Here is a 57671-nt window from a genome sequence, read left to right as displayed (position 1 = left end):
GTATGAGCGTGGCTTGTGTTGGTAAACTGAAATGTGTGAAGGACAGTTCATTGGACGCAATTCCAAGAATTCGCCATCCCCCATGTCCATTGGTGGGAACATGTCTTCACGGTAGTGATCCCAATGACCTGAAGTCTTATACAAGTTCAAGTTTGACAAAACTGGTGTGTAAACATGCAAGTAATCGTTGGCCAATTCCTTATCAACGATGTAACGTTCTACCTGGCGACGGATCGTTGCCCCATTTGGCAACCAAACTGGCAAGCCTGAACCAACCTTTTGGCTCGTGAAGAACAAGTCTAAGTCACGACCGATGTTACGGTGGTCACGTTCCTTGGCTTCGGCCCGACGTTGCAAATCAGCTTCCAAGTCTTCGGCATTCCAGAAGGCCGTTCCATAAACACGTTGCAAAACGGCGTTGTCTGATTGACCACGCCAGTATGAACCGGCAACAGAAACCAACTTAAAGTGCTTAATCCAACCAGTTGATGGTACCAAACCACCACGGTCTAATTCAATGTGTTCACCTTGAACGGCCACTGAAATTGGCTCGTCTTCAGGCAAATCATTAATCAATTCCACCTTGTATGGGTCGTCCTTGAAAGTTTCCAAGGCTTCCGCACGACTGATTTCGTGTGACAAGATTGGCAAGTCTTCCTTAACAATCTTCTTCATCATCGCTTCGATTTCTGGGAAATCTTCCACAGAAACTTGGTTCCCGGCACCGTTATCAGTGTCATAATAGAAGCCGTTTTCAATAAATGGACCAACTCCGAAGTGTGCATGAGCAAACTTTGGCAAGCGACGCATTGCTTGGGCAAGCAAGTGCGAGGTCGAGTGACGCAGGATATCCAATGATTCCTCGTCCGCAGTGGTGATTAATTGAAAATCGCCACCCTCGGTCAATGGATCATTCATCCCAACATAGTGTCCATTCAGCTTTGCTGAAACAGACTTTTTTGCCAATGACTTTGCAATTGAACTTGCAACTTCAATGGGCTTGATGCCAGCCTCGTAAGACTTCTGAGCGCCATCAGGGAAATTTAATGTAATTTCTGCCATTATGATTGCCTTCTTTCTTTTTTCAATTGCTGATTTGGAAAATTAGGGACAAAAAAAGTCCCTTTGTGCGTTTGCACAAAGGGACGTGTCACCGTGGTACCACCCAATTTCCAGATAAAATCAATACCTGGGTCTTTGAGACAGCTAACGGTGTCACCCGGGCTAACTTTCAATTCCTACTCGTTAGCCATTCAGAGGTAGTCAAAAAATTAGGGCCCTGCTTACTTCCACCAACCGTAAGCTCTCTATCAGGACTTGCTAACCCAAGTTATCCTCATCAGCAATTTCTATGATTAAATATAACACGACCAAAAAAAAATATCAATTATTTCGCGTCAGCCAAAACCTGGGCCAGTGCTTGGCGAGCTTTGTCATCGTGGTCTAAAATGCCGTTATCATAAACGTTTTGCAAGGCTGCAACTTGGTCTTTATTCAATGCCATATCAAACGTCCTCCTCATATTTGTGACTATTATAAGACAAGGATTTTAAAATTACCAGTCTTTTAAATCAGCTTTGTTATTCTTTTGTTCAAACAGAGCCCCAGTAAATTTTGTATAATGATACTAAATCTCATACCCAAAGGAGGCAGACAATGCCTGCAGCAAATCTCACAGCCCAAGTCGTTTTTGCCACAATCACCGGTAACAACGAAGCCGTTGCCGATATTTTAGTTGAAGAATTAGAGAACCAGGGGGTTTCCGTTAAGAAAAGCGAAATCTCCCAAACTGAGCCAGAAGAATTACAAGACTTTGATCTTGGTTTTGTTGTCCCCTACACTTACGATGAGGGTTCACTCCCCGATGAAGGTCTCGACTATTTTGACGACCTCGCTGACGTGGCCTTACCTGATTTCACCTATGCTTTAGCCGGCTCTGGTGACACTTTCTACGGTGACCTTTATTGCTTAGCGCTTGACTCCTTTGACGAACAATTTCAAAAGACCGGTGCCAAGCGTGCCGGTGAACTCACCCGAATTAACCTCTATCCTGGTGACCAGGATCGCGAGAAATTAGCGGCCCTAGTTCAGACCGCATTAGCCCAGGTGCAAAAATAAGTAATGACCAGCGCTCAAAGAGTTAGCAACGATTTAAAATTAACGAACACTACACTACTCTACTATTAAGTCAAGAAAAAAGACAAGCCTTAGCTGGCTTGCCTTTTTAATTGGCTTTGAAAGTCAAATTAGTCTTCAGCAGTTGTATAAACAGCCAAAACGTCTTCGTTTTCTTCCAATTCGTCGACCAAACTATCCAACTTTTCGCGATCTTCATCAGAAATCGCCATTGGGTTTTGAGCAATCATTGAAACTTCAGCATCAGCGAATTCGTAACCAGCTTCTGTCAAAGCAGCTTCAACAGCCTGGAAATCGCTTGGTTCTGTGTAAATTTCAAATGCTTCATCAGAAGTCTGCACATCTTCAGCGCCTGCTTCCAATGCTGCTTCCAAAATCGTGTCTTCATCCAAATCAGGGTTTTCTGACCGGTCAATGGCCAAGTAACCCTTGCGGTCGAATTGGAAAGCAACTGAACCAGAAGTTCCCAATGAGCCACCGAAGTGCTTGAATGAGTTACGAACAGAAGAAACCGTACGGTTAATGTTATCAGTTGAAGCTTCAACCAAAACGGCCACTCCAGCTGTTCCATAACCTTCGTAAGTTACTTCTTCGAACTTGGCGCCACCGGCACCTGAGGCCTTGTCCAAAGCTCGTTGGATGTTATCCTTGGGCATGTTAGCTGCCTTGGCCTTGTCAACAACCAAACGCAATGAAGCGTTCATTTCTGGATCAGCACCGCCAGCCTTTGCTGCAACATATAAGTCGTGCGCAAGCTTTTGGAAAATTTTTCCACGCTTAGCATCTTGGGCGTTTTTACGACCTTGAATGTTATGCCATTTACTATGTCCTGACATTGTGTCTTCTCCTTAAAAAATTAAAATACAATTTATTGTAACAAAAATTGCATTAATTAACCAGGGAAAATTCGATTAGTAGTCGTTTCCGCCAAGGACTTCTAGGTAAGTCATCGCAGCAGATGAAATCAGGGCCGCCAAGATATCGTCCAAATAAACGTTAACAGTGTCGGTGCGATCATTGATTTCACCAATCAAACCAGGCTTTTCATCATCCAAACGTCCATAATGAACCGTTGCCGCAGCTGAGCATTGTTGGGTAATCCCAATTGCTAAAATTTCATCCACATTGTGGCCATTGGCATCGCGCTTCAACCGAGCCTTCAATGGCTCTGAGTCGGGCATCAAAACAGCTTGTTCATCCAAGAAGATGGCCGTCAAAATGATGTCGGCGACTTCATCCTTGTGCAACACGCGGTTAATCGCCTTGTCGAGGGCTTCCCCATCGACTTCATCATGAAACTTTTCAATCAAAAAGGCTTCTGTTCCTTCAAAGACGTCCTGCAGCGTCACGCCACGGGCAATCAATTTATCGATGGCTGCTTGTTGGAGTGCTTCTGTCATTTTTTAATTCTCCCCTTCAATCCTGGTTCTGATACAATTCAACGTTCAAAACGTTTTCAATGGCTGCTAGGTTATCGACAATATTGTCCTCTTGTCCTAATGGTAACTGATTTAGCGCCAAAAGGGTATAAGCATAGTCGCCAACTGCTCGGTTTGATAATTCTTCAATGTTTAAGTCCAGTTCCCCAACGACCTTCGTAATTTGTCCAATCATATTTGGCACGTTATTGTGCAACACGCCCAACCGGTACTTGGTCGTAAATGGTTCGTTGATATCTGGGGAATTGACGGAATTCACGATATTTCCACTGGTCAAATAGTCGTCTAATTGCTTGGCCGCCATCAAAGCAGAAGTATCCTCCGCTTCAACCGTTGATCCACCAATGTGTGGCGTGATGATCACCTTGTCGTTATCAAACAAAACTTCACTACTAAAATCAGTAATAAACATCCGCAGCTTATCGGCATTCAATGCCTTCACTGCGGCTTCATCATCGACAATGCCACCACGGGAGAAATTAATCAAAGCCACATTTGGTTTCATTTCTGCCAGCTTGTCGGCATCGATAAAGTGGTGGTTTTCTTTCGTATAAGGAATGTGGACCGTGACAAAATCAGACTGTTGCAAGACTTCATCGACACTTTTGGCATGCGTAATGTGCCGGTCAACACGCCAGGCAGTATTAGCATTCAGACCTGGATCGTAACCAATCACCTTCATGCCAAAAGCCAAGGCGATGTTAGCAACCTTAGAACCAACGTTTCCAAGGCCAATTACACCAAGCGTCTTTTCATACAACTCCGTACCACGGTAGCCACCCTTATTTGCCTCCGTGCGCAGCGAAACATCGCCACCGCGAACTTGGTTAGAAAAGTTAATCGCACCCACGATTGGTCGGGCCGCCATAATCAATGCGGCCACCGTCAATTCCTTAACCGCATTGGCGTTACCACCGGGGGTATTAAAGACCGGAATTCCCCGCTTGGACAAATCGGCCACCGGAATATTATTAAAGCCGGCCCCGGCACGAACAACGGCTTTCACTGACTTAGGAATTGGCTCCTTGTGTAAATCTTGTGAGCGCAACAAAATACCATCGGGGTCCTGATCACCGTTAATCTCGTAACCACGGTCCTTCAAATAGTCCAAACCGGTGTGACTAATCGCGTTATACGTTTTAATGTTCATGATTTGTGTTCCTTCTCCGCCTTCTCCAAAAATGTAATCAACGCCTCGACTGCAGCTATTGGCTGTGCATTATAAAGGGATGCCCGGAAGCCACCGACCGAACGGTGACCTGCCAGGTTGTGCAGCCCTTCTTGATCAGCCTGCAAACTGATTTTCTTGTCCAAGTCGCTGTCTCCAGTCGTGAAGACCACATTCGTTAACGACGGTCCTTCACCGGAAACAGGCACTTGGTAAAAATCAGACTGATCTAAATAATCATAAAGGCGCTTGGCCTTCTTTTGGTTATTTAGGTAAAGTTGCTTGACACCACCCTGTTCGAAAACCCAATCCAGAACAAGACTGAGGGCATAAATACTGAAGACAGGTGGCGTATTGTACATCGAATCCTTGTCGATGTATGACTGGTAACGCATCATCGGGCCAACGCCTTCAATTTTTTGCTCGGCGAGCCAATCCTTTTTCACGATGGCTAGCGTGACGCCGGCAGGTCCCAGGTTCTTTTGGGCCCCAGCAAAGATGGCTGAAAAATCAGACACATTATAGGGTTCGGCTAAGATATTGGAAGACATATCCGCCACCAAGTGTCCCGTTGTCTTGGGCAAATTATCCTGGTGGTAGGTGCTGCCTTCAATCGTATTGTTAGTGGTAATGTGGAGGTAGTCATAATCTACTGCATCAAAATCAGCTGGTAACTCTGGCAAATAGCGGTAACGGTCTTGCTTTGAACTCGCAACAATGGTTGCCTCTTTGCCGACTGCCTGAGCCGCTTTGGCTGCCTTATTGGCAAAGTTACCGGAATCTAAGACCGCAATCTTATTCTTCTGATTTGCCAAGTTAAGGGGCAACATCTCAAATTGCAAGGATCCCCCACCTTGAATAAAGAGAACAGCGTAATCATCTGGAATGTCCATCAACTGACGCAGACGGTCTTCTGCATGGTGAATAATTTCATCAAACTTGGCACTACGATGAGAAATCTCTAAGATACTGTAGTGTGAATTTTCTTCCTTTTCCAAGTCCTCTCGAATCTGCTTAATCACCGGGCTCGGCAGGACCCCAGGCCCAGCCGAAAAATTATAGCTACTCAACGTTTTTTCCTCCTTCTTCACCAACAAAAAAAGCACAAGGTGCCCTCTAGCGCCCCGTGCCCAATACGGTCAAAATAAAAAAACTGAAAGACACACAGTAAACTTAAAAGTTCAGACGCCAGCGGCTGATTGTAGTCCATCAATCGTTGGTAAGTCCCAATACCTGCGGGCCTACTTCTACTCGATTAGTATCCATTTTAAGAAAATTTTAATTAAAGTCAAGACTTGTAATTAGGGCTTATCCAAGGTATAATTTTACTTGTTTGTTGCCGATGTGGCGGAACTGGCAGACGCGTACCGTTCAGGTCGGTATGGTGATTTCACCGTGCAGGTTCGATTCCTGTCATCGGCATTCTAAGCATAATTTAACAAACGTATAAAAAGTCCGATATCATCGTTTAAATGCGATCTATCGGGCTTTTTCGTTGCGCTTAAAACTAATTTTTTCAGACGTGTTTTTGACGTTTTTATCAATACTTTGGTCATTTTGTGACACTTTTGCGGCAATCGAGTTCGTGTGGCAGTTTTGCGTCAGATTGGTATAGTTATTTGACTTCAAAATAGTATGCCACCTAAATAAAAAATTTCTTAATTAAAACTCCGACTGACATTTCTATTTTGAAATTCTGAAAGATTTTTGCAAATAGCAACATCAATACCTACTTCTATCATTAAATATTGGCTTTTTTAAATAGGCAATCACCGACTAACTACTATTTTAAATTTTGCCCTCATTTCCCCTTATCTTCTCCTTATCCACTGAAACCCAACCGACAAACAAGGACGAAAAAATCACAAAACCGTGATTTCTATTTAAAAAAAAAAAAACACTTTGCCGCCAGAATTGCTTTTCTGTCGGGAAACTTCTATACTCATAACTGTTATTCTTGTTAGTTTTTCTAACATTTTTCCACCTAATTATTAATTTTGTTATTTTACAAAAAAATAAAAATATTTCAAAGGAGTTCTTCTTTTTTATGATAACAGATCATTATTTACAAGCCTTCCTTTTCCTTCTCCCGATGGGAATCTTAGCTGGAATCGTCAGTACCACTGCCGGGCTGGCATCCCTTGTTTCTTATCCCGCACTCTTAGCAGTCGGTATTCCACCAGTTTTCGCTGATGTCACGAACACCGCTGCCCTCGTGATGACTGGTTTCGGTTCGATGTTTTCTTCCAAAAAGGAATTAACCAGCCATAAAAAAGAATTGATTAAAATTTTTCCATTAACAATTCTTGGATCGATTGTCGGTGCCTGGTTGCTTTTATCACAACCAGCTTCCTATTTTTCTAAGATTGTTCCCTTCTTTGTCTTGCTTGCTGGCTTACTCCTTTTCTCACAAATCAATAAGTCAAAGTCAAACCCACTCAATCTGACTCGCGATGAATCAATGGAAAACGATGCCCATTCACCAGTCTATAAGACGGTGATTTCCATCGCCATCTTGTTGGTTGGAATGTACTGTGGTTACTTCGGTGCAGCCGGTGGTGTGATGCTTTTGGCCATCCTTTCCGCCACAACCACGATGAACTTCTCCTCCTACAATGCGGTCAAGAACGTTTCTCTTGGTGCATCAAACTTGATTGCCACCCTGATTTACGCCTTTTCTTCTCACATTTACTGGGAAATGGCCATTCCAATGGGAATCGGCCTCTTCATCGGTGGCTATATTGGTCCAAAAATCGTCCGCATTATCCCAGATAAGACATTAAAAATCATTGTCAGTATTTTAGCAGTTTTGTTGGCCGTCGACCTCTTCGTGAAGGCTTACTTCTAAAAATTAAATCAACAGCCTCCAAAAGAGCTAACCAACTATTGGTCAGCTCTTTTTTCTGTCATCAAAATCCACCAGCTCCATTGGTGAAATCAGCTATTAGACCTATAATGAATTTAGGTTGTATGATATAATAACAGTGTTGTATCTTTTAAAAATACAATTAGGATAATCAATCACTCAGGTCAAAATGACCAACAAACGTTCAGCATCGGAAGGAGTTTTCATGAAAGTATTAATTATTGGCGCAACAGGGATGGCGGGTTCAGCAACCGTTAAGGCAGCATTGGCTGCTGGCGATGAGGTTACTGCCAACGGTCGGTCAACCGAAAAGCTTGCTGATTTGAAAAAGGAGTTTCCAGCCATTAGCACATTGCAAAAAGACGCCTTTGACTTAACAAAGGACGACCTTGCAGCATTTGACGTTGTTGTCGATTCTTTCTCGGCTCCAACCAAGGCTTTCTTGCAGATTGATTTGGCTGCCCACCTTGTTCACCTCGTCCGTGAACAAGAAAAGCCACGCCTGGCCTTTATTCTGGGCGCCGCTTCACTTCATACCGGAGCTGACCGCCACCTCTTGCTTGACGATTTAAAGAAAATTCCAGGATCAGAGGCATGGGTCAGCGGTCCAGCCAACCAGGTTCTTGAACTCGACTTTTTGAAAAATGTTGATAATGTTTCTTGGTTTGGTATTTCACCATCCATGGAGTTCATTGCTGGCCCTGCCGATCCAGAGCCATTAATCGGGCAAGATGATCTTTTGACCAACAATGAAGGAAAATCAGTCGTGACAAGTGATACACTTGCCAACGTCTTAGTGGCCGAATACCACGAACCAAAGCACCCTAACCAACGCTTTACCGTTGCGAACCACTAATCAATAATTTACTAACAAAAAGGCCCCGAAATTTTAAAATTTCGGGGCCTTTTCAGCCTACAAAACATGTTAGTGGCTATCGTATCGATTAAGTTCGATTTCTAGTGAAAAACCCTAAAAGCTGTTTTTGACGTTTGGCTTCAGACTTTGCAATTCGTTGTTCTCGTGTTTCCTCTACTTTTCTCGTTACAGAATCTGTTTCATTTTCTGCTACCTGACTTGATTCAGCTGCTAATTGCTCTTCTTGCGGTATTTCCTCGGCATCTAAAGCACTCTTTTGTTCATGACTCATCTCATCATGTTCTAACCTTAATCGCTCTTCTGCATCCGTTTCTGACTCCAAAGACTCTCCTTCATCAGGTTGATCTGCCTTCACTGACTCTTTTACATCCTTTGGTTCTGACCCCACAGGCTCTTTTGAATCATTTTGTTCTGCTTGCTCAGCTTCACCTTGATCCTCCTGGACCGTTTTTTCCTGAGTCGAATCGATTAATGGCAAACCATCTGGTGACTCTGATGGCTGGTCAACTACCTGGCTTTGATTCACCGAAATTCCTAACTGGGATAATGCAGATTCTTGACTACCTTCTGTCAATGGCGCTAAATCTCTAGGCACCAAAACCGGCCCTAATGGTGGCAAAGGTTGGTCAGGCGCAACCCCTTGATTGGTACCAGTTGCTAACAGACTCTTTTCAGCAGCGATGCTCTCTTCATTTTGCTGAATATCTGAATCACTATCTTGCTTCTCGTTAATTAACGAATCACTATTGACCTTACTACTCTGAATTTGACTTTTTTGATTCTGCCCGTCTTTTTTAAGCTGCTTTTCAGCCTCACGCTCTGCTCGAATCCGTTCAAGCTTTTCCTGCCGACTTTCTGGCCATTCAGGATAAGATAATTGTTGCAGCAGTTCTATCCGAGGGCGGATAACCTGAATGGGACTAGCATTGTCCGCCAAAGAGTAATGAACCAATAAGCTATCATCGGCACTCATTAATCCCTCAATTTTTTCTGGTAAAGAAGACAAAAAAGCAGCTAAATCAGTTGAATAACGGTCGATTCCTGATGGCAAAATAAGCTGGTCAGGATTGGCAACAATTGCCTTCGCCCCCTTCACGGCCTGGCGGTATTGCAATGCCACCATGGAAGAAACCAAACCATAACCAACAAATTCAACGTCCTTAGCACGGACTTCTTTTTTGGCTTGTCTGATTACTTTCAAGACTTCTTCATCATAAAAATTTTGGCAATGAAGCAAATCCGTGGCAAGGTATAAGACCGCCTGTGGTGATTGTTTCACTGCTTGAATTGGATAACTTGTTTGGTGAAATTCCGGTTCCGCCAAGATTACTCGAAGGGTTTTACTAGCCAGCTGATTTGGCATATCCAAATACGCCCCGAGGTATTCGGTTATCTGTTGGTCCTGGTCCATGAGCCAGCCATCAACTTTTTCAGCCATCGTGACCTCATAGAAAGTAAAGTCACCCGTTCCAGCTGACATCAAATCTAACCGATAATGGTCATAAACTCTTGGCACCTTTAAATCCAAAAAATTACTGTTTTGATACTGACTGCTAATAATTTGATCTTTTTCATCAAAAAATGTCCAACTCAAATATGCGTGCATTCGCTTGGAATTTTGGACTCGACGAGTTGTCCGATAAGTACTACCTGGCTTCAATCGGGGTAAATCAGAAACAGACTTATCTCGATAGTAATTTGCTGCATCCGTCCATGAAGCAATAACCTGACCAGAAGGTAAAAAATGATTCGTATAATGAACCTCATTTTCCTTAATGAAGTCAACAATTGCACCCTGTAACTCATGGAGGACTGTCTGTGGTTGCCAATAGATTTGATATTGCATTAACGCCAGCCCTCCTGTTTAATTGCTTTGGCCTGTCGGCTAATTTCTTTTTTCAAAAATTCGACCATGGCATCTACCTGGTCCTCATGATGGCCAGGCATTTGCTGGCGATTAACAGTGACATTGTTATGGCGGAAGTAATCCAATAACTTTGGTAATGATTCACCATCATATTCGTCTTGAGTCATCGTAAAGAGTGAAACCTCGCCATTGCGCCAAGTCAATTGATTCAACGAATGCCACAATTTTTGATCTAAACGTTTGGTATCAGATTGATCAAGCCGGCCGGTTAACAAATAGCGAACATCTAAAATCCAATCATGGTTAACGCCACTATGAGCAAAGTCCCCCCGGGCGGTGAAGGTCCCCAAATTGATAATTGGCTTAGCCAACACTAGGTGGTCAGCAGCAACCTTACCAGCATAATACATCGCAGCGTAAGAACCCATTGAGTATCCGGTCAAAATCAGTTCATCGGCCGTTACTCGGGCCGTTTCTTGAGCACTCCTGATTTTTTCCGTAACTAAATCCTCGTATTCTTCATTACCGACCATAAAGGCTCCGCCTTGTGTTCTGGAATCCGTAAAGAGCAAGTATGGGTAGCCTAAATCAGACAAAGGTCCCATCATCTCAAATCCCTCAACATACAGACGAGTGCCGACAAAGAGAACAACAAGGGGACCCTTTTTAGTACCTGGGTTAAAGTAAGAAAGGACTTCTTGCCCATCCTCCGTCATATCACGCCTTCCACCTGGTAAAAAATATCCTAGCCCGTGGCGAGACCGCCGTTGGTGCACATTATGCAGGTCCAAGGACCCTTTACCCTTCGCAAGCACAAGAATTTGATAGTCCTGATACGAGGCCGGCGCTTTAATCGCCGTCAACCGCTGCATTGCAGGCCCTTGAATCATCTGTAATTGCTGTAAATTACCATTGTGATAAAAAACAAAGCACAACGCTAATTCAGCATCCCCAGTTTGTTCATAATCACAGTAAACAAGATTCTCTTGCCCTGGCTGATAGTCACCCGGAAAAGTTTTAAGCGTTCCAATTTGCTGGTAATCATCGCCAAAATCGCCGCTAATCGCGGTTGAAAATCGGCCCGACCGTTTAAGCTGCCAGCAATAATTTTTGACCGGCAAAAATTGCGTTTCAGAGAAACGAGTTGGAAAACCTGCTTGTCCCAAATACAAATCGCGAAAAATTCGATTAGCCACCTCTTCTGGCTTTTTTTCATGAAAGTAAAAAGCACCACGATCATCTAAAGCCTGCTTCAACTCCCAATTGAAACCAACGGCATTTCCCAAATAAATAACTCGATAAGCTGGCCACTCCCTGATTTGACGTGCCAAAACAGTCGAATCAATCACGGAATCGGTCAACAAAACATATGTATAAGCTAAAAAACTGGGATCTTGTTGCCGAGCCAACAAGAAAGGCAAGTCCCAGCTAGCAGTATAATGCCAGTCCAAATTTTCGTTTTGAACCTGTTCAGTCCAATCTATTTCTCCAATTTGTAAAATTGACATCTGGGCCATCGCGATCCTCCTTCAAAAGTTATTCAATACTTAGTTGACCTTCATCGATTCAACCAAGCTAGTCCCGTTCAACTCAATTACCTTCTGACAGATAACTTTTTATTTAAAATCAGCGTAACTCAAGCCGCCACTTAGCAGCCAAAGCGTCACTAGCATAGTCCGATTGAACCTTTATCAAGGAATCCTGAACTCCCTGCCAATTTTGCTGATCAAAGAGCCAATTCAAACTAGTAACAATATCGCTTACACTTTGAATATGCTTCGTCTCTGATGCCTGGTAAGCCGTTTGGGTTTTAGTCAGAGAAGGCAGGCCGTGCGCCAAAGCTTGCGCCTGAAGTGACAAATCGACCTCATCGGCCAAATCAATAACCGCCGATGCGGTTTGCAGATACTCCTGCCGCTTTTTAGGCGCCTGCCAATCAAGTAGAACAAACTGGGCAGGTAATGTCTCTAATCGTTCGAAAGGCAACGTTTGGCTCTGCGCCAATTGACCTAATTTTTCGGTTAACAATTGCTGAAAGCCAACTTGCCACATGTCATTTTCAACAATAATTACTAAATCTTCATGCTCAATTGCTAAGTCGAAAAGTGTGGTAAAGATATGGTTGGCATAATCAACTGAAAGCGAACCCAAGCGCCAGTAGCAAACAAAGTGCTTTTTCGGTACAGCATTCTTAGTCGCCAAATCAACCGCAAAAGGACCTAGTACAATTGGTTGGTGGGCTAGGTTGAAAGCTGATGAAAGTGGCACTTGCCCCGTTATAGTCTGGAAAGATAAAAGATCATTTGGACGTAATTCCTGACTAATTTCAGCCCCATAAAAGGGATAGTCCAAGACTAGGACTCGCTTATCTTCTTGAATTTGCTGGGCAATTGCCAGGTTTTCTACCGAAGGTTCTACCAAAAGTGTTTGATCTGAAAGCAATTGAATATGTAAAACCACCAGGTGTTCAATCAGGGCGCCCATCTCAGCAAAAGTTTGCTCAGAACCATCCGGTAACAGCGCCTGGACCTGACCAGTCTGACAGTTTTCAGTTGCAACCACCGCGCCGCTTTGACTAAGATAGTCAATCGTCTTCAATGATTCCTCTTGGTAAGTCAATACTCGCGAAACAAAACCCCGATCATCAATCGTGAGTTGTTGCGCCACTTGACCGTTTTGAAGCAAATCAATTCGATCAATCAAATCTGCTTTGGGATAAGTAAAATAAATTGTCGCGTAGTGGGCTAAATCAACCAAGACCACAATTCGATCGTACATACGAACAAATTCAGCATTCTTTGGCCAAGTAAAATCAGTTAAATCAAGTGGCTGACGATCCTTTTGTGTCACTTGCTGCAACTCGTCATAGGCAGACCAATACTGAATGGCTTCAATCTGAGCCTGACCAAGCCAGGTCCTCAATCGTGGCAAGTAATTGGCAAAAATAACCGTCACCTGGTCTTCGGCACGCAAAAAGAGCTTGGTCAAAGCCAGACTACTATCAACCTCGTTTTTTGAGTTCGAATTTTCTTGCCAGGTTGGCAATAAGGATATGTTCAAGGCTTCTCTCCTTTATCAACCTTAAGCTAACAGTTCAACCTTATCTAAGGGTAGCCCTGCCTTCTTTAGTTTTTCTCGGTCAATTTCCGCCACCAATACACGGCTAACAGCATGATTTTGATTCGTTAGGACCATGACTAAATCAGGCCAGACATTCCCCTGGTCATCCAAAACACCCTGTGGGAGGGCCAAAGTGGTCCCAGTAGGTGCCAAAACCAAACAACGGTCGACTGTACTAATGTGGACATCGCAGCGTCCCTGCTTTTCCATCACATGTTTTAAGTAATTCTCTGCAGAGTCATAATGACGCTGATTTTTATCGAGGACAAAGTTACGCATCCCTTGAAAATAAAAGTCTTGGCAAACCATCTGATCAAAGCCAACGTAAAAATCAGATTGGAGCAGTTGACCGTTACTGAAATATTGTTTGGCAAACAACCGGCCATTGCGTTGGTAAATATCTTTGCGGTCCGCTTGACCGCCTTCATTTTGCCAAGTCACTGCTTGCACGAGGCGGTTGGAATTAGCAAACCAGCGTACGTCAGCCACCAAGTGACCCGCTACGGAAATACTCTTCGTCCAGTCCTTATTGACGACCAATTGACCCTGGTTAGGAACTTTTAAATCATAAAACCAGACGCCCTCACCATCTGCTTGATCGGCTAGATAGCTTTGGCTACAAAGATCAAAAACTTGGTGTAACTCCAAGCCAAGATCACGGGCAATTTGAACAGCATCTTCATGAGGGGTTGCTAGCCAAAGTTCATCCAATTCACCAGCTAGCACCTGATTAATTTGCCAAGCAACCGCCTGCTGGTTTCGTTCATCAAAACTATTAATTAATGCAACTTTCATGATAGTTCATCCTCCAGTTGTGCCCATTTTTCAGCAACATTTTCTGTCAAAAATGGCCGACAAGAAGCGATTGCACCAGCCGAAAGCCAATCATAGTCCTGGAAACAAGACAAAATGGCATCCGCAAGCTGGGCCACATTGTTTTTCCGGTCAGCATCGGTTGTCAAAAAATCAGCCAAATAACCATTTTCCCCAGGATGAATCAATTCCTTGGCGCCAAAGTTATTCGCATAACTAGCGACTGGCAGCCCCTGGCTCAAGGCTTCCAGATAAGTCAGGCCAAATCCTTCCGAGTATGATGCGGAAACAAAAACATCATGACGTTGCAAATCCTTGGTCACATGCTGAGACAAACCAGCTAAGACAACTCGATTGGTCAAACCAAGTTCCTTAATTTGCTTGGCTAATTTTTGATCCTCTGCTCCGGCGCCATAGATGGTCAAATTGACGTCATGACCACGCCCCACAAGAACTTGAACAGCGTCAATAATTTGATCAATGTGCTTTTCTTCGTGCAAACGAGAGGCTGTTACCAAATTTAATTTTTGATTTTTTCTGGTCTTTGCTTGGCCAAGTTTTGTGACCCCACCAACAGGAATGGCATAGATCTTATCAAGGTTTTTCTCTGCCGTATAACCTTGCAAATCAGTCTTTAGACCAGCTTTTTGTGCCTTGGTTGCCACAACAACCGCATCATACTGGTCTAAATGATCCAGTGTGTACTGATAAAAATTATTAAAAAGAATGTGCCCGTTCTCTTCGCTCACCTTATGGTTCGCATGGACCATGCCAACAATTTTCTGCGTAGAACCAGCTGCCTTTTGTCGAACCAAAGTTTCATCGTAGAACGTGCCCCGGTCAACAAAGTACGTATTTTGTCCGAAATGTGCTGCCAATTGATCTAAGAAAAAGGTCACTAATTCATCAAAGGTCAAGAAATAGTAATTTTCCCCCAAGAAATTAGTCAGATGAATGTCCTGCATGATTTTTTCACCTGGACCCTGTCGATATGACCACTCAATCTGATGTGTGCCCTTCGTCAAAGAAACATGGGCATCATCAACGATATAAATATTTTTTTCTGTACTAAAAATCTTATCGCGTAAACGGCGAATTTGGTAATTACCAGAGCTTTGAGCCGTGATAATCCGTTGCGTATCGGTTTGATCAATTAGAATCTTTTCATGACTGTTTTGCACTTCGTCTGCAGGCAAGCCATTATCCAAGTAATCCAAAGGGTCAGCGGCTAACAAAAAATCATAAAGGCCAATAACCTGATTTTCCGGCAAATGCCATTCACGCATATGAATATGCAAATCCTGGAGTAAATCAGTAAAGACAATTTTGAATGGTAATTGTCGATCTAAGAAGCATTGAGATCGATAAAACTGAGCATGTTCGACGCCCGAATTTCCGTGACCCATACCTTGGTTAAGAAAAAAATTCATAAACACTTATACCGCTTTCATTCAGATTTTTGTTGAAATAATGGCAAGAAAGGGCTAACCAAGGACTCGGTTACCCCTTTAAAACGATGATTGACGCTGTGCCAAAGCTTGAGCTGCTGTGATGATGGCTACCTTGACCACGTCATCCTTAGAAGCACCTCTGGAAAGATCTGAAACTGGCTTGGCCAGTCCTTGCAAAATTGGGCCAATCGCCTCAAATCCGCCCAAACGTTGGGCAATTTTATAGCCGATATTGCCCGCCTCCAAGCTTGGAAAGACAAAGACGTTCGCCTGACCAGCCACCGTCGAACCGGGTGCCTTGGCATTGGCCACCTTTTCAACAACGGCTGCGTCAAATTGCAAATCGCCATCAATTTGGTCAGCTAATTCCGGTGCCAATTCCTTGGCTAATTTTGTAGCTTCCTGAACCTTTTCAACTTGGTCACCCCTAGCAGAACCCTTCGTTGAAAACGAAAGCATCGCCACCTTTGGATTGATACCAAAAATTTTAGCAGTACGAGCTGATTGAACAGCGATTTGAGCCATCGTTTCGGCATCAATCTCGATGTTAATCGCGCAGTCAGCAAAGACAAAACGCTGGTCGCCCTTCTGCATAATAAAGGCACCAGAAATTCGTCGAGAACCAGGCGCTGTCTTAATTAATTGGAGAGCAGGACGAACCGTATCACCAGTTGGATGCACTGCCCCAGAAACCATCCCCTCAGCGGCACCCATTTGGACAAGCATCGTGCCGAAGTAGTTGTCATCTTGAAGCCACTTTTCAGCTGTTTTTTCGTCTGTTTTACCCTTACGGCGCTCGACTAGGGCCTGAATCATCTTAACGCGTTGATCTGTTGGAACGGTTTTGATATCAACAATTTCAACCTGATTTAAACTCAATTGAAGCTTTTTTGAAAGGGCAACGATCGCCTCTTTTTCGCCCAAAACAATTGGGCTGACCAAGTCCTCTTGGGCCAACTCAACAGCGGCTGTCAAAACCCGTTCATCCGTTCCTTCGGGAAAGACAAGGCGGATTTTTTGACCCTTAATTTCTGTTTTAAACTGATCGAAAAGTGACATATTTGCGCTCCCTTTTTACTCGTTAGTCTTTTCTAAAGTATACCAAAGTTTCTTTCTTTTATTAGCCCTTTACGGTCAAATTTCAAACTTATTTCAACCAGTTAACAGGGACTTCTTGGTGCCTTTCTAAAAAGGCATTGGCCTTGGAAAATGGTTTAGAACCAAAGAAGCCCCGATAAACGGCCAATGGGCTTGGGTGTGGCGCCATTAAAATCAGATGCCTTTCAGTATCGATTAGCCGCGCCTTTTGCTGGGCCGGCTTCCCCCACAAAATGAAAACCTTTAGCCGTTGATCAGCGCTAGCCGCCTTAATCGCTGCATCTGAGAGTTCTTCCCAGCCTTGTTTTTGGTGGCTATTAGCTTGACCAGCAGCCACAGTGAACACCGTGTTAAGCAACAAAACACCCTGACTTGCCCATGTCGTTAAATCATGACTGGGTCGCACGCTGCCAATATCACTGGCTAACTCCTTTAAAATATTGCGCAGTGATGGCGGAGCTGGTAGAAAATCAGGCACCGAAAAGGCCAGGCCTTGGGCCTGATTTTCGCCATGATAAGGATCTTGACCTAGAATAACTACTTTCGTTTGCGCTAACGGAGTTTTCTCAAAAGCCAGAAAAACGTTTTCGCGCTTGGGGTAAACTGGTTTTTGGGGATCTTGATAAACTTCATTTAAAAATGATTCGGCCTGCTGTTGATAGCCCGCGGGCAAAAAAGGTGCTAAAGCCTGATCCCAGTCAGTTTTGGTCAAAGAAAAATCAACCATGGTGTATACTACTCCTAATAAGACATTTCACTAACACTGTACCAAAGAAAAACACAAGAGAAAACGCTACCAGACACGTTTTTACCCAATCTTAAGGACTCTTTATGCTCAGTCGAGAAAAACTACTTAATTTAAAAAAACAATACATGACCGATTCACAGTCACTAGCCAAAATCGATGTGGTGATTCAAAATCTTGCTGCCCTCGATCACCAACAGCTACCACTTCACCGTCTCCCCAACCTACTAGAAGATGTCAAGTCCTTAAGTCGCCATCCAGAACGACTCCTTCTCGATGATGCATTATCAGAGCTAAGAGAAACACTGATTGTCAACTATGGGCTCTGGTTTTTACCAAACACAGATTGGGTCAAGGATTTAGCCCGCTTCGCCGGCCCCAGACCGATTGTTGAGCTAATGGCCGGTAATGCCGCACTATCCGCTGCACTAGAAGCACAAGGACATGTTGTGAAAGCCGTCGATAACCTTGATTGGAGCGGACAAGATAATGAACGTCCTGTCCCCTGGACAACCGTCAGCAAACAAGCTGCCCTAACGGCTGTAAAAGAGAGCTTAGGTAAAGCCGATGATCCAAATTCTCAACCAATTTTTGTGATGGCTTGGGCACCAGATACTAACGACGATGACTGGCAAATTTTACAATACCTTCGGAGCCAATCCCAACCTTTTCACTTAATTGTCATTGGTGAAAAAAATGGTGCCACCAATTCAAAGCAATTCTGGCAGGAGGCTGATTTGGAATTAAATGATGTTTTAAATCAGCATTATCAGGCCTTTGACATGATTCAAGATGCCGTTTATCTGGTGCATTGATAGTCAAGCAGATACAATTTGATTGATTCTAACAAAAAAGAAGGCTCTCGACTTCTTTTTTTATCGACCTAATTTTAGAGACGGCCAATCTGATTTTTATAAAATTGGTGCTAGTAACCTAGCGACATACTGTTTAAAGACCAGCCAACGGCCCTGTTGGGCAAAGTTGGTCACCGTCTGCTCACTGGAAACAGTTAAATCATGCTTAAAAACATGGGCAAGATGATGAGCTAAGTCAGAATCGTATAGAAAGGCATTCACTTCAAAATTTAGCTTAAAAGAGCGAAAATCCAAATTAGCCGAACCAACAGAAGCCAAATGATCATCGACTACCATCGTCTTGGCGTGCAAGAAACCATTTTGATAATAATAAATCTTAATTCCATACTTGGCTAACTGCGCAGCGTAATACTGAGTGGCTCGATAGACAAAGGCATGGTCAGGCATGCAAGGCACCATAATCCGAACATCAACGCCCGAATTAGCGGCAATTCGCAAAGCATCAAAAGTTGAATCATCCGGAATTAAATAGGGCGTTTGAATCCAACAGCGCTTTTTGGCCAATTGAATTAAGCGGATATAGCCCATCTTAATCTGTTCGTCATCCGTTTCAGGACCGGAAGTAACAATTTGTAAATTCGATTTACCCTGCAAAGCCAATTGCAATGGTGGAAAGTAACGGTCTGACGTTACCGCCATCGGTCTCTTGGGTTCAGAAGCGTTCCAATCCAACAGAAAATGAGCTTGGAGTGAGTAAACTCCGGAACCCGTCATCCGTAAATGCGTATCACGCCAATGGCCAAATTTTTTATCACGGCCAAGATACTGGTCACCAATATTAAAACCACCAACATAGCCAATTTGGCCATCAATCACCACGATTTTACGGTGATCACGAAAGTTTAACTGAAAATCAACCAGCGTCAGTCGACGCTTCAAGAATGGCGTAGCGTGACCGCCAGCATCTCGTAACGGTGCAAAGAACCGCTTGGTTGTACCAAAGGAACCCAAGGCATCGTAAATGACGTGCACCTCAACGCCAGCTTGAGCCCGCTCGACTAAAATATCTCTGATTTCATGCCCTAACTGATCACTATAAAAAGTATAAAACTCAAGATTAATACTTTCCTGTGCTTGCTTCAGATCCTCTTTTAAGCGGCCAAAAAAATCCAAACCCGAAGTAAAGACTTTAACCTGATTTTTTGTCGCCAAGGACGTCTGATTAATATTTTGAAACAGCGTGACCAAAGAACGAGCCTGAACTAAGGAGGCTTGCGTTTCGTTCACATGTGTCACAAGGCCTTCCCTTTTACCGCGTTCATCAGCATCTTGAATCAAATCGGCGATTTTTTCATTCATCGCTGAAGTATCTTGCCCTTGATAGGCAAAAAGCCGGCGCTGTGACAGCTTCCGGCCCGCAAAAGAATAAATAATAAAACCAAGGACTGGAATTAAAATCAGCACTAAGATCCACGCCCAAGTAGCGGCGATATCTCGTGGCTCACGAAAAACCGTGATAACGGCCACGGTCGTGTTAATAATTAAAAGTACTACTAGTGTTGTTAGCATCTGCTTCCCTTTATTTCACCCTGTGAAAGTCCGGTTTTGTACCAGGTGCTAGTCCTTAGTATTCCATCAAAGCAACAAACGGTACTTCGCCGGCTTCCATAATCTTCTCTCGACCGTGGAGGTCCTCTAATTCAATAATAAAGGCTACTCCGGCCACCACGCCACCTAATTCTTCCACAATCTTGCGGGTAGCATTGATGGTGCCACCAGTTGCCAAAAGGTCATCGACAATCAAGACCCGTTGACCAGGTTGAATGGCATCCTCATGAATCTCCAACTCATTGACACCGCCATACTCCAATGTGTAAGATGCTGAAACAGCCTTACGGGGTAACTTACCAGACTTACGTGCTGGCACAAAACCAATACCCATGGCATAGGCTAATGGCGAACCAACGATGAAGCCACGTGATTCTGGCCCAGCAATCAAGTCGACATCCAAGTCTTTGGCAAAATCAACGATTTGGTCAATTGCTTGCTTATAAGCAGGCCCATCACCCATCAATGGTGAGATATCACGGAAAGAAACACCAGGTTCTGGATAATCTTCCACTGTGGCAACATAATCATGTAAATCAATTTTACTCATTTTTATTTCCTCAAGCCGGGTTCATTAACCGGCAAAATACCGCTGGTACGTGACAGAGTTTGCCAAGGACTTTTTACTGGTACTTGGTAAACACAAAATGGTCCCTGCATTCATTTTAACAAAACCGAGGTCCAAAAAGACCTGAATCATTAATTTAAATTGCTTTTCTTGCATTGAAAGTTCGGATAATACAACTTCCAAATGCCCGATAATGTCCAATTTTTGGTGTCCATACAAATATTTATATAATCTGGCAAAGTCTTGGCTACTCGTTTGACCGATTGCCTGCGCCAATGTTGTAGATGAATTTTTAACCGCAGCTTCTGCGGTCTGTGCCGTTTGGACCACTTGCTTTTTAACCTGACGAACGACTGGCTCCATTGACGTAGGCTGATTTTGCTCTACTTCGACAAAGGCCAAATCTTCCAGCATTAATTGCAGCCTAGTTTTGCCAGCAAAGGTGTTCACCCCAACCTTGCCCGCTAGGGTCGCCTGTGTTTTTTCTTGGGCTTCTTTTACCAAATCAGGCTGATTGAAGGCTAAGGCCTCGACAAAGCCCCGCCCGCCACGAATATTAAGCTTTAGATGCTGATTAAGCGCCCCCATCGATTGAACCGATTCTAGTGGCACATCCTCAACAGCAATAACGGGCTGTGGATTGCCCTGGCCAAATGGTTCAAGCAAAGCTAATTGCTGGTAAAAATCAGGTGTCAAAATCCGTGGCTGCACAACCAAGTTAACGGCTAACTTTTGATCGGCAAATTGCAGGTTAGCCCCATCTTGTTGAACCAAGTTTTGGACCACCGGCAATTCATCCGGCGTCATACTAACTCCTAAGGCACCGGCATGACCACCAAAACTAGTGAAGTAGTCAGCATAGGCCTGCAAGAAGGCGTGCAAATCAAAGTCCCCAAAGGAACGTCCAGAACCCTTATAAACGCCGTCAACGAGCGAAAGAATCACCACGGGTTTTTTCACTAATTCAGCCAAGCGGGCAGCAACAATGCCAAGAATTCCTTGATGCCAATTTTGGCCAGCAATCAGCAAGATGTTGGTCTTCTGATTTTTTGGGTCTAGGGCCTGCTCTTTTGCCTGATCAAAGACGGTATCCACTAAGGTCCGACGCTCATCATTGAGCTGTTCCACTTCCTTAGCAATCGCCTTGGCTCGCTCTGGGTCCTTCGTTAACAAGAGTTCTAAGCCTAGCTGACCATCGGCCATTCGACCAATCGCGTTTAACCGTGGCGCAATTTTAAAGCCAATCGTTTCGGCTAAAATTGCTTGCCCCTTGGCGTGCTTCGCGCTCTTTAATAGGGTAGCTAGACCGGGTCTGGGATTTTCCTCAATCTGTTTAAGACCCCAGGTCACAAAGGCCCGATTTTCATCGGTCAGGGAGACCACATCGGCCACCGCACCCATCGCAACCAAATCCAAAAATTCCACTGGTAAGTCTTTCAATGATTCGGCCGGTTGTCCATCGGCTAAGATTGCCTGAGCAACCTTAAAAGCAACCCCCGCTCCTGATAAATCAGAAAAAGGATAGCTTCCCTCTGGATGGCGTGGATGGATGATGGCATAAGCATCGGGCAGAGTCTCCGGTAAAGCGTGGTGGTCAGTCACGACCACATCAACACCAGCACCTTGCGCCCAAGCAATCGCCTCATGGCCACTGACGCCGTTATCAACCGTGATAATCAAGCTCGCACCAGTTTCTTCAACCAAGCGTTGGTAAGTCGTTAAATTGGGTCCATAACCATCTTCAAAACGGTTTGGAATGTAGGGTGTTACCTCTGCACCAAGCGAGGTCAGCGTTTCCACCATAATCGCGGTACTCGTAATACCATCGACGTCATAATCACCGTAAACCAAAATTGGTTCGGCAGTAAACACTGCTTCTTGAATCCGATCCACCGCCTTTTCCATATCGAAAAATTCGCTTGGGTCGTGAATACTTTGAAAATCAGGATGCAAAAAGGCCTGCGCCTCTTTCACATCCTTGATGCCTTTTTGCACCAAAAAACCTGCTGTAACTGGATTTAAATGTAATTGTTCCTGTAACCGTTGGCTACTCATTTGATCTGGTTGATCTAACAACCGCCAATTACTTGGTACCATGCTGCTCCTTCTTGAATGGGACATCAACAACGTCGAAGTCACGGGCAACATAGGTATTTGGGAACAAATGCTTCACATCGCTAATGAACTTCTTTAATAATGGGCCAATATACCGGGCCGAAATGTGGACCAAGACTAATTTACCAACATGACTGTCGAGCGCTAGGTGGGCCGCATCACGGGAAGTTGAATGTCCATGTGCCCGTGCTAATTTACTTTCTTCCTTACTTTGACCATAGGTTGATTCGTGAACCAAGACGTCTGCACCCTGCGCCAAAATCTTTGCTTGGTCATTTGGGAGAGTGTCCAAAATAAAGGTCACGACGCGTCCCGGTTGTGCTGGGCCAAGGTAATCCTGACCATTAATTACACGACCATCGTCAAGGGTCACCGTTTCACCGGCCTTCAAGCGACCATAGACAGGACCTGCTGGAATTTGATCAGCCTTTACCTTATCAATCAGCAATTCTCCTGGATGAGCCTTTTCTTCCACCCGAAAACCCCAGGCCTCAATCCGGTGCTTCAAAGGAGCCGCTACCACACGGAAGGTATCATCTTCAAAAATCGTCCCCACCTCAATTTCCACATAGTGAACTGGGTAAGACAAGTGCGTATCTGAAACCCGCAAAGCCGTTTGCACAAAAGACTTCAAGCCTTTAGGACCATAAATCGTCAGTGGTTCACTTTTATCAGCGCCCTGGAAAGACCGTGAGGACAATAAACCAGGCAAACCAAAAATATGGTCGCCATGCAAATGGGAAATAAAAATTTTTTCAATCTTCCGTGGGCGAATCGTGGTTTTCAAAATCTGGTGTTGGGTTGCTTCCCCAACATCAAAAAGCCAGACAGCATTGCGCTCATCAAGTAGCTTCAAAGCAATGCTGGCCACATTGCGAAATTTAGATGGTTGGCCCGAGCCAGTTCCTAAAAATTCCAGTTCCATCGGTCTTGTCCTTTATCCTGTATTCGATCTACCGATGTTTACTAGTACAAATTAATCGTCTGCTAATTCACTTTTAATATCATCCAATAGGTCGCGTTCTTCATTTGTAAATACCCGATTTTCTAATAAATCAGGTCGACGTAAGTACGTCTTTTTTAGCGCTTCTTTTAACCGCCATTCAGCGATTTTACCGTGGTTTCCAGAAGTTAAGACATCTGGTACGGTTAATCCACGAAAGTCTGCTGGTCGCGTGTATTGTGGGTATTCCAGCAAGCCATCAGCAAAGGAATCACCTTCTGCCGATTCAGCATTGCCCAAAACATGAGGCAAAAAGCGAACCGTTGCATCAATCATGACCATCGAGGCCAGTTCCCCACCAGTTAAAACATAATCACCCAGTGAAAGTTCTTCGTCTACCAATGTCTTGATTCGCTCATCATAGCCCTCATAATGACCGGCAATAAAAGTTAAGTGGTCATAGTTGGCCAATCGTTTCGCATCCGTGTGGTCAAACTTCTTACCAGCCGGATCCAACAAGATGACATGCCCCGCACTTTTTTCAGGGCTATTTTTCTTGACGGCCTCTAAGGCATCAAAAATCGGTTGGGGCGTGAGCAACATGCCAGCCCCACCACCGAAGGGATAGTCATCAACATTATTATGTTTGTTTGTCGTATAATCACGAAAATCAGTCACAGCAAAGTCAAGGTCACCACGATCGATTGCTTTACCGATAATTGACTGACGCATTGGTGCAAACATATCTGGAAAAAGGCTTAAAACATCAATCTTCATCGTCCAATAGTCCTTCCAAGACATCAATGGTAATCACCTTATCAGCCACATTGACCTCTTTTACGACATCATCAATCATCGGAATTAAGCCATCTTTGCCCTTGGGACGTTTCATAATCCAAACGTCGTTGGCACCAGTCGTCATAATTTCCTTGATTTCACCCAAAGTCTGCCCATCTAAGTCGACAACGGTGCAGCCAATGATTTCGTTGTAGTAATATTCACCATCATCAAGGTCATCCCGGTCTTCTTCATCAACGAAGACATCCTGGCCCTTAAAAATTTCAACTTGGTTAATATTATCAACACCCTCAAAGGTGACCAACCACATACCCTTATGAACGCGGGCCTTTGCAATCATTTCCTTGACGTATTGCCCCTTGTCCAAACGGTAAATCGCTTGCCCCTTTTGAAAGCGGTCGTCAGCAAAGTCCGTAATGGCTTTGATTTTCAACTCACCACGAATGCCATGTGTATTGACAATCGTTCCAATTTTAAAGTAATTTTTTGTTTCCATACTCTCTATTATAGCAAAGCTTTGCTTATCTTAGCTTGTTCAAAAAGAAAAAAACTACCAAATGAACTTTGGTAGTTTCCACTTTATAAACCAGTTTGTCTTAAACCAATTCCAACAAGTCAGCCTTCTTAGCTGATGCTGGGTAGTCGATACCTTGGGCGTCCAAGTATGCCTTGATTTCGGCAACCTTGTTCTTAGCCGTTGGCTTTTCAGAAGAAGCAGCTGACTTCTTTGCCTTAGCAGGCTTTTCAGAAGCTGCAGCAGCCTTTTGTTCAGCATACTTAGCCATGATGCCAGCCTTTGACAACAAGTTACGAGCTGTGTCAGATGGTTGTGCACCATTTGCCAACCAAGCCAAAATCTTAGCTTCGTCCAACTGTACTTCTGCTGGAACAGCGATTGGGTTATAAGTTCCCACTGTTTCGATAAAACGACCATCACGTGGTGAACGTGAGTCAGCGATAACAACGCGGTAGAATGGACGCTTCTTAGCACCCATCCGCTTCAAGCGAATTTTAACTGCCATAATGTAATTCCTCCGTTTTTCTTTACTTGTCTATTATGCCAAATAATAAAAGCGATGTCAAGTATTTTTACTTGACATCGTTTTTTAAATCAAAATAACTGATTTTTAAGCTTCAAAACCTTCTGCTAAGGCAGCTGGGTAATACTTGCGAACCAATGCAGCTTCAGCCTTTGACAATTCTGGAAAGGCCTCATCGACTCCCAAATCTTCGTGATAGCGACGGTCACGTGGTGACAAACCGCCGCGAGCCTTTTCAACTAAGACAGGAACGTCATCAAAGCTTGGCACAGCATCTGTTGCGTCTTCACGATCCTTCAAGTCCAATTGTGAGACCATCAAAATCAAACGAAAGTCTAAGTTCAAATCAGACAAAACGCTCTTCTGATCAGCCGTCAAGTACAGCGTCATAGCTGCTTCGGCATTCTTACCAACCAAGCCAGCTGTTCGGGCGGCTTCGATTGCCTTGTTGGCCGCCGAACGCAACGCAAAGACCGTTTCCCACTTAACCATCATGTCAGCATTTTCTGGCAATTCCTCTACAGTTGGCATGTCTTGCAAGTAAGCGTACTTCGTGTTGGTATGTGGAATATATGACCATATTTCTTCAGCCGTGTGTGGCAAAACTGGCAACATCAACTTCGTTAAAGCCGTCAAAATTTCGTAGAAGACTGATTGCATTGAACGACGCAAGGCAGAATCCGGTGCTTCAACATAAACAACGTCCTTAGCGATATCCAAATAGAAGGCAGACAAGTCCACGTTAATAAAGTTAATCAAACGTGAGTAGATTTCATTGAGACGGTAGTTGTCATAACTATCCTTCAAATCAGCGACCAAGTTGTTCAACAAGACCGTTGCATATTGGTCATGAGCAGCACGGTCTGCAAAGGCAACCTTGTCAGTATCGTAATCAAAGTCAGATGTGTTGGCCAACAAGAAACGCATGGTATTACGGATCTTGCGGTAAGAATCAGCAACTTGCTTCAAAATTTCATCTGAAACTGGCATATCTTGGGACGTATCAACTGAGATAGTCCACAAACGCAAAATTTCAACACCAAACTTGTTACCAACATCCAATGGTGAAATCGTGTTTCCCAATGACTTGGACATCTTGTTACCCTTACCATCCAAAGTAAAGCCTTGTGATAGCAAGTTCTTGTAAGGTGCCTGCCCCGTTACGGCCACAGAAGTAATCAATGAAGAGTTAAACCAACCACGGTACTGGTCAGAACCTTCCAAATACAAATCAGCAGGGTAATCCAATTGAGGGCGTTGACGCATCACCCCATTCCAAGAAGAACCGGAATCGAACCAAACATCCATGATGTCCTCTTCCTTCTTGAATTGGCCATTTGGTGAATGTTCGTTCGTATAACCTTCTGGCAATAAGTCCTTGGCTTCACGTTCAAACCAAACGTTTGAACCGTGCTTTTCAACCAATTGCGCAACGTGCTCAATAATGTCAGCATCCAAAATGGCTGTTCCATCCTCTGCATAGAAGATTGGCAATGGCACGCCCCAAACACGTTGACGAGAGATAACCCAGTCACCACGACCAGCAATCATGTTGTGCAAACGCTTTTGACCCCATGCTGGGAAGAAATTAACCTCATCAATTTGGTCCAAAATATCCTGACGGAAATTGTCAATTGACGCAAACCATTGTGGCACAGCTCGCCAAATAATTGGCTTCTTTGTTCGCCAGTCAAATGGGTATGAGTGGGTAATCTTTTCCTTCGCCAAGAACAACCCGGCATCCGTCAACTTCGTGATCACCGTTCCAGTAACATCATCATAGAACCGACCCTCAAAATCAGGACCCGCATTCTTAGTCATGTTTCCCTTTTCGTCAACCGTCACCACAACATCTAAGCCATATTCCTTTGAGACGTTGTAATCGTCTTCACCAAAGCCAGGCGCCGTGTGGACCAAACCAGTTCCAGAATCCAAAGTAACGTGGTCCGCATTCATAACCACTTCTTCGGCATCGGCATCCCATGGATGGTAAGCCGTAATCTTATCCAAGTCTTGGCCCTTATATGAATCCAATACTTCATAATCTTCCCAACCAAACTTTGGTGCAACCGTTTCCAACAATTCCTTAGCCACAACATACTTCTTATCTTGACCAGCTGGCTTCACCAAAACATAGTCAAAATCAGGACCTAAGGTAATTCCACGTGAAGCGGTAACCGTAAATGGCGTCGTGGTCCAAACAACCAAGTAAGTATCACCATCCAAAATGCCTTTACCATCCTTCACACGGTTGGCATAGAACAATGAAGTTGACTTGATATCGTGGTATTCAATTTCGGCTTCAGCCAAAGCTGATTCAGATGACCATGACCAATAAACCGGCTTAGCTCCTTGGAAGATGAAACCCTTTTTAGCCATCGTACCAAAGACACGCAACTGTGCTGCTTCAAATTCAGGCTGCAAAGTAATGTATGGGTGGTCCCAATCGGCCATAATCCCCAAACGCTTAAAGTCATTGCGCTGCTTATCAACTTGCTCCAACGCAAAATCCTTAGCCAAGTTACGCCATTCGCTCTTTGGCATTGACTTCCGGTCGTGACCGGCCTTTGTCAATTGCTGCTCAATTGGCAAACCGTGCGTATCCCATCCAGGAACATAAGGTGCATAATAGCCGTTCATGTTCTTGTAACGGACAATAATATCCTTAGTAATCTTATTTAAGGCGTGACCCAAATGAATGTTTCCATTGGCATAGGGAGGGCCATCGTGCAAGTTAAAGTGTGGCTTTTGCTCGTTTTGTGCCAGTCGTTGTTCATAGAGGTTGTCATCGTACCAGCCTTGTTGCCGTTCTGGCTCCGTTGTTGGCAAAGAGCCTCGCATCGGAAATGCTGTTTTTCCTAAATTCAATGTGTCTTTATACTTCATAAGAGACTCCTTTCAATAAACGAAAAAACGTCCTGTGCCCCAAAATTTGGGACAACAGGACGTTTTTTACGTGGTACCACCTATTTTCCGCTGACTAATGGTCAACGCTCTAACTGGCGATAACGGACCAAGCCGTCAAACTTACTCTTAGTTCAGTTTGATGAAGGGTAAGGGATGTAAAAAAGCTGAGGGAATGACCATCTTACACCGGACATGGCTCGCTAACACTATCAACTTTTTTAAACTGGCTTACACCGTTAATCAATCATTTTTACTTTGGTTGCCCATTTTCAGGGAAAACGACCACCGTTGGATCTGCAACTTCCTCTTCAACCTCAACCTTTTCACTTTCAGCAAGCTTTTCTTCCCCTTCACTAGGTTCGATTGGGCCCTTAGCAAAACTTGGAACTTCTTTAATATCGGTTGGCAACGGCTTTTCTTCAGTACCATCTTGACTAGCAGCATCCGTTGGTGCCGGTACTGATGCTTCCGAAACAGGCTTCAACCAATGCTTCGTTTCACCCAAAACCTTTTCCGACAATTCAGAAGCAGGCAACTTATTAACTGCCTGTGACAATTGCCCCTGCTCAAGCAAGGCCTTTTGTTGGTCAATCAATGACAGGAATGATTGGCGGAAACTATCAACTCGCTGACGCAAGCGATTTTGCTCGTCAATCAAATCAACATTTTCTTGAGCCAAGCGGGCGGATTCTGCTTCAGCTTTTTGACGGGCGTCATCAACAATTTGCTTAGCTTCATCTTGGGCGTGGGTCAATTGTGATTTTACTTCAGATTCCGTCTCAGAGCGCAAACGTGAGGCAGCGCTTTGGGCGAACATGATTGATTCATTCACTTGATCACGTTCACCTTCGAGCTCATCAATACGGTTTTGTTGCTGACGGTTTTGTTGCTGTAATTTCTCAAAATCAGCCAATAAGGTACGATAATCATTATTGACTTCATCCAAGAAAGAATCAACTTCGCGCGCCACATATGCCCGTGAGCCCTTTCGGGTGAATTCATGGTTTAAAATCTCATCTGGTGTTAGTGCCATCTTATCTCTCTGCCTCCCGAATTCATCTCATCGATGAATAATATTAAAAACTGCTTTGATTTTATCCTTTTTGCTCTGCCCTGACAAGCTTTCTAAGCAAATTCTTCCATATTTTCTCACTGAAATCACATCTTTTAGAGAAATTTGCCGGTCTACCTGGTCACTAACAGTCCAATTAACTTGCACAGAGCCACTGGTAACTAAATCTTGTGCCTTTGCACGCGCAAGGTTGAATGACGCTGCTACAACCACATCAAGGCGCAATGAGTTGACTAACAAGAATTGGTCTTTTCCATCTTCTTCCTTTTGAAAAGCGCGGTCGAAGCTAATTTCTTGCCAGTCAGTCTTAACCTTACCAATGCGACCAATCTCTTGACGAATAAATCCGGCTAATAGCTGATCAACCGCTAATTGAACCAGTCCCTCATCTTCTTTGACGACAATATCGCCAAAGCCTGACCGGTCAAGCCCCTTATGCACCAATGCACCTAAGATATCCTTGTGACGCAAACTGACGAACTTGACCGGAAAGGCCAATTCTAACAAGACCAGTTGAAAATCACTTTCCTTAATCTCATAAAAATCAGGTGCAATCACAACTCGTTTCGACTCAGCTTGGTCAAAAATGCCGTCTGCCACCATTTTTAGGCCTGCACGCTGATTCACTAACGTTTGCACAATATAGCGCTGACGTGGGTTTAAAAACTTGGTTAAAACCAATCGATAGTCGATTTCTGCCTGATTTACCCAGTCGAGGGCTTGCTTCACAAAATCGCCCTCACTTTCGTGAAAGTACTGGGCGATGGCCTGCTGATTACTCATTTAAAAGAACCATGCCAAGGCGTATTGCGCCAAATCTAAGACGATAAAGGCGATTAATGGTCGTAGATCTAAGATACCAATTGGCTTGATAAAAGAGAACCAGGACAAATAAGGGGTCACAATCTTGCCTAATTCACGGCCAAACCAGGTGTTATAAGCACCAGGAAACCATGACATCAAAACATAGACAATCAGTGCATAAGAATAAATCTTAAGCAGCCACGCAATAATCGTGACTAGTAGTAGTCCAAACATAAATATTAATACCGACCTTGATTATCAAGGTTTTCACTCATGGAGCCTGCTACTTCATATGTTGATGGTGTCAACAAGAAAATTTTCTCACCAACTCGTTCCATCGAACCCGAAACAGCATAGACAGCTCCGCCGATATAGTCTAAGATTCGCATTGCTTGTTCCTCTTCCAATTGAGAAAAGTTAACAATCACAGCATCACCTTCAATCACTTGACTGGCGATTGCTCGTGAATCAGCGTAAACCTTTGGTTCAAAAAGAGCAATACGACCTTGCGCTACCCCAGCAGCTCCAGCTTGGCCCTGATTTTTAAAAGCAGTCATCTGCTTGTTTGCTGCAGGCTTTTGCTTTTGAACAGGTTGTTGCTCAGGAGCCTCTTCGTAGCCCTCTTCTTCATAGTAATCATCATCGCCCGAAAAAAGACGCTTAATCCCATCAAATGCCATCGCTCAATCCTCCTTATCGTTTCTTGAAGAATGGTGGCTTATCATCATCTTCGTTTGACAAGTCTAAATCAATACTTTGGTTAACTGGCTCAACGGGATCAAAAGCTTTCTTTTGAACACCATCGAATTGACCAGTTTGGTTACTTGGCCTTTTGCTAGTCGTGATATCCCAATTTTCAAAAGGATCATCCTTACCAGGCACGTTCTGATTTAAAGACTGGTCTTGACCAGTTCGAGCAAAAAGACCATTTTGAGCTGACTCGTTTGCTGGTTTTTCTTGTTGAACGGAACGCTTTAGAGGTTGAACACCGCCAGCCTGTAAGCCGGTAGCAATCACCGTGATTCGAATTGAATCGCCCAAATCTTCGTCCACAGAGGTTCCGAAGATAACGTTCACATCGCGGCCAGCCTCTTGGTTAATCACATCAGCAGCAGTCTGCGCTTCATACAGTGACAAATCAGGACCACCAGTGATGTTCAACAAGACATCTTCAGCACCAGACATATCCACTTCCAGCAATGGTGAGGAAATGGCTGCCTTGGTTGCATCACTTGCACGTGACTCACCATTGGCAACCCCAACACCCATCAAAGCTGGTCCGGCGTTTTGCATAACAGTCTTCACGTCGGCAAAATCCAAGTTAATGAAACCAGGATTGGTAATCAATTCTGAAATACCACGAACGCCCTGGGCAACAACGTCATCGACAATCTTGAAGGCTTCAGACAGTGGTGTCTTCAAGTCGATACGGTCCTTTAGCTTTTCGTTCGTGATCACAATCAAAGAATCAACGGATTCAGACAAGGCTTGTAAACCTTCAACCGCATACTTTGACCGCTTTGGCCCTTCCCATGAGAAAGGACGAGTAACAACAGCGACCGTCAAGGCCCCCATTTCTTTAGCTGCCTTAGCGACGATTGGAGCAGCACCATTTCCGGTTCCACCACCCATTCCGGCTGTCACAACAACCATATCGGCGCCCTCTAAGGCTGATTTAATTTCTTCTTCAGATTCTTCGGCCGCCTTAGCACCACGCTCAGGGTTTGAACCGGCACCAAGTCCACCTGTTAATTTAGGCCCAATTTGAACCTTTTGACGAGCCTTTGATTTATCTAAGGCCTGGACATCAGTATTGGCAACAATAAAGTCAACCCCTTGGATGCCTTCGTCAATCATATGGTTGACCGCATTAGATCCACCACCACCAACACCAATGACCTTGATGATAGCGCCGGCTTGATCCTGCGTTTCGTCGATTGTAAAATCCATGAAAGTTACTCCTTTGGGAATGTTTTATTCGTTGTCGTCTGGTTCTGCAAACAAGGAGGCGAGCGTCGACTTTACTCGTGAAAATACTCCTGGTTTCTTTTCAGCTGGATCGAGGTAAACCCCTTCCTCGCCTTGTGCTTCAATTACATCGGTCTCACCATCGTCAACCAAGTGATAATGACTAGCCTGGTCCTTTGTCGCTTCTTCAACCTGCTGTCCCATCAGCACCGCCTTGATTTCCAAGGCTAAGTTACTTTGGAAAGCCTGATGAGAGGCATAGGCAAGGGCACGGGCGAAGCTAGGATGGCGCAAGCCAATTTGTGTTGGCTGCGCAACCTGAACATTTGAACCAAAATGTTCTTGAGCCTTAGCAAGGACCCCAGGTGTTGCTGCGTTTCCGCCAGTTATGAGAAAACCACCAGGTAGTTCTTCAGCACCAATGGCTTGTAATTGCTGGTCTAGACGATCAAAAATTTGGTCGTAACGCGCTGCCATAATTTCAGACAAATACTGCTCGTCAACCGCCTTTTTCTCCGTTAAGCCTACGGCATTCACATAAAATTGCTGCTTAGCCGATGCCTGGTAAGGGTCGGCTGACCCGTACTTTTTCTTAACAGATTCAGCCTCATCCACACTAATACCAAGGACAGTCGAGATGTCCTTAGTTACCTGGATACCACCCTCGTAGTCCACGGTCATATACTTTACCTTGTGATCATGGACAACAGAAGCAGTTGACTGACCACCAGCTAAGTCAATTAGAATAGCACCAAAGTCCTGTTCAGCATCATTTAGAAAAGCTGGTGCCAAAGCAATTGGTGCTAACACCAGCGACTGCATTTGTAGGCCAGCCTTCTTGACAGCAGTCTTCATCGTATCAACGACTTTACTTGGTGCCAAGTAAGCTAACCCTTGGACCTCTAAGCGAACACCAATCATATCGGTTGGGTCCTTAATACCATCAAAACCATCGACAATAAATTCGTTCGGTAAGAATTCAACAACCGTTTGGTCTTGAACTGAAAGCGAATCGAGAGCCTGGTGTGTCACATTGACAACATCTTGGTTTGTAATTTGTTTATTTTGATTTTCAATCGAAACAAGGCCGGTCACCGTTTGGATATCCATATGGTTAGCTGGTAAACCAACAACCACCTCGTTAATCTCAATATTTGCCTTTGCGGCAGCCTGTGAGACTGCTTGTGAAATGGCCTCAGCCGTTTGGTTGATGTCAACAATCACGCCACGGCGTAAACCAGCACCAGGGGCACTGCCCGTAGCAATGACGTTGAAGCGACCATTTTCGCTTTGGGCAACGACCACTTTGACCATGGTTGTCCCGATATCTAATCCAACTATCACGCCATCTTGGGTCATGTAAATTTCCCCTCTTTTAATAAAAATTTAGAAACTAAACCTAAAAATAATCTTATCATATTCTACCTTAGTCTGGTAGGGCTTAGAGCCAATTTATGAGCAAGTTTTTTTTCCATTATGAACCGTTATACGGATATGAGTATGATCCATACTGCAAATCAACAACTCCAGTCGAAGACATTTGCGCCACAATCCCAGCATAATAGCGCATTTTATCAGCCAATGTATTCTGGCTGGCATAAACTGTGTTGCCATCATTCATTGACAAGACTAGTTTATCGCTATTATTTGTATCCGGCGCAAATTTAATCTCACCGATATCCTGGCGGATTGTTTTGTCCAAGGAAGAAACTGCCCTAGCAACCTTTTTAATCCGTGTTACAGAGGAAAAGCCGCTATAGACTGGTCCCTGACCATCTACTTGGCTGATTTTACTCTGATTTCCAGCTGAATCAAGTTGATACCATTGGTCACCCTTCTTTAGAAAACCAGCATTAATTTTTTCTCCTGCTTCAATTGAAACCGTACTTTTCGTTAATGAAATCTTCACCTGCGAAACCTTATTGTTACTTTTTTTTAGTTTTCGTTCTAAAAACGTTTCTTGAAAGAAAACTTGGTAACGGTAATCACCTGGCTTAATTCCCACTTCTTTTTCAATTACTTCAGTTGGGATGTTACCAGCATCAACATTCACAGTCGTAATCTTTACCCAAGGTTGCCAAATCATTAAAATGACTGCGATGCTTGCCAAAAAAGCCAGAGCCGTAGCGGTACTGGTCTGCTCGGGGTGCATTCGCATTGTCATTTTAATTTTTTGCAAGGCAATTACTCCTAGTCTTTGATGACTGATTTAATCAAACGGTAGAACCGATCACCGGCATCGGTAATTCCAACAGCTGATGACTGAGCCTGCATGGCTTTTGCCTGTTGGTCATCCAGCAGCAAAGCATCGGCAGCCTTGATCAAAGATTCACCATTAAAATCAGGTTCCTTAATCGACAAAGCAGCACCCGCTTCTACCAAGGCACTCGCGTTTTTACTTTGGTGGTCACCCGTCACAAATGGTGAAGGTACTAAGATTGCTGGCAGACCCAGTGCCGTTAGTTCGGCAATGGATGTAGCCCCTGCTCGCGATACCAAGACATCCGCCTTTTTCATCACGGCCGGCATGTTATCAATATAAGGCAAGACCTTAATATGGTCGCCAAGTGTTAGACCACGTTCTTGTAACAAGCGGTTAAAGTTATCGATTCGCTTTGGTCCTGCAACCAAAACAACCTGGTAAGGACGGTCATTGAATGTTGAAATAGCATCAAGAGTTGCCAGGTTAATGGCCGGTGCACCTTGTGACCCACCAAAAATCAACAACGTCTTTTTGTCATCTTCTAACCCATAGCTCGTCCATGAAAAATCAGACTGGAGGTTCGCTACTTCCTGGGCTCTTGGATTACCTATCACTTCAGTCTTATCGGCTGGGAACTGGTCCTTGGTTGCTTCAAAGCCCAAGCCAATTTTTGTTGCATTTTTAGCCAAAAACTTATTGGTCACACCAGCAACTGAATTTTGTTCATGAATAACCGTTGGGATGCCCATTTGTTGTGCGGCATACAAAACAGCGCCAGAAACATAACCACCAGTTCCGACAACGACGTCGGGCTGAAAGTTTTTTAAAATTTTCTTGGCAGCAGCAGTTGCCTTCAAAAACAGGTAAACCGTCTTAAAGTTGGTTAACGAGAGCGAACGTGAAAAACCTTGGACATCCAGTTGCATAAAGGGCAAGTTCGTCTTCGGCACGATTTGCTTCTCAACTCCACGGAAAGAACCAATATACAAAAATTCTGCTTCTGGTTCCTTTTCCTCAATGATTTTAGCCAAAGCTAAGGCCGGATAAATATGGCCACCCGTTCCGCCACCTGATAACACTACTTTCATTTTTGCTCTCCTTACCCAATCTGCAAACTATTTTTTAAGGCTTGTTCGTATGCATCCCCACGAATCTCAAAATTAGGATATTGATCCCAAGAAGCGGCTGCTGGTGAAAAAAGAACGACCTCTCCAGGTTTTGCCATTTGGACAGCCAATGGTGCCGCTTCTTCAACTGATTTCACAACTGTAACCGGTAAATGCAAGGATTCAGCCAATGCCTTGACCTTATCGTGCGTTTCACCAAAGGCAATCACCTGACGAACATGCTTTAAGTCTGGGGCCAAGCGGGACAAGTCATCCCCACGGTCTAGCCCCCCAGCCAGCCAAACGACTGGCTGGTTAAAGGCCGACAAGGCCGCTTGCGTTGCTTCAATATCAGTTGCCTTCGAATCGTTATAATACAAGACGTCTTGATTTTTAAACAAGAATTCCAACCGGTGCTTAACACCTGAAAAGGTCTTCAAGACATCAATGATGCCAGCTAGGTCGGCACCTGCAACCGTTGCCGCCGCCGTTGCCGCCAAAACATTTTCCAAGTTAGGTTGACCAACAAGCTTAACGTCTTTGAAAGGCATTAGTGTTTGTCCTGCAAAAACCAAGTCATCGCCACTTTGGTGGGCATAGGCTACTTGGTCTTGATCATCAAAGAGCAGTACCTGGGCAGCAGTCTTACTTTCAATTAATGGTGTATCTGGTCCCTGGCCATTTAAAATCAGCACTTGATCAGGGCGTTGGTCTTCTGTAACGTGAATTTTAGCGGCTAAGTAAGCCAATCGCGTGTGATGAAAGTCCATATGATTGGCAAAGACATTGGTAATCACGGCAATATCAGGCTGAATCATTGGAATCCCAACTAGTTGGAAAGAAGACAATTCTAAGACGAGCGTATCATCCTTCGTCATCGAACCCACAACTTGGCAAACAGGCGTTCCGATATTACCAGCGACAACGACCTTCCCCTGCTTTGGATCCGCTTGCAACATCTTCCCCAAAAGCGTTGTCGTCGTCGTCTTCCCATTTGAACCGGTAACAACAATCAAACGGCCAGTAAAAGTCGACAAGGCAACGGCTACTTCCGTCAGAATTGGAATCTTCAACCGCTCCGCCTTTTCCAACAATGGTTGTTCGTAATGAATACCTGGATTTTTAACGACAAAATCAGTATCCTCTGCCAAAGATTCTGCTTGGTCGTTTTCAGCAAAAGAAACACCAGCAGCTTTCAAGGCTTTGACATCAGCATCTTCCTCAATTTGGTCGCAATTGGCAACCGTAACCTGCGCACCAAGTTCAACCAGTCGTTTAGCAGCAGCCTTCCCTGATTTGGCCCAACCTAACACTAATACCTTTTTATTTTTAAAATCTAACTCTGCCATACCCTACTCCTTTTTCTGACACACACAGTGCTGATTTTTTATGTACAGTGGTTAACGTTATCAACCACTTTTAAATGTTAGTAAAAAATGAAAACGGCCAAAATGGCTAGGACCAATCCAACTGACCAAAAGGCGATGTCGATCTGCCACTCTGACCAACCAAACTTTTCAAAAGAATGGTGAATCGGTGCCATTGGGAAGACTCGTTTATGGAAGAAGTGATAAGAAAATGTCTGAATAATGACGGACAAAGTTTCAATCACGAAGACTAGTCCAATAATTAACAGGGAGATGACGGCGTGCAACAAAATGGATTCAACTGCCAGTCCAGCTCCCAAAGCAAGAGAACCCGTATCGCCCATAAAAATCTTGGCCTTTGGTAAATTGAATATCAAAAAACCAACTAACGTCCCAATCAAAATCAGGTTAAAGGAAACCATCGCCCAGTTAGCGGCCCAATAGGCCATGACGGCGTAGGCACCATAAGCAATCACGGCTAAGCCACCCAGAAGACCGTCGAGGCCATCAGTCAGGTTAGTAGCGTTTGACCAACCAACTAACCAGAACCAGATAAAGATGACATAGAAATAGCCCAGATAAACGACGCCAACAACCGGCAAATTAATGACGGCTGGCACCTTTAAGGCCCAAAGCAAAAACATTACGACAACGGCCGATAGCGTTTGCGCTGCTAATTTTGGCTTAAAGGCAAAGCCATCATCGGCATGTTTCAGTAGTTTCAAAACATCATCGACTGCACCAATCAAGGCAAATGAACCAATCGCTACTGAAAGGGTCAAAACCGTTGTGAAAGCGGTTGAATTTTCATAAGTTCTTGGCAAACAAAAAGCAACGACGATTGTCACCAAGACGAAAACAGCCCCTCCCAATGAGGGCGTACCGGCTTTTTGCTGGTGATCTGGACCCAAGACCCGAATCACGGCCCGTTCCTTACTTTGCTTCAATTTTTTGATCACCATCGGCATCAAAAGTGCTGTGATAGCCATTCCTAAGAGGAATTCTAGTACAACTGACATTACGTTCTCTCCTTAAAGTTGACGCTAATTTTACTTTGACCGGTTACCGCTGTGCCGGCTGTCACGCTTTGCTTTTCTCCATAACCAGACCCAGTTAAGGACATCTTGACCTTTGCTAAGTAGCCCCAAGTCAAAACATCGTTTTTGGTCCAGGAACTAAAATCAGGAACAGTGACTGAACCACTTGCTGTCACAAAGACGCGCTGTCCCTTAATAGCATCCTGATTGCCCTTGATTGATTGCGCTGAAATGGTGCCACTTGAGCCCAAAGTTGTTACAGATAGCCCTGCATTTTGCAGTGCCTGCTCCGCTTGACTAATCGACAAGCCTTTCACGTCTGGAACTGTCACCTGATTGGTCTTCGACTTAACACTATCATCCCCATCGTTTAGGGCCTGAAGTATCACTGGTCGAAAGACATTATTCAATGTAATTTGAATATTGGCGTCCGGGAAAACCTGCGGCTGGCGAACTGCTATATACATAATATACTTTGGATTTTGCTCCGGCACAATTGCCATCACCGAATGAATATCATTTGTTAACCCATCCAGGTACTTTCCATTCTCGGAAATCTGCGCAGTTCCAGTCTTAGCAGCGACCTGGTAACCAACATCAGACAAACTATATTGTTTAGCCGTTCCATCATCCGCATTCACAACCCCAGCCATCAAAGACAAAACTTGCTTGGCTGTACTTGCTGAAATTGGATTGGCGACCTGAGTGGTCTTGCCCTGGTAAATAACTTTTCCCGTCTCCGGATTTGTCACTCGGTCAACCAGGTAAGGTTTGATTTCCTTGCCCCCGTTGGCAATAGCCGTATATGCTTGAAGTAGCTGAGCAGGGGTTACCCGAATAGCCTGGCCATACGCCGTGTTGGCCTGATCAATCGGCTGTTCAAAGGACATCGATCCGGATTCTTCGTTGGGCAAATCCATTCCGGTCTTCTTTAGGAAGCGGAACTTGTTGATATATGATTCCCAAGTACTTGCACCAAGAGCTTGTTCAAGGTGAGCAAAACCAACGTTTGATGATCGCTCATAGGCCTGGCGATAAGTTAGAATACCCTCACCGTTACCAAAAGCATCAACAACCTTCTGGCCGTTAATATCGTAAGTTCCAGATTGGTAAGTAGCATTTGGATGCCACTTGCCTTCTTGAATAGCGGCTGCCAATGTAATGGTCTTCATGGTTGAACCTGGTTCAAAGGATCCTTGATTAATCAGGTTTTCCCAAGCGGATGAAAGTCCGTCTTGTGTATTTGGATCAAAATTTGGTCGTTGCGTAGCAGCCACAATCTTACCTGTTTTCGCTTCCATCAAAACGGCGACTGCTGATTTTGCTTTTGTACCGGCGAAAAGGACGTCCATCCGGTTTTCAAGCGTTGCTTGCAACTTTTCATTCAGCGTTAAGGTCACGTTATTGCCATTTTCAACCTGATTCTTTTTAGAAGTCTCATTCTGATTTCCAAGAGAAGTCTGAATACCATCCTTACCACGTAAGGTACTGTTTTTAAAGGCTTCAATGCCTAAAATACCGCCAAGTGTTCGCTGACCGGCAGAGTTCTGCGTTGAATTTGTTAGACCAATAATATGTGAGGCCATCCGGTTATTTGGATAATAACGGGATGGCTGGGAATTAAACTTAATGCCCGTCAAATTTAAGGCCTTAATCTTATTGTAAGTATCGACACTTAAGTTTTTTGCCTTCGGACCAAATTCGACCTGAAGCTTGTTAGAGGTCAACTGAGCATATAAGTCATCATAGCTGATGCCAAGAATGACACTCAGTTTCTGCGCGGCATCCTTCTTATCAACCACGTAGTCAGGCTTGCCTGTCTTCGTTACTTGCTTTTTATCCAAAACGGCATACATATCATAAACCGTTGAGTTGTCCGCAAGAACTTGACCATCCGAATCCAAAATTTGCCCACGAGTAGCCGGCACTGTTTCCTTTTGCATAAAGATTAGTCGAGTGGCAGCGGTTAAGTTATGGTTGTTGACTACCTTAAAACCAGCAATCTGAAAAAGGCGACCACCCATGATTAAAATAACAAAGAAAGCCCCCACAAAGAGGAGGGCACCGAAACGCTTACCGTTCCGTGTTATTTTTTTCCCGAGTTGTCGTCTTTTCTTCTGCTTCATCTGCTTACTGGTTTACATTCCGAACGTTGTTAGTACTCTGTTCCATATTAGCTGATTGGGCAACCTTTTCCAAGTTGTCACGATTCGTTTTTGATTGAATGTCACCACGATAAGAGTCGTTTTCCTCTTTCACATTGGTCACCTTCTGGGAGATCTGTTCATTTTGAGCATCAACTCGTTGCATGGTCACAGTTGTTGCCACTGTTCCCATCATCAACAGCAATACAATAGTGGCCATAAAAATAACCAAGCCACGCTCCCGTTTCGTCCAGACAGCTGCCTGGTAGCGCTTTTTGGTCCGAACTCTCTTGGCAGACGGTGTGGTAGGCTGCTCAGGTAAAGCAGTCGCCAAATCTTGGTAGCGATAAGCGTTTTGTGCCATTTTTGAACTCCTTTACTAGTATCTTTTTCAAACAAAAATCATCACATTACCTGCTGAAAGCGTTAAGAATCTTCCCGCTTCAACCGGACAATGCCTCTTAATTGTGCCGAAGCAGACCGATGATTTTCTGCTTGCTCTTCTTCACTTGGCTTAATCGCCTTACGTGTTAATAATTCATAATCTGCTTGCATTTGTTCAGGCAAGAGTGGCAAGCCACGTGGTAAATCAGGTGTGGCTGCCTTTTCACGAAACATCTGTTTAATCAAGCGGTCTTCTTGGGACTGGAATGAAATTGCTGAAATCCGTCCTTGAACAGCCAAAAGGTCTAAGGCCTGCGTCAGTGAATCCTCTAAAGCCCCTAATTCGTCGTTAACGGCCACTCTCAGAGCCTGGAAGGTCCGTTTTGCCGGATGCCCCCCATGGCGCCTAGCTGGTGCTGGAATCGCTTCTTTAATAATTTCAACCAGGTCAAAGGTGGTTTCAATTGGCTTGACTGCCCGAGCCTGTTCAATCTTGCGAGCGATGGCTTTCCCAAAGCGGTCTTCCCCATAACGAGTCAAAACTCGGACCAAATCAGAAAATGGCCAGTCATTGACAATGACCTTTGCCGTTAAGTCCTGGCGACGATCCATGCGCATATCCAATGGCGCATCATGGTTATAAGAAAATCCTCGATCGCCTTGGTCAAACTGAACGGATGACACGCCCAAATCATACAAAACACCATCAACTTGGTAAACACCACGGTCATTTAAGCTTTGCTTCAATGTGCGAAAGTTCTGGTAGACCAAAACTAATTTACCATCAGCAATTTCTTGCTCATACTGCTTTTGATTATGTAAGATAGCGGTCTGATCTTGGTCAAAGGAATAAAGAGTCCCAGTGGTCAATTCCTTAAGAATTTCGCCAGTGTGACCCCCGCCCCCCAAAGTCGCATCGACGTAAATGCCGTCTGGCTTGACCGCCAGCAATGCAACCGCCTCTTTTTGGAGGACCGTTACGTGTTCAAATGCCATTTTATTGTCCTCCTGTTTAATGCTTTTCTCATCCATCAGTCTATTCGCGTTGAATAGACGACTTTAAAAATCAAAATCGACTAATCCCTCAGCAATTTCATCAAAGTTTTCAGCAGTATCCTCTGTATAGGCCTGCCAATTTTCCTTAGACCAAATTTCAAAGGAATCGCCGGCACCCGTCACGACCACTTCTTTGTCAATCTGGGCATAGTCCTTCAGGTTGCCATCAACAATGATGCGCCCCTGCTTATCAAACTCTGCTTCTTTAGCACCGGCTAAAACAAAACGCTTAAAGGCCCGAGCTTCTTTTTTCCCGATTGGCAAAGTATTTAATTGTTCCTCTAAGTTTTGCCAAACCGACATCGGCATGGCCCGTAAAGCATGTTCCATCCATCGGACAACCACGAAGGATTCACCCAATTGATTTCGAAACTTAACCGGAATGGTGAGCCGGCCCTTGGGGTCTAAATTATGTGAAGATTCCCCCATGAACATCGGCACACCCTCCTTTCTTAAAGATAACTTAACAATAATTTACCACATTCCCCCACATTCCTCCACTCTTCTTGTAATTTTTTTAAACCGCTAGTAATAAAAAAAGCTTAAACCCTAAAAAATCAGGATTTAAGCTTAGTGGGGAATTTCCCCTATCTTTTTAAAATCACAGCCAGAACACACAAGACAAGTAGCAAAATAATGCCAATAATGCCAGTCGCCTGCCAATAACGATGGCAGAAGAAAGCAAGTCGTTGGCGATGCCACAAAGCAATCGAACTCCAAATTGCCCCAATCAATAACCAAACAACTAAAACAGCTAACAAATCAGACCGATAAAAGGCTGCACCCCAGGTTAAATGTGCGAAAACAAATGTCGGAATAACAGCAAGGTCCAGGACCCCAATTTGTGGAAAAGAGCGATAAAAAAGTCGCCACAAAATAATTAAAAAGAAAGTGGCTAACCAAATGGCAGGCCAATAAAACCACGTCATAAACATTCACCTCTTCGTCAACTTTACCAAGGTCAGTTGAGAATTTCAATTTCACCCTTGCATATGTTATGATAAATTTAAATTACTCAGGAGAATGTTGCTACCAATCATGGCCAAAAAAAAAGCTAAGAAAAAAGTAAGTCAAACACCCGTTCAAAAAAATACAAACGTTGATACCGAGCTCCAAAAAGAAGTCATCCGCCAATTAGATAAACGACCAATCCCAAAGGTTGAAAAGAAAAAGAAGAGTAAATTCCAGGTTTGGACTTGGATTATGTCAATCTTCATGGTTGTTGTCATGGCTGGTTCCGTCATCTACGCCGCCATCGCCGCCATTGGCCACTAAAAATTAATCAAAAAACGCCGACCAATTTCTATGGTCGGCGTTTTTATTATGTTTATTGATTTTATTCAACAGACAACAAAAATGGGTAAAGGTCCTGACCACCGTCATGAACTTCGCATTCCAAGTCCTCATCAAGCTCAGCAACCGCTTCCGTCAAAGCTTTGATATCTTTCTTCTTGGCATCCTTACCAGTAATGATCGTGACAATTTCACTATCATCGTCTAACATCTTTGCTAAAGTATCCTTGACTGTTTCCAATAACTTTTGGCCAACCACAACGATTTCGCCATCAACCATTCCAAGCCAATCACCCTTTTTAATGGTTTGGCCATTCAGAGTTGTATCACGAACCGAATGAGTAATCTGACCAGAAACAACTGTTGCCAACTGTTCAGTCATGGCTTCTTGGTTATCTGTTACCGAAGCAGCTGGATTGTAACCCAGCATTGCCGTTAGACCTTGTTGAATCGTCCGCGACTTCACCACTTCAACAGGGATATCAACCAAGTCTTTTGCCTGGTCAGCAGCCAAGAAGATATTTGAGTTGTTTGGCAAAATAATTGCCGCTTTTGCCTGTGACTTTTCAATGGCTTCGACAAAATCAGCCGTTGAAGGGTTCATCGTTTGGCCACCAGTAATCACCTGGTAAACACCCAAAGAATCAAATAATTGTGCAACACCATCACCAGCTGCTACTGCAAAGACCGCTACATCAGGTGCTGGCTTTTGTTCTTGTGCCGTTTGCTGGTTCTTTTGATCTTCTTTTTCCTGTTCATCGATTACGGCCTGCTGTTGGTCACGCATATTGTCAACCTTGACCTTGACCAATGAGCCAAATTCACCACCCCAATGAATGATTGCCCCGGGATCTTCCGTGTGAACGTGAACCTTGACAACATCTTCATCATTAATAACCAAGAGCGAATCACCCTTGTCGGCAATGAAATCGTAAAAGGTTTGGTAGTCAAATGGCTTTTCAACCGTCGTCCCCTTGCCAATCTCGACCATGACTTCCGTACAGTAACCGTACTTAATGTCTTCTGGCCGTAATGATTCATTTGCTTGGGCACCCGCATGCAACTTTGAAACCATCTGGTCAAGTTCCGCGTTATCAGGCGTTTGCAGGTTTTCTTCTGAAACCGTACCCGAAATCACTTCGGCAAAGGCTGACAAAACCAAAACAAGACCCTGACCACCAGAATCGACCACACCAACTTCTTTCAAAACAGGCAAAAGGTCAGGTGTCTTATCCAATGCCACCTGGGCAGCATGAGCTACTTGATCCATCATCGTTGGTAAATCAGCACCAGCATTGGCCTCTTCATCAGCAGCCGCTGCGGATTCGCGAATCACCGTTAAGATAGTTCCTTCTGTTGGCTTCATTACTGATTTATAAGCAACTTGAGCAGCCATCATCAAGGCATCGGCCAAATCTCTGGCTGAAAGGTTATCCTTGTCAGCCAAAGAATCAGCCATGCCACGGAAGATTTGCGACAAAATCACACCAGAGTTCCCACGAGCTCCCATCAAAAGGCCCTTTGCCGTCGCCTTCGCTAAGGCCCCAACCGTTTCTTCCTGGGCATCACGCTCATATTGAGCACCTGAAGCCATTGACATGGCCATATTGGTCCCCGTATCCCCATCAGGAACAGGGAAAACGTTTAACTTGTTAATGTTCTCCGCATTCGCAGTCAACTTGGCCGCGGCGGCATTGACCATCTTGCCATAATCGGCAGCAGTGATAGTCATTATTTTTTCTGCAGTCATCTTCTTTTTAATCCTTGGTTTCAATTCCTTGGACAATCACGTTAACTTCGGGTACATGAATTCCCAAATAACTATCCAAATAATACTTGACCTTGCGTTGAACCGATGTGGAAATTTCTGCTAACTTCATGCCGTAACGCACAACGATATAAACATCCACAATAACACCAGCGTCCGTTTGCGAAACAACAACGCCTCGGCCATAATTTTCCCGATTCAAAATTTGGTTAACACCATCACGCAAAGCAGCCCGTGAAGCCATTCCAACCACACCAGGGTTGGCAATTGTGGCCCCACCAACAACCGACGCGATTACGTCGTTTTCAATTTTGATCTCGCCATTTTGAGTTTGAATCTTAATTGCCATCACGTTGTTGTGGGACAAAAAGCCCCACGTTCCTTTCTGTTTACGATAATCCTATTTTACCATGTTCTAAGAAAAGGTTCTAATTTGCCAACCGGCGGCTTCATGCCTTTTGTCATACTCTCTATTGCTGGTAAAAAATTAGTTGCCAAATGGCTAAAACCAGTTAGCACCTACTGATAATAAAAAAACCACCGTCAAGTGGTGGTTTTTAAACACGTTCGATTGAGCCGTTCTTCAATCCGGCCTTCAAAGTACGTGCCGTTAAGTAAACTTTCTTAGGTGCGGAACCGTTAATCTTAACAGTAACCTTTTGCAAGTTTGGCTTCCAGCTACGACGACTTGAATTCAAGGCGTGTGAACGTTGATTACCAAAACGGGTGCGTGCACCAGTAATTGCATCTTTTGCCATGTCTGACCCTCCTATCCGAGCCGAGGTATTGTTCATGCTCTTCTTATCAACAATACAATATTTTACCAGAATAAAAGACCTTTAGCAAGAGCAGAAATCGATTTAACCATTGGTTCCACCTCAAATTCAAAGGCAATTCGCTCTATACGAGTCTTTTACCACTGTTTATCCAGAAAATTACTTATACTAAAGTTTTTCCTAATCCAGTATAACGAATTCGAGCAATAAAGGCAAAGCAAATCGTCTGCTTTGCCTTTTTACCTGATTTACGCTGGCAATCAACAAGACTAATTTTCAATCATCTTATTCAATCTCATTCATTAGTAGAGCAAGCACTAAAAAGGAGGTGTCAGCACAATCACTGCCGCCCCCCAATTAAATTTAAAATTATGCGTACTTTTGCAAAATTTGAGCTAATTGCTCTTTGTTATGGAAACCAGTAATTCGTTCTACGGCCTGACCATCCTTTGTCACGACCAAAGTTGGAATTGCACGGATGCCAAAGTTAGCAGCCGTTTCCTTGTTTTCATCAACATCAACCTTATAAAAGTTAATATTCTTAGTAGCATCTTCATCAGACAAAGCATCTAAAACAGGTGATTGCATCTTGCACGGTCCACACCAAGTTGCCCAAAAGTCCGTAATGGCAACGCCAGTAGCGGTTTCTTTTTCGAAATTTGCGTCAGTAATTGCTGTTACAGCCATTTACTTACCTCCATCTTTGCTCTGAGTAACAATCATGATTCCACTGTCAAAAGACAAGTGGACCAATTCATTAATAAATTCATTCGATGACCACATTATAGCCTTACTTTCTGGCTGTGTCAAGGTATACTTCGCATCGATAATTTTCAAATTATCAACTAGACCCAATGGCATAAAACCGAGATATTTCATACCACCAATGTGCTTCACCACCTTTTGTCCAGGCAACAAATAGGAAACAACATTCTGCTTATCAACCAGCGCGACTCGTTCTACTAAATCTGGCAAATCGATTTCTTGTGCCAATTCGGTAAAGCCCGCCATTGCTGGAAAAGTTAAATTAGCTAAAAGATGATCCAGGCGGCCACCGGTGGCCCCGTAGACCCTGATTTCATCTGCACCAAGACTAGCAGCGGCTTTAATCGCTAACTGCGTATCAGTAAAGTCCTTTTCGGGTGGAAAGCGGTAAACATGGTTGGCTTCCAAATGACTGATAACCGCCTCAAACTCCTCTTTTGTCAAAGAGTCAAAGTCACCCACCACCGTTTGAAAGTCCATCCCGGCTTGCATCAGGTACCAGGCGCCACGGTCAGCACCCAACCACTGCCCCTCTTGCTCAAAAATATCGTCAGGCCAAAATTCAGTCGGACCTCCGGCTAAGATATTAATTCGCATCCATTCATCCTTTCTTTTCGAAAAAAGCCAAGCAAAAATTTGCTTAGCCCTTTTGGATTATTATTTAATAGCGAGATTGTTTTACTTAGTTAAATCCAACAACTTGGCAACCTTAGCAGCTGGATCTTTCTTATCGTAAACATATGAACCAGCAACGAAGACGTTGGCACCGGCCGCAGCCGTCAACGCAATGGTCTTTTCATTGATACCACCATCAACTTCGATATCGTAGTCCAAGCCATTGTCTTGCTTATAGGTAGACAATTCCTTAATCTTTTCGACCATTTCTGGCAAGAAGGCTTGACCACCAAAGCCAGGGTTAACCGTCATGACCAAGACCTGGTCCACCATGCCTAACACAGGAATAATTGCTGATACCGGTGTTCCAGGATTAATAACCACTTCTGCCTTCACACCAGCAGCCTTAATCATTTGCAAAACACGGTGAATATGTGGCGTTGCTTCCACGTGAACACCAATCAAATCAGCACCAGCTTCAGCCAATTCTTCAACATGGTTTTCTGGGTGGACAGCCATCAAATGGACATCCAAGAACAAATCAGTTTGTGGCCGTAATTGCTTCACCCAAGCTGGACCATAAGCCATCGATGGGACAAATGACCCGTCCATCAAATCGACGTGCAAATACTTTGCACCAGCCTTTTCCACCAAGGCGACATCTTCGCCTAACTTTGTGACATCTGCACTCAAAATTGATGGAGCAATAATTCCTGCCATGTTTTCCTCTTTTCCTCAGCGCTCAGCATTGAACGAATTCATTGTCGAACAGACAAGTGACCTTCTTACTGACGCCATTTTTGGCTCGTCTTTTGGTAGACTGGCCGTTTCCCTTTAATAATTTGATAAAACAGTTCGTAACTATTATACCGTGCCTGTGAAATACTGCCAAGGGCAACCCCTTCTTTCACCGCACAGCCAGGTTCATTGATATGCAAACAGGTCCGAAAACGGCACTGACCGCTAACTGCTTTGATTTCAGGAAAGTAATTGCCTAATTCTTCAACCGGAAAGTCAAAAACTTCATAGGATGAAAAACCGGGTGTATCTGCGATCAAGGCCTCAAAAGCTGGTACTAAGATCAGCGAAACTTGTCGGGTCGTATGCTTCCCACGCGAAAGCGCCTTTGAAACAACACCCGTCTCCAACTGCAATTCCGGTGCCAAAGCATTGAGCAACGTTGACTTACCGGCTCCGGTTTGGCCCATTGCGACCACAACCTGATTTTTCAAAATTGGCTGAAAGGTGGTGGCGACATCTCCGTCCGAAACGATGACATCGTAGCCAATCGCACGATATTCGATTAAGGTTGCCTCAAAATTCTGCCTGGCAGTCGGTTCAAGCAAGTCCATCTTTGAAAAATAGAGGACAGGCTTCACACCAGCGGCCTCCAGTGCCACCAACTGCCGGTCCAACAAATTTTGAGAGAAGGCTGGCTCGACTACCGATGTCACCACAATTGCTAAATCAACATTGGCAATAGGCGGGCGCACCAAATCATTTTTCCGATCATGCAACGCCCAAATAAAACCCTCGCCATTTTCCGATTCAAAATCAGCAAAATCGCCGACTAAGGGGCGGTGTTTTTTTTGCCGAAATTGTCCTCGCGCTCGCGTGCGCTCGACAACCCCGTCATCCATCATAATGTCATAGTAACCGGCCAATGACCGAATAATCCGTCCTGTTTTCATACGCTTAGTATAGCATATTTTTAAAAATTCCAGTGCACACCGTCAGCCGAATCTTAACAAAAAAGAAAAAAATCTAATCCTTGATGAGTCTGATCTTTAAACAAAAAAAGCCACTAAAAAGTAGCTTTTTTGTCATCACTATTAATCAAAAATCCAAATTAATGGTTATTCGACGATGATGAGGCGGAACTCGATGATGAAGATGAAGACGAGCTCGATGCATTATTATTTGAATTATTACTATTCGAACTGCTCTCCTGGCCAGAAGAAATTGTCAAGGTCACCGTCTTATCTGAAGTAATTTGCGACCCAGATGGTGTATCTTGAGCAATCACTTGACCACTTGGCTGGCTAGAATTCGTAAAGTTAAAACTAAGTTGAATTCGATTGGCGTTTGCCCAACTAATCGCATCACTTTGGTTCTTACCAACCAAGTTTGGCACTTGTACCTTACTTGGACCAGTTGAAACCGTTAAGGTAATTGTCGTTGAACTAGGATCAACAGAGGTAAAGGCCTCAACCGATTGCGAGATTACTTCCCCACTAGGAACATCAGAACTAGCTTGGCTTTTTCGTTTAACGGTGAAGCCCTGACCACTTAACTGTGCAGCTGCCTCGCCATAGCTCCAACCGCTATAATCCGCTAGGCTGACCTTATTCCCACCAGAGGAAACCACCAAAGAAACGGAAGTTCCCTTCTTTAGGTAGACTCCTGATCCAGGTTTCGTCTTAATCACTTGACCATTAGCCACCGTCTTAGACGATGCATAAGTTGGACTGGAAACCGTCAATCCAGCATTAGAAAGCTTACTTTCAGCTTGGTTTAAGGACATATTAGCAACATCTGGCATGGTAACGTAGTTACTCTCAAAATAGCTCGCACTGCCAATCCCAGCCAATAACAAGAGTAACATTACTAAGGAAACAACCCACTTTTTGGCCGACTTGTACTTAACGCCATTTTTTGACAAAACCTGTCGAACAAACTTCGGCGTCCGATCAACTTTCGCGGCAATTTTTTTAACTGACATCCCCTGCTTAGCGTAATCAATAATTTGCTCAGTAACTGATTTTCCTTCTTCAGGATCCTTTAAAGTATCGGGGTCAGCTACGTAGGGTCGGTCAGATAAATCAGTATCGACTAAACGTGTTTCATCAGAGGTCTCCGGTACATAACGTTTTTCTTGAGAACGTCTTTTGGACAACGAGGTCTTGAGATCATCGGCCATATCTTCAGCCGAAAAATAACGATCTGCTGGATTTTTAGCAGTTGCCCGCAAAATAACATTTTCTAATGGCTGGGGAACCTGACTGTCAAAATCGCGCACAAAAGGCATTGGCATGTTTCCATGCTTATAAGCCACTTGTTCGGGCGTATCACCTTGATAAGGCACTCGGTTCGTCAAAAGCTCGTACAAAATAACACCCAATGCATAAATATCGGACTGGGCAGAAGCATGCTGACCGATTGGTAATTCCGGCGCCAGGTAGTGAATGGAGCCAATCACTGTGTGTACCTGAGTCAACGACTGCGATTTTTTGGCCGTCGCAATCCCAAAATCGGTAATCTTCACTTGTCCTTGTTTATCAATCAAGATATTTTGTGGTTTCAAATCACGATGAATAATACCGGCACGATGGGCAGTAGCCACCGCATCCAGAATCTGTTCCATGATATTAACTACTTCGTGATAAGGGATTGGAAAATGCGCCTGGGTATAATCCTTCAAATCCATCCCATCGACATATTCCATCACCAAATAAGAGGAACCATCAAATTCACCGGCATCATAAACCTGCACAATATGGTCATTGATTAAAGCAGTTGCTGATTTTGCCTCACGTTGAAAGCGTTCAACAGCATCCGGTTGGTCCTTGATATCCAATCGAATCATCTTCAACGTGACATCACGGTTCAAATAAGTATCAAAAGCTTGGTAGACATTAGCCATGCCGCCACCACCCAGAGGGCGCACTACTCGGTAGCGGTGATCAATCATCGTTCCTTGTTCCATTAATTTTGCCTCCCTGTTCGTTGCGGCATTTCTTGCTTATTATCTGGTATCTGACGAACATCGGCATAGGCCTTGGCCGCCATTTGCTGGTTTGGATTCGTTAAATCAGTCACCAGCAATGCTGTAATATTGTCCGGTGCCTGGCGCGCATTGGCTGCCTTCATCAGGGCCCGGATTCGTTCGGTCAAATCTAAGACAGATCCCAATGGCGGCTCATTTCCCGGACGGTGGCGTCTTGGTTGGAGCAGTTTGACTTGGTCCTCAATTGAAAGAACCTTGACCAGCCCATCGGAGGTCAAATAGAGCCAATCATCTTTTTTAGGGACAAAAGTCGTCCACTCAAGGTCAACTTTTTGATTAACCCCCAAATAGCGGGTCAAAGAATTAGCCTCAGGTAGGTTTTCATCATAAATTTGACCACTATCACGCTTGATTTCATTACGCAGGGTATGGTCAAAGGTCAACAATTCAGCACTTTCCCCCCGCAACAAATAGGCTCTGGAATCGCCAGCGTTTGCGACTAAGATTTTTCCTGGCAAGCAAGCAGCCAAAACCACAGTTGTCGCCATTTTGTTAACCCGCGGATTTTTTTGTCCAGCTAACAAAATCGCGCGGTTGGCCAAAGCAGCCTGATGCACTAGCCAGTCCTTCACGCTTTCTGGATCGGTCATATTCTTTTTTTGCCAAGCAGAACCAAGTGTTTCCACCACAATTTGACTGGCCTGCTTAGAGCCTGGATTAGAGGCAACGCCATCAGCGACAATCACTAAAGCTTCGCCCGATTGATTATAAAAGGCGCCCACTGCGTCTTGATTATCGACCCGTGTAGGGCCTTTTTCGCTGATATAAGCAATTGCCATCTTATCTAATCCTTCCTTTGAAGGGTGGCTACGAAAAAGCCATCCGTCTCGTAGTCATCCGGGTAGATTTTCAACACGTCGCCTACTCGATCATCCTTCAACTTCTTATCGGTTGGTGTCTTCAACAAGGTAAAATCAGGATTTTCAGCTAAAAAGCGTTCAATCACGCCATCGTTTTCCTGATTTAAAATCGTACAAGTACTATAAACCAAACGGCCACCAGGTGCTAAGCGCTTCGCGGTCGCATTTAAAATCGAAAGCTGTAAGTCAGCGAGGTGCAAAACATCCTCAAGTGACTTTTCATAGCGAATTTCTGGTTTACGACGCAAAAGTCCTAAGCCAGAACAAGGCGCATCGACCAAAATTCGGTCAAAGTCTTGGTCCAACTTTTCCGGCACCTGCCGAGCATCCAAAGCTTTTGCTTCAACCCGGTCAGCTAAACCAAGGCGGTTGGCATTGGCCTTAATCAACTTAACCTTGTGCTCGTGGATGTCTAAGGCCAGAACCTTGGCATTTCCAGATAAGTACTGGGCAATCTGGGTCGTCTTGCCACCGGGAGCGGCTGCGGCATCCAAAACAGAGTGAACTGACTCATCAATGTCTAGCGCCTCAACCGGCAACATGGCGGATTCATCTTGAATCGTAATCAGCCCGCCAATAAAGGCCTTGGAAGAAGCCACGTGACCACCGGTAACCACCAAGGCATCGGCAGCCACGGCGGAGTCGCGAACGGACAGTCCTTCGCCCATCAAACTGGCCTTCGTATCAGCAACCGTTGCCTTAGCCGTATTAACTCGAACAGCCTGGGCCGGTGCTTCATTCAAAGAGGCTAAAATCCTCTTGGTCTTATCTTCGCCAACTTGGTCCAATAAGGCCTTTACCAGCCAAACAGGTAACGAATACGAAATCGATAAATGTTCGATTGGGTCTGCAATTTTACTCTCATCACGAAGACCTGTACGGTCCATATTATGAAGAATTGCCGTCACAAATTTAGCTGTCCCCACGTTTCCGAGGGTTTTAGCCACTTCAATCGTTTCGTTAAAAATCGCATGCTTCGGAATTTTGTCTAGTTTATGCCACTGGAACAATGCCGTCAAGAGTAATTCCTTAACCCAAGGTTCTAATTTTTTCCCCTTTACAAAAGGTGCCAACCAGTATTCTAGTAATAGACGATACTGAATCGTTCCATAAACCAGGGTTGTTAAGAGACCCTTATCAACCGCTTTCAGTTGATGGCTCTTAATCACCTGGTTCAACTGCAGGTTAGAATATGCACCGTTTTTAATTTTAGCTAACGTGGTAACTGCTAGCAAACGGGGATTTTGACTGTTTTTTACTTGATTAGGCATTAACTTCCTCGATGGTGACCCACTGGTCGCCCACTGTATACTTTTGACCGGCGCCATTCAAATAGGCGGCCACGGCCATGACGCTCTTGCCGGCTGGCTGCAAACTTTGGATTGCTAATTGCGTTCCATCAGCGGCCGCAATCACCAGGTTTTTCTTATCTTTTTTTGTAATCACGCCCGGCTTTGCTTCTGTTGTTTCAGCTAACGGTGTCGTTTCCACGAGTTTAAAGCGTTCGCCACCAACCACGGCATGGGCTGGATGAGTTGGGTACAAGCCACGAATATGCCAGTTTAACTGTTCAGCAGTCTCTTTAGCAAAATCTAAGTTCTGCTGGTCACGACTGATGTTTGGTGAAAAACTAACCTGGTCAGGGTCTTGTGGCTCTGTTTGAGCTGTTCCCGCTGCCAATTTGGGCAAGTTAGCAAGAACCAATGGTGCTGCGACAGCGCTCAACTTATCAAACATGGTCCCCACGTTGTCAGTTGCCTCAATCGGCACCTTAACCACATCAATCACATCACCAGCGTCCATTTTCTTGACCATGTACATCAATGAAACACCCGTTTCTTGGTCACCGTTCATAATCGCGTAATGAACTGGCGCACCACCACGATACTTTGGCAGCAAGGAAGCATGGGCATTCACCGCCGCCACCTTGGCTGCCTGCAACAACTTTTCCGGCAAGAATTGCCCAAAAGCGGCCGTCACAATAAAATCAGGAGCCAGACCAATTAATTCGGCCATTTCGGCTGAACCACTGATTTTTTCCGGCTGTAAGACCGGTAAATCATGGGCTAAGGCGGCCATTTTAACCGGACTTGGTGACAACTTTTGCTTGCGACCCTGTGGTCGGTCAGGCTGTGTGACAACAGCCAAAACATCATATTGGGGATCAGCCACTAAGGCCTCTAAAATTGGAACAGCAAATTGGGGTGTTCCCATAAAGACAACGCGATTGGTCATTAACTTCCTCACTAGTTCTGCCGATTAGAAAGTCGGCGCTTTCATTCATTATAACAAATTCAATCAAAAGACTCATTGACGCCAAGGCAGTACCAATTAAGTACCATCCAATGACACCAAAACGTCTCTGCCAAGACCGCATGAATCCTTACATAAAGGTAACTGGGTCACGCTTCACCGAAAGCTGGAAACCAGCCTCAGCCTTTTGCGAGCGATCAACCAAGTCACGCAGTAATGCATCTGCCTCATGGGGGTTCTTCAATTTGAGTAAAATCTGGAAATAGTACCGCCCCTTTAGCTTTGCAATAGCTTGAGGCGATGGTCCAAGCATCAAAACATCCTGTGGTAATTTTTTTCGCAGCCAAAGGCCAATTTTGGCACTCTGGATGGCCACTAGATTTTCATCAGGGTGCGAACTCTGAATCTGAATTGTGTAGTAGTAGGGCGGAAATTCACCGGTATGGCGGATGGCCATTTCTTGTCGGTAAAAGCCCTCATAATCGTGGCGCTGGGCAAACGTCAGAGCGTAGTGTTTCGGATTAAACGTTTGAATCACCACTTCCCCTGCCCGGTCACCTCGACCAGCACGCCCGGCAACCTGGGTAAGCAGTTCAAAGGTTTTTTCACTGGCACGAAAATCAGGTAAGCCCAATCCCGTATCAGCATTTAAAACGCCAACCAGGGTAACATCCTCAAAGTCCAAGCCCTTGGCAACCATTTGCGTTCCCAACAAGATTTGTGCTTTTTTAGCGCCAAAATCAGCCAGGGCTTGCGCCATGGCGCCCTTCTTCTTCGTCGTATCCTGGTCCAAGCGGATTACCGGGTACTCCGGTAGAACACGGCTCAATTCTTCTTGGACCTTTTCAGTCCCAGTTCCGTAGTAGCGAATCCGCTTTGATCCACAGCTTGGACAAATATGCGGAATTGGTGCCTGAAAGTCGCAGTAATGGCACTTCAAGGTTTTCGTATCCATGTGCAGGGTCATGGCCAAGTTACAATTAGGGTCTTTTGGAACATAGCCACAGTCCCGACACATCACAAAGGAAGAAAAGCCCCGGCGGTTCAGTAGCAAAACGGCTTGTTCCCCACGGGCTAAATGATCTTTCAACTTTTCCAAAAGTTCGGTTGAAAAATTAGTATCCCCTTTTAGAACAACCGTCTGTCGCATATCAACAATCTCAACCGGTGGCAACGTGGCCGCTGCCGCTGCCCGTTTCGTTAGCGTCAGCAATTGATAAACGCCCTTTTGCGCCCGAGCTCGACTTTCCAGTGAAGGGGTTGCAGAACCCAAAACAACGGGTGCCTGATGATAGGCGCCCCGCCATAAGGCCACGTCGCGGGCAGAATAATGTGGATTTTCGCTTTGGCTATAGGAAGTTTCGTGCTCCTCATCAACGATAATCAAGCCCAGCTTAGCTAGCGGGGCAAAGACCGCTGACCGGGCACCAACCACCACCTTAACCTGGCAGGATTGAATTCGACGCCATTCATCATAGCGCTCTCCGGCCGACAGACCAGAATGCAGGACTGCAGTTGCATCCCCAAAACGGTCTGCCACTCGTTTTTGCATCTGTGGTGTCAGCGCAATTTCAGGAACTAAAAAGAGGACTTGTTCCCCCTGATCAATCGTTTTTTGCGCCGCTTGGAGGTAAACCTCAGTCTTCCCAGACCCGGTAATCCCCTCAAGCAAAAAGGTCGTCTTTTCCTTAGCCGTAATGGCTGCAGTCACGGCATCATAAGCCTTCTGCTGATCTTCGTTTAAAACCTTAACTGCTTCAACTTTGCCCGAGGCCAGTGCTCCGGGACGCCGCTTCTGCTCAACCTGGCGCTTGACCAACCAGCCGTTTTTGACACCAGTTGTCAATGTTGCTGCAGCGACATCAACTTGGGCCAACCAATCGCGCTTCGTAAAGGTTTCACCAGGGTGTTCCTGGCAAAAGGCCAACAAAGCAGCCTGACTTTTAGCTGATTTACGCAAAGTTTCTTCCGCTTGGCCCAATAGGCCCTGGTCACTGGTTACCTGATAGGCCAGTTCCGTTTTAATTCGGCCCTTATTTTCAATCACCGTTTCGATTGACAGTTGACCTGCCGCAGCTAACTGGCGGACCTGCCGCCACTCCTTCGCCGAAAAGTCCTTGGTTTTAACTAAGCGCTCCTCCTGACCGTCTAAGTAGGCCACACGGTCAGCAGGCAACAAGCCAGCTTGTGCTCGCAAACGCTTCTTGTAGGATGCCTTTAAAGCGGTTGGCAGCATCAAAGCCAAAAAAGAGACCTGGAATGAAAAATTAGTTTGCGCCAATTCCTCGGATAAGTCCAACATTTCCTGGCTGAGAACCGGATGGTCATCTAAGACCGTCAAAATATCCTTGACCTGGTCAACGGCTAAATCAGCTGGCAATTCGACACCGATTTTTAACACATAACCCAAAACCGAGCGGTAACCAAAGGCGACCAAAACACGGACACCGGGTTGCACTTCATCTTGAATCTCATCTGGAATCAAATAAGTATACGGTCGATTCGTTTGTTGGGTGGGAACATCCACCACCACCTGTGCGTACGTCAGTGCCACCGCTGGTCACCTCCTTCTTTGTTATGTTTTCAATAGCTTACTTGCAATAGATAAAGCTAGAATAAAAAAGACCCGAAACGTTCAGGGTCCTTATCTTAAACCTTGGTTAAATTAATGCCAACTTTATCTTCAATAATTTCCAAAGCCTGCATATACCGGGCATAGTAACCCGCTGGGTCATCGGGTCCACCCGGCCGATCCAAAGCCACTGCCAAATCATCATAGCCATAGTCGGCAATCACCTGCCAAAGGTGGCGATCAAATTGGGCACTTTCAATTGGATCTGCGCCGTTTAAAACAGCCACTGCTGGTGGAATAACCAAAATCAAATCGAGTTCTTCTTCTTGAATTGTATTATCAAATAGTGGTAACAATTGAGCCAAGTCATCTTTTGGTAACCACTCCCTAGCTTCCGCCATGGTCACCATCGCATCCGTATCGAAGAAGGTCAAGCCGTTATTAGCCGGTGAGTTGATCTCGGCCGAATTGGCATCATACTGGCCTTGAATAATCCGCGAATAATCCTTTAAAAGTAGTTCACTATCAAAGACATTTGATTTTTCCTGGTAAGTTCGTGAAAACTCTACCGAAAAAGGTGAGTTGGATGTTCGGGCTAAACGCCTGGTTAAAGTTGATTTACCTGTTTGCGGTGCCCCAACGACCAAAATCTTTTTAGCAAAATGGCGGCGGAAAACACGGTTAATAAAGTCCCAGTTCCCCAAGGGATCATTACGAACAGCTGTTGCCGATACCTTTAAAATGGTGCGGTCCATTAATGAGACACGGAAATGACCATCTTTTGGCAACATCTTTTCCAGCATTTCCTTATAGTCTGCTTCACCTGTATATAGCGTAATCTGCGCCTCAGGGTTGACAATATTTCGTCGAATCGTCGCCGTCAACCGGTCTGTCCACTCCTGCCAACCGTTCGGCATCTGAGGAATATCATCTTCATTGATATAATCAACCTTGATGTTGTCTTCATCATTGAAGGCCTCCCGGAGGTAACGGAACCGCTTTTCAACCGGCAAACCAATTTGATCGCCACGGTCGCCTGTGTACCCCGAAGTAATCACAACGACCCCATCATTCAGGGCTGCGGCCTTATAAATTTCGGCCTGGTGCCCAATGTGCATCGGTGCCAAGGTTCCAAAAAAGACCCCAATTCGGTCACCTGTTAAGTTTGCTTTGACTAAGTTTTTCTTGACCATCAGTCTTCCTAACATCTATCTTATCAAACACTTCACTGGAAAAATCAGCCAGTGCATATTACTTCTATTATACCAAAGATAGTCAAGGGGGTTGTTGAAAGGCAATTTACGTTTAGTCGCTATAAACACATCATGAACATTATCTTAATGGTAATTATAGCCACAAAACCAAAACCCTTCAGAAATTTTGATAGAAAAGAACCACCACTTTTTAATAAAGGCAGATTCTATAATTAATTCGAACGAGAAAATTTAAAATAAAAACCCAAAGAAT

General features: G+C 44.6%; 53 protein-coding genes and 1 tRNA gene (1 of these 54 running past the window's edge). 6 read left to right on the top strand and 48 right to left on the bottom strand.

Translation table 11 applies throughout. The annotated features are described in order from the left end of the window. A protein-coding gene (gene thrS, locus FEFB_RS00925; RefSeq protein ID WP_047974378.1) for a threonine--tRNA ligase crosses the window boundary here: on the bottom strand, window positions 1-1062 show its 5' portion. Its footprint begins 897 nt before the window's first position; only the first 1062 of its 1959 coding nucleotides appear in the window; the start codon lies at window positions 1060-1062; its stop codon lies off the left edge, out of view. A gap of 594 nt (window positions 1063-1656) precedes the next feature. Here thrS and FEFB_RS00920 point away from each other — a divergent pair. Then, complete coding sequence (locus FEFB_RS00920; RefSeq protein WP_047974377.1) at window positions 1657-2118, top strand: flavodoxin domain-containing protein; 462 nt, start codon at window positions 1657-1659, stop codon at window positions 2116-2118. Between the two features lie 128 nt (window positions 2119-2246). Here FEFB_RS00920 and FEFB_RS00915 read toward each other — a convergent pair whose 3' ends face one another. From FEFB_RS00915 to serC, 4 genes are all read right to left on the bottom strand, one after another. Further along, on the bottom strand, window positions 2247-2972 hold the full coding sequence (locus FEFB_RS00915; RefSeq protein WP_047974376.1) for a YebC/PmpR family DNA-binding transcriptional regulator: 726 nt from the start codon (window positions 2970-2972) through the stop codon (window positions 2247-2249). A 75-nt stretch (window positions 2973-3047) separates the two neighbouring features. Beyond that, the gene (locus FEFB_RS00910) at window positions 3048-3536 is read right to left on the bottom strand and encodes a phosphatidylglycerophosphatase A (protein WP_047974375.1); all 489 of its coding nucleotides are present in this window, start codon (window positions 3534-3536) and stop codon (window positions 3048-3050) included. Window positions 3537-3552: 16 nt separating this feature from the next. Then, window positions 3553-4728 carry a 3-phosphoglycerate dehydrogenase family protein gene (locus tag FEFB_RS00905; RefSeq protein WP_047974374.1) on the bottom strand — a complete coding sequence of 392 codons (1176 nt, stop codon included), beginning with the start codon at window positions 4726-4728 and terminating at the stop codon, window positions 3553-3555. Then, window positions 4722-5813 carry a 3-phosphoserine/phosphohydroxythreonine transaminase gene (gene serC / locus FEFB_RS00900; protein WP_047974399.1) on the bottom strand — a complete coding sequence of 364 codons (1092 nt, stop codon included), beginning with the start codon at window positions 5811-5813 and terminating at the stop codon, window positions 4722-4724. Before serC ends, FEFB_RS00905 begins: the two co-directional genes overlap by 7 nt. A gap of 268 nt (window positions 5814-6081) precedes the next feature. Between serC and FEFB_RS00895 the strand changes: the two genes are divergently transcribed. From FEFB_RS00895 to FEFB_RS00885, 3 genes are all read left to right on the top strand, one after another. Next, window positions 6082-6165: transfer RNA gene (locus FEFB_RS00895), tRNA-Leu, on the top strand. A 625-nt stretch (window positions 6166-6790) separates the two neighbouring features. Beyond that, window positions 6791-7591 (top strand): sulfite exporter TauE/SafE family protein, encoded by an 801-nt coding sequence (locus tag FEFB_RS00890; protein WP_047974373.1) that lies wholly within the window; start codon window positions 6791-6793, stop codon window positions 7589-7591. Between the two features lie 223 nt (window positions 7592-7814). After that, entirely contained in the window at window positions 7815-8465 is a 651-nt protein-coding gene (locus FEFB_RS00885; RefSeq protein WP_047974372.1) for an NAD(P)-dependent oxidoreductase, read from the top strand. 88 nt (window positions 8466-8553) lie between these two features. Here the strand turns inward: FEFB_RS00885 and asp3 are convergent, their stop codons facing one another. From asp3 to FEFB_RS00850, 7 genes are all read right to left on the bottom strand, one after another. After that, window positions 8554-10332: an accessory Sec system protein Asp3 gene (asp3, locus tag FEFB_RS08175; RefSeq protein ID WP_053068897.1), complete on the bottom strand. Its 1779-nt coding sequence runs from the start codon at window positions 10330-10332 to the stop codon at window positions 8554-8556. Beyond that, window positions 10332-11870: an accessory Sec system protein Asp2 gene (asp2, locus tag FEFB_RS00875; RefSeq protein ID WP_047974371.1), complete on the bottom strand. Its 1539-nt coding sequence runs from the start codon at window positions 11868-11870 to the stop codon at window positions 10332-10334. The genes asp3 and asp2 overlap by 1 nt, the downstream gene beginning before the upstream one ends. A 109-nt stretch (window positions 11871-11979) precedes the next feature. Then, on the bottom strand, window positions 11980-13413 hold the full coding sequence (asp1, locus tag FEFB_RS08170; protein ID WP_053068896.1) for an accessory Sec system glycosyltransferase Asp1: 1434 nt from the start codon (window positions 13411-13413) through the stop codon (window positions 11980-11982). A gap of 21 nt (window positions 13414-13434) precedes the next feature. Beyond that, window positions 13435-14268: a hypothetical protein gene (locus tag FEFB_RS00865; protein WP_047974370.1), complete on the bottom strand. Its 834-nt coding sequence runs from the start codon at window positions 14266-14268 to the stop codon at window positions 13435-13437. Further along, window positions 14265-15716 (bottom strand): glycosyltransferase, encoded by a 1452-nt coding sequence (locus FEFB_RS00860; protein ID WP_047974369.1) that lies wholly within the window; start codon window positions 15714-15716, stop codon window positions 14265-14267. The genes FEFB_RS00865 and FEFB_RS00860 overlap by 4 nt, the downstream gene beginning before the upstream one ends. A 78-nt stretch (window positions 15717-15794) precedes the next feature. Further along, on the bottom strand, window positions 15795-16796 hold the full coding sequence (pta, locus tag FEFB_RS00855; protein ID WP_047974368.1) for a phosphate acetyltransferase: 1002 nt from the start codon (window positions 16794-16796) through the stop codon (window positions 15795-15797). A gap of 88 nt (window positions 16797-16884) precedes the next feature. After that, the gene (locus FEFB_RS00850) at window positions 16885-17562 is read right to left on the bottom strand and encodes a uracil-DNA glycosylase (protein ID WP_047974367.1); all 678 of its coding nucleotides are present in this window, start codon (window positions 17560-17562) and stop codon (window positions 16885-16887) included. A gap of 146 nt (window positions 17563-17708) precedes the next feature. On the opposite strand from FEFB_RS00850, the gene FEFB_RS00845 reads away from it, so the two are divergent. Continuing rightward, a complete protein-coding gene (locus tag FEFB_RS00845) occupies window positions 17709-18395 on the top strand; it encodes a hypothetical protein (RefSeq protein ID WP_053068895.1) in 687 nt (228 codons plus the stop codon). 96 nt (window positions 18396-18491) lie between these two features. Here the strand turns inward: FEFB_RS00845 and cls are convergent, their stop codons facing one another. From cls to FEFB_RS00730, 23 genes are all read right to left on the bottom strand, one after another. Beyond that, window positions 18492-19964: a cardiolipin synthase gene (gene cls, locus FEFB_RS00840; protein WP_047974365.1), complete on the bottom strand. Its 1473-nt coding sequence runs from the start codon at window positions 19962-19964 to the stop codon at window positions 18492-18494. 55 nt (window positions 19965-20019) lie between these two features. Then, window positions 20020-20553 (bottom strand): adenine phosphoribosyltransferase, encoded by a 534-nt coding sequence (locus FEFB_RS00835; protein WP_047974364.1) that lies wholly within the window; start codon window positions 20551-20553, stop codon window positions 20020-20022. A gap of 24 nt (window positions 20554-20577) precedes the next feature. After that, a complete protein-coding gene (gene recJ, locus FEFB_RS00830) occupies window positions 20578-22668 on the bottom strand; it encodes a single-stranded-DNA-specific exonuclease RecJ (RefSeq protein ID WP_047974363.1) in 2091 nt (696 codons plus the stop codon). Beyond that, window positions 22655-23611 carry a ribonuclease Z gene (gene rnz / locus FEFB_RS00825; RefSeq protein ID WP_047974362.1) on the bottom strand — a complete coding sequence of 319 codons (957 nt, stop codon included), beginning with the start codon at window positions 23609-23611 and terminating at the stop codon, window positions 22655-22657. Before rnz ends, recJ begins: the two co-directional genes overlap by 14 nt. A 51-nt stretch (window positions 23612-23662) precedes the next feature. After that, the gene (gene trmD / locus FEFB_RS00820; protein WP_047974361.1) at window positions 23663-24406 is read right to left on the bottom strand and encodes a tRNA (guanosine(37)-N1)-methyltransferase TrmD; all 744 of its coding nucleotides are present in this window, start codon (window positions 24404-24406) and stop codon (window positions 23663-23665) included. Next, a complete protein-coding gene (gene rimM, locus FEFB_RS00815; RefSeq protein ID WP_047974360.1) occupies window positions 24396-24923 on the bottom strand; it encodes a ribosome maturation factor RimM in 528 nt (175 codons plus the stop codon). Before rimM ends, trmD begins: the two co-directional genes overlap by 11 nt. 100 nt (window positions 24924-25023) lie before the next feature. Then, a complete protein-coding gene (rpsP, locus tag FEFB_RS00810; protein ID WP_047974359.1) occupies window positions 25024-25449 on the bottom strand; it encodes a 30S ribosomal protein S16 in 426 nt (141 codons plus the stop codon). Window positions 25450-25554: 105 nt separating this feature from the next. After that, window positions 25555-28353, bottom strand: a complete 2799-nt coding sequence (gene ileS, locus FEFB_RS00805) for an isoleucine--tRNA ligase (RefSeq protein ID WP_047974358.1) — start codon at window positions 28351-28353, stop codon at window positions 25555-25557. A 271-nt stretch (window positions 28354-28624) separates the two neighbouring features. Next, window positions 28625-29407 carry a DivIVA domain-containing protein gene (locus FEFB_RS00800; RefSeq protein WP_047974357.1) on the bottom strand — a complete coding sequence of 261 codons (783 nt, stop codon included), beginning with the start codon at window positions 29405-29407 and terminating at the stop codon, window positions 28625-28627. Between the two features lie 27 nt (window positions 29408-29434). Next, window positions 29435-30229: an RNA-binding protein gene (locus FEFB_RS00795; protein ID WP_047974356.1), complete on the bottom strand. Its 795-nt coding sequence runs from the start codon at window positions 30227-30229 to the stop codon at window positions 29435-29437. Next, complete coding sequence (locus FEFB_RS00790) at window positions 30230-30484, bottom strand: YggT family protein (protein ID WP_047974355.1); 255 nt, start codon at window positions 30482-30484, stop codon at window positions 30230-30232. A 5-nt stretch (window positions 30485-30489) separates the two neighbouring features. Continuing rightward, a complete protein-coding gene (locus tag FEFB_RS00785) occupies window positions 30490-30930 on the bottom strand; it encodes a cell division protein SepF (protein WP_047974354.1) in 441 nt (146 codons plus the stop codon). A 13-nt stretch (window positions 30931-30943) separates the two neighbouring features. Then, window positions 30944-32200, bottom strand: coding sequence for a cell division protein FtsZ (gene ftsZ, locus FEFB_RS00780; RefSeq protein ID WP_047974353.1), 1257 nt, complete (start codon window positions 32198-32200; stop codon window positions 30944-30946). 24 nt (window positions 32201-32224) lie between these two features. Continuing rightward, on the bottom strand, window positions 32225-33577 hold the full coding sequence (gene ftsA, locus FEFB_RS00775) for a cell division protein FtsA (protein ID WP_047974352.1): 1353 nt from the start codon (window positions 33575-33577) through the stop codon (window positions 32225-32227). Window positions 33578-33692: 115 nt separating this feature from the next. Then, window positions 33693-34397: a hypothetical protein gene (locus FEFB_RS00770; RefSeq protein WP_053068894.1), complete on the bottom strand. Its 705-nt coding sequence runs from the start codon at window positions 34395-34397 to the stop codon at window positions 33693-33695. 11 nt (window positions 34398-34408) lie between these two features. After that, entirely contained in the window at window positions 34409-35509 is a 1101-nt protein-coding gene (gene murG / locus FEFB_RS00765) for an undecaprenyldiphospho-muramoylpentapeptide beta-N-acetylglucosaminyltransferase (RefSeq protein WP_047974351.1), read from the bottom strand. An 11-nt stretch (window positions 35510-35520) separates the two neighbouring features. Beyond that, window positions 35521-36876, bottom strand: coding sequence for a UDP-N-acetylmuramoyl-L-alanine--D-glutamate ligase (murD, locus tag FEFB_RS00760; RefSeq protein WP_047974350.1), 1356 nt, complete (start codon window positions 36874-36876; stop codon window positions 35521-35523). A gap of 77 nt (window positions 36877-36953) precedes the next feature. Next, on the bottom strand, window positions 36954-37913 hold the full coding sequence (gene mraY, locus FEFB_RS00755; protein ID WP_047974349.1) for a phospho-N-acetylmuramoyl-pentapeptide-transferase: 960 nt from the start codon (window positions 37911-37913) through the stop codon (window positions 36954-36956). Beyond that, window positions 37913-40057 carry a penicillin-binding protein 2 gene (locus tag FEFB_RS00750; protein ID WP_047974348.1) on the bottom strand — a complete coding sequence of 715 codons (2145 nt, stop codon included), beginning with the start codon at window positions 40055-40057 and terminating at the stop codon, window positions 37913-37915. The genes mraY and FEFB_RS00750 overlap by 1 nt, the downstream gene beginning before the upstream one ends. A gap of 4 nt (window positions 40058-40061) precedes the next feature. Next, the gene (locus tag FEFB_RS00745; RefSeq protein WP_047974347.1) at window positions 40062-40439 is read right to left on the bottom strand and encodes a hypothetical protein; all 378 of its coding nucleotides are present in this window, start codon (window positions 40437-40439) and stop codon (window positions 40062-40064) included. A gap of 62 nt (window positions 40440-40501) precedes the next feature. Next, window positions 40502-41455, bottom strand: a complete 954-nt coding sequence (gene rsmH / locus FEFB_RS00740) for a 16S rRNA (cytosine(1402)-N(4))-methyltransferase RsmH (RefSeq protein WP_047974346.1) — start codon at window positions 41453-41455, stop codon at window positions 40502-40504. Between the two features lie 63 nt (window positions 41456-41518). Continuing rightward, a complete protein-coding gene (mraZ, locus tag FEFB_RS00735; protein ID WP_047974345.1) occupies window positions 41519-41950 on the bottom strand; it encodes a division/cell wall cluster transcriptional repressor MraZ in 432 nt (143 codons plus the stop codon). 152 nt (window positions 41951-42102) lie between these two features. Continuing rightward, complete coding sequence (locus FEFB_RS00730; RefSeq protein WP_047974344.1) at window positions 42103-42444, bottom strand: hypothetical protein; 342 nt, start codon at window positions 42442-42444, stop codon at window positions 42103-42105. A 94-nt stretch (window positions 42445-42538) separates the two neighbouring features. On the opposite strand from FEFB_RS00730, the gene FEFB_RS00725 reads away from it, so the two are divergent. Then, entirely contained in the window at window positions 42539-42790 is a 252-nt protein-coding gene (locus tag FEFB_RS00725) for a DUF4044 domain-containing protein (protein WP_053068893.1), read from the top strand. 61 nt (window positions 42791-42851) lie between these two features. On the opposite strand, the gene FEFB_RS00720 is transcribed toward FEFB_RS00725, so the two are convergent. The 13 genes from FEFB_RS00720 to FEFB_RS00660 all read right to left on the bottom strand — a co-directional run bounded on the left by FEFB_RS00720 (window position 42852) and on the right by FEFB_RS00660 (window position 57397). Next, entirely contained in the window at window positions 42852-44558 is a 1707-nt protein-coding gene (locus FEFB_RS00720; protein ID WP_047974343.1) for a DAK2 domain-containing protein, read from the bottom strand. A 7-nt stretch (window positions 44559-44565) separates the two neighbouring features. After that, the gene (locus FEFB_RS00715) at window positions 44566-44925 is read right to left on the bottom strand and encodes an Asp23/Gls24 family envelope stress response protein (protein WP_047974342.1); all 360 of its coding nucleotides are present in this window, start codon (window positions 44923-44925) and stop codon (window positions 44566-44568) included. A 208-nt stretch (window positions 44926-45133) separates the two neighbouring features. Beyond that, on the bottom strand, window positions 45134-45334 hold the full coding sequence (gene rpmB, locus FEFB_RS00710) for a 50S ribosomal protein L28 (RefSeq protein WP_047974341.1): 201 nt from the start codon (window positions 45332-45334) through the stop codon (window positions 45134-45136). A 387-nt stretch (window positions 45335-45721) separates the two neighbouring features. Further along, window positions 45722-46039 (bottom strand): thioredoxin, encoded by a 318-nt coding sequence (gene trxA, locus FEFB_RS00705; RefSeq protein ID WP_047974340.1) that lies wholly within the window; start codon window positions 46037-46039, stop codon window positions 45722-45724. Next, a complete protein-coding gene (locus tag FEFB_RS00700; RefSeq protein WP_047974339.1) occupies window positions 46040-46714 on the bottom strand; it encodes a thiamine diphosphokinase in 675 nt (224 codons plus the stop codon). An 81-nt stretch (window positions 46715-46795) separates the two neighbouring features. Then, window positions 46796-47452, bottom strand: a complete 657-nt coding sequence (gene rpe / locus FEFB_RS00695) for a ribulose-phosphate 3-epimerase (protein ID WP_047974338.1) — start codon at window positions 47450-47452, stop codon at window positions 46796-46798. A gap of 65 nt (window positions 47453-47517) precedes the next feature. Then, complete coding sequence (rsgA, locus tag FEFB_RS00690) at window positions 47518-48423, bottom strand: ribosome small subunit-dependent GTPase A (protein WP_047974337.1); 906 nt, start codon at window positions 48421-48423, stop codon at window positions 47518-47520. A 158-nt stretch (window positions 48424-48581) separates the two neighbouring features. Beyond that, window positions 48582-50438, bottom strand: a complete 1857-nt coding sequence (gene pknB, locus FEFB_RS00685; protein ID WP_047974336.1) for a Stk1 family PASTA domain-containing Ser/Thr kinase — start codon at window positions 50436-50438, stop codon at window positions 48582-48584. After that, window positions 50438-51298, bottom strand: coding sequence for a PP2C family serine/threonine-protein phosphatase (locus FEFB_RS00680; RefSeq protein WP_053068892.1), 861 nt, complete (start codon window positions 51296-51298; stop codon window positions 50438-50440). The genes pknB and FEFB_RS00680 overlap by 1 nt, the downstream gene beginning before the upstream one ends. A gap of 5 nt (window positions 51299-51303) precedes the next feature. Next, window positions 51304-52650, bottom strand: a complete 1347-nt coding sequence (rsmB, locus tag FEFB_RS00675) for a 16S rRNA (cytosine(967)-C(5))-methyltransferase RsmB (protein ID WP_047974335.1) — start codon at window positions 52648-52650, stop codon at window positions 51304-51306. Next, the gene (fmt, locus tag FEFB_RS00670; RefSeq protein WP_047974334.1) at window positions 52643-53614 is read right to left on the bottom strand and encodes a methionyl-tRNA formyltransferase; all 972 of its coding nucleotides are present in this window, start codon (window positions 53612-53614) and stop codon (window positions 52643-52645) included. Before fmt ends, rsmB begins: the two co-directional genes overlap by 8 nt. A 148-nt stretch (window positions 53615-53762) precedes the next feature. Continuing rightward, window positions 53763-56186, bottom strand: a complete 2424-nt coding sequence (gene priA, locus FEFB_RS00665) for a primosomal protein N' (RefSeq protein ID WP_047974333.1) — start codon at window positions 56184-56186, stop codon at window positions 53763-53765. Between the two features lie 95 nt (window positions 56187-56281). Continuing rightward, window positions 56282-57397 (bottom strand): AAA family ATPase, encoded by a 1116-nt coding sequence (locus FEFB_RS00660; RefSeq protein ID WP_082131868.1) that lies wholly within the window; start codon window positions 57395-57397, stop codon window positions 56282-56284. Window positions 57398-57671 lie beyond the last annotated feature (274 nt).

It is taken from the genome of Fructobacillus sp. EFB-N1, from assembly GCF_001038455.1.
In the GTDB taxonomy this organism is placed as follows: domain Bacteria; phylum Bacillota; class Bacilli; order Lactobacillales; family Lactobacillaceae; genus Fructobacillus; species Fructobacillus cardui.
Note: the sequence above shows the minus strand (reverse complement) of the source record. Positions and strands in the feature narration are given on the sequence as shown.

What these genes read in the sequence shown, in the direction of transcription:
- FEFB_RS00920 (WP_047974377.1), top strand. Translation starts at nt 1,657, where the DNA reads ATGCCTGCAGCAAATCTCACAGCCCAAGTCGTTTTTGCCACAATCACC.
- FEFB_RS00915 (WP_047974376.1), bottom strand. Translation starts at nt 2,972, where the DNA reads ATGTCAGGACATAGTAAATGGCATAACATTCAAGGTCGTAAAAACGCC.
- FEFB_RS00910 (WP_047974375.1), bottom strand. Translation starts at nt 3,536, where the DNA reads ATGACAGAAGCACTCCAACAAGCAGCCATCGATAAATTGATTGCCCGT.
- FEFB_RS00890 (WP_047974373.1), top strand. Translation starts at nt 6,791, where the DNA reads ATGATAACAGATCATTATTTACAAGCCTTCCTTTTCCTTCTCCCGATG.
- FEFB_RS00885 (WP_047974372.1), top strand. Translation starts at nt 7,815, where the DNA reads ATGAAAGTATTAATTATTGGCGCAACAGGGATGGCGGGTTCAGCAACC.
- asp3 (WP_053068897.1), bottom strand. Translation starts at nt 10,332, where the DNA reads ATGCAATATCAAATCTATTGGCAACCACAGACAGTCCTCCATGAGTTA.
- asp2 (WP_047974371.1), bottom strand. Translation starts at nt 11,870, where the DNA reads ATGGCCCAGATGTCAATTTTACAAATTGGAGAAATAGATTGGACTGAA.
- FEFB_RS00865 (WP_047974370.1), bottom strand. Translation starts at nt 14,268, where the DNA reads ATGAAAGTTGCATTAATTAATAGTTTTGATGAACGAAACCAGCAGGCG.
- FEFB_RS00860 (WP_047974369.1), bottom strand. Translation starts at nt 15,716, where the DNA reads ATGAATTTTTTTCTTAACCAAGGTATGGGTCACGGAAATTCGGGCGTC.
- pta (WP_047974368.1), bottom strand. Translation starts at nt 16,796, where the DNA reads ATGTCACTTTTCGATCAGTTTAAAACAGAAATTAAGGGTCAAAAAATC.
- FEFB_RS00850 (WP_047974367.1), bottom strand. Translation starts at nt 17,562, where the DNA reads ATGGTTGATTTTTCTTTGACCAAAACTGACTGGGATCAGGCTTTAGCA.
- FEFB_RS00845 (WP_053068895.1), top strand. Translation starts at nt 17,709, where the DNA reads ATGACCGATTCACAGTCACTAGCCAAAATCGATGTGGTGATTCAAAAT.
- cls (WP_047974365.1), bottom strand. Translation starts at nt 19,964, where the DNA reads ATGCTAACAACACTAGTAGTACTTTTAATTATTAACACGACCGTGGCC.
- FEFB_RS00835 (WP_047974364.1), bottom strand. Translation starts at nt 20,553, where the DNA reads ATGAGTAAAATTGATTTACATGATTATGTTGCCACAGTGGAAGATTAT.
- recJ (WP_047974363.1), bottom strand. Translation starts at nt 22,668, where the DNA reads ATGGTACCAAGTAATTGGCGGTTGTTAGATCAACCAGATCAAATGAGT.
- rnz (WP_047974362.1), bottom strand. Translation starts at nt 23,611, where the DNA reads ATGGAACTGGAATTTTTAGGAACTGGCTCGGGCCAACCATCTAAATTT.
- trmD (WP_047974361.1), bottom strand. Translation starts at nt 24,406, where the DNA reads ATGAAGATTGATGTTTTAAGCCTTTTTCCAGATATGTTTGCACCAATG.
- rimM (WP_047974360.1), bottom strand. Translation starts at nt 24,923, where the DNA reads ATGGAAACAAAAAATTACTTTAAAATTGGAACGATTGTCAATACACAT.
- rpsP (WP_047974359.1), bottom strand. Translation starts at nt 25,449, where the DNA reads ATGGCAGTTAAAATTCGCTTGAAGCGGATGGGTGCTAAGAAGCGTCCA.
- ileS (WP_047974358.1), bottom strand. Translation starts at nt 28,353, where the DNA reads ATGAAGTATAAAGACACATTGAATTTAGGAAAAACAGCATTTCCGATG.
- FEFB_RS00800 (WP_047974357.1), bottom strand. Translation starts at nt 29,407, where the DNA reads ATGGCACTAACACCAGATGAGATTTTAAACCATGAATTCACCCGAAAG.
- FEFB_RS00795 (WP_047974356.1), bottom strand. Translation starts at nt 30,229, where the DNA reads ATGAGTAATCAGCAGGCCATCGCCCAGTACTTTCACGAAAGTGAGGGC.
- FEFB_RS00790 (WP_047974355.1), bottom strand. Translation starts at nt 30,484, where the DNA reads ATGTTTGGACTACTACTAGTCACGATTATTGCGTGGCTGCTTAAGATT.
- FEFB_RS00785 (WP_047974354.1), bottom strand. Translation starts at nt 30,930, where the DNA reads ATGGCATTTGATGGGATTAAGCGTCTTTTTTCGGGCGATGATGATTAC.
- ftsZ (WP_047974353.1), bottom strand. Translation starts at nt 32,200, where the DNA reads ATGGATTTTACAATCGACGAAACGCAGGATCAAGCCGGCGCTATCATC.
- ftsA (WP_047974352.1), bottom strand. Translation starts at nt 33,577, where the DNA reads ATGACCCAAGATGGCGTGATAGTTGGATTAGATATCGGGACAACCATG.
- murG (WP_047974351.1), bottom strand. Translation starts at nt 35,509, where the DNA reads ATGAAAGTAGTGTTATCAGGTGGCGGAACGGGTGGCCATATTTATCCG.
- murD (WP_047974350.1), bottom strand. Translation starts at nt 36,876, where the DNA reads ATGGCAGAGTTAGATTTTAAAAATAAAAAGGTATTAGTGTTAGGTTGG.
- mraY (WP_047974349.1), bottom strand. Translation starts at nt 37,913, where the DNA reads ATGTCAGTTGTACTAGAATTCCTCTTAGGAATGGCTATCACAGCACTT.
- FEFB_RS00750 (WP_047974348.1), bottom strand. Translation starts at nt 40,057, where the DNA reads ATGAAGCAGAAGAAAAGACGACAACTCGGGAAAAAAATAACACGGAAC.
- FEFB_RS00745 (WP_047974347.1), bottom strand. Translation starts at nt 40,439, where the DNA reads ATGGCACAAAACGCTTATCGCTACCAAGATTTGGCGACTGCTTTACCT.
- rsmH (WP_047974346.1), bottom strand. Translation starts at nt 41,455, where the DNA reads ATGGCATTTGAACACGTAACGGTCCTCCAAAAAGAGGCGGTTGCATTG.
- mraZ (WP_047974345.1), bottom strand. Translation starts at nt 41,950, where the DNA reads ATGTTCATGGGGGAATCTTCACATAATTTAGACCCCAAGGGCCGGCTC.
- FEFB_RS00730 (WP_047974344.1), bottom strand. Translation starts at nt 42,444, where the DNA reads ATGACGTGGTTTTATTGGCCTGCCATTTGGTTAGCCACTTTCTTTTTA.
- FEFB_RS00725 (WP_053068893.1), top strand. Translation starts at nt 42,539, where the DNA reads ATGTTGCTACCAATCATGGCCAAAAAAAAAGCTAAGAAAAAAGTAAGT.
- FEFB_RS00720 (WP_047974343.1), bottom strand. Translation starts at nt 44,558, where the DNA reads ATGACTGCAGAAAAAATAATGACTATCACTGCTGCCGATTATGGCAAG.
- FEFB_RS00715 (WP_047974342.1), bottom strand. Translation starts at nt 44,925, where the DNA reads ATGGCAATTAAGATTCAAACTCAAAATGGCGAGATCAAAATTGAAAAC.
- rpmB (WP_047974341.1), bottom strand. Translation starts at nt 45,334, where the DNA reads ATGGCAAAAGATGCAATTACTGGTGCACGCACCCGTTTTGGTAATCAA.
- trxA (WP_047974340.1), bottom strand. Translation starts at nt 46,039, where the DNA reads ATGGCTGTAACAGCAATTACTGACGCAAATTTCGAAAAAGAAACCGCT.
- FEFB_RS00700 (WP_047974339.1), bottom strand. Translation starts at nt 46,714, where the DNA reads ATGCGAATTAATATCTTAGCCGGAGGTCCGACTGAATTTTGGCCTGAC.
- rpe (WP_047974338.1), bottom strand. Translation starts at nt 47,452, where the DNA reads ATGGCAGGAATTATTGCTCCATCAATTTTGAGTGCAGATGTCACAAAG.
- rsgA (WP_047974337.1), bottom strand. Translation starts at nt 48,423, where the DNA reads ATGAAAACAGGACGGATTATTCGGTCATTGGCCGGTTACTATGACATT.
- pknB (WP_047974336.1), bottom strand. Translation starts at nt 50,438, where the DNA reads ATGGAACAAGGAACGATGATTGATCACCGCTACCGAGTAGTGCGCCCT.
- FEFB_RS00680 (WP_053068892.1), bottom strand. Translation starts at nt 51,298, where the DNA reads ATGGCAATTGCTTATATCAGCGAAAAAGGCCCTACACGGGTCGATAAT.
- rsmB (WP_047974335.1), bottom strand. Translation starts at nt 52,650, where the DNA reads ATGCCTAATCAAGTAAAAAACAGTCAAAATCCCCGTTTGCTAGCAGTT.
- fmt (WP_047974334.1), bottom strand. Translation starts at nt 53,614, where the DNA reads ATGACCAATCGCGTTGTCTTTATGGGAACACCCCAATTTGCTGTTCCA.
- FEFB_RS00660 (WP_082131868.1), bottom strand. Translation starts at nt 57,397, where the DNA reads ATGGTCAAGAAAAACTTAGTCAAAGCAAACTTAACAGGTGACCGAATT.